The organism is Microbacterium sp. MMO-35 (assembly GCF_037147555.1).
Taxonomy (GTDB): Bacteria; Actinomycetota; Actinomycetes; order Actinomycetales; family Microbacteriaceae; genus Microbacterium.
In genome coordinates this window covers 1-57671 of record NZ_JBBCVH010000009.1, presented here as the reverse complement: position 1 = coordinate 57671, position 57671 = coordinate 1, and the positions used below count along the sequence as shown (strand labels likewise).

Sequence of the window (57671 nt, the reverse complement as noted above, 5' to 3'; positions counted from 1 at the left end):
GATCCACCGGTGAGCCCTGCCAGGACAGGTTCGCGATCCTGGAGCCCTGCGGCTGGGCGATGTCCACGTCGTAGGTGACCCCGGAGAACTGGTCGTAGTTGTAGTCCGGGGTGCTCAGCGCGTTGGTCCAGCTCGCGGGGTCGACCGCAGCGGCAGGGGACACCTGCTGGAAGTACTTCGCCGAGTACTCGAGGTAGTCCTTGATCTGCGCACCGGTCAGCACCGACGCCATGAGGGTGTTGTCGTAGATGTACAGCCCCGCGACGTCGCGGATCGTGACCTCGCCCGCCGGGAAGGTCGCCAGGCGGTTGAACGGCGCGGCGATCGAGACGATCGGCAGGGCCGCTTCCGGAGTGCCGGCGATCGCCTTCGAGACCGTGTCGACCTGCACGGTGTTGACGTAGTCGAGGATCGCCGTGTCCTTCCAGCAGGACTCGGCCGCGGAGAGCTCCTCGGTCGAGGTCGCCACCGGCTTGTTGACGTAGGCGACGACAGCGTCGTGCTGCTTCTGGACGAGCGCGACCATCGCGGGATCGTCCTGCACGGTGTTGGTGTTGAGGTTCGTGGACTTGCGCGAGACGACCGTCCACTTGCCCTTGACCTGCTGGAGCTCGATGTCGAAGACGCTCAGGCGCTGCCCCCAGCACATCGGCTCGCTGAGCACGACCTGCTGGCCGGTCTGCGCGTTCGTCACGAAGCGCTGCGGGATGTCCTTGTGCGCGTGGCCGAACAGGATCGCGTCGATGCCCGGTACCTGCTCGGCGAGGATCCCCGCCGCATTCTCGTTCGGCAGATCGGTGCCGTACGACGACGTGCCGCTGTCGCCGGAGTGCACGCTGACGACGAGCAGATCGACGCCCTGGTCGCGGATCACCGGCACCCAGCGCTTGGCGGTCTCGACGATGTCCAGCACCTCGAGCTTGCCGCTGACGTTGGCCTTGTCCCAGATGACGATCCCGGGGTTGGTGAGTCCGAGCACGCCGACGCGGATCGGCTTGGCGCCCTTCAGGTTCAGGGTCTTGATCGTGTACGGCGTGTACGCCGGAACCGTGGTCCCCGCGCGCACGGCGTTGGCGCCGAGCACGGGCGCCTTCATCTGCGAGATCCAGGTGTCGAGGAAGTCGAGGCCGTAGTTGAACTCGTGATTGCCGAGGGCGACGGCGTCGTAGCCGAGAGCGTTCATCTGCGCGGCCATGGGATGGGTCGCACCGGTCTTCGTGATGGGCTCCACCGTTGCGTAGTAGAAGCCCAGGGGAGTGCCCTGGATCGTGTCGCCGGCGTCGAAGAGCAGGGTGTGGTCGCGCCCCCGGTCGGCGCGGATCTGCTTCACCACGCTCGCCACGCGCGAGAGGCCGACGACGTTGCCGGCCTTGTCGCTGTACGCCGCGTCCGTGTAGTAGTCCCAGTTCAGGGCATGCGAATGGAGGTCGGACGTGCCCATGATGGTGATCGTGACGGACTTGCCGATGCCGCCGGCGGCGGCCGAGGCCTTCTCGGGGGTCGCGACCCACCCGGCGGCGGCGAGGGCGCTCGCCGCCGTGACACCCGTGAGGAATCCTCGTCGATTCAGTCCGGAACGGTGCTCCTGCGCGGCCTCGTCCGGAACCGCGCAGGAGCACCAGCGGGGTTCGGGGGCGGCGGCGTGACGGTGCAGATGTGTTTCATCAGTCATGAAGTCCGATGCAATCACGCCCGGAGAACCGGGACAACAGTGCGCGGGTGAACACTCGACGATCGCGCGTATGAGCGGATCCGTGCTGCGTGCGTGCGCGATCGAGCGGAGCGACTCCGGTCGATGAGGTGGCGCTCGCTCGTGGGCTGATCCGCATCAGCGCAGTTTTAGCTAACCTGGTTAGACACTCTGTGAAGGAGCTGATCCCATGACGCGAGTCGTCGTCACCGGCGCAACCGGATACATCGGCGGGCGCCTGGTCCCGCAGCTGCTCGACGCAGGCTACGAGGTGACCTGTCTCGTGCGCTCGGCGTGGAAGCTCACGGACGTCCCCTGGCGGGATCGGGTGCGGATCGTGCCCGCCGACCTCTCGACCGGGGAAGGGGTGCGCGCCGCGATGGAGGGAGCGGAGATCGCGTACTACCTCGTGCACTCGATGAGCTCGGGGGGCCACTTCGCCCAGGCCGAACGCGCGCAGGCCGAGACGTTCGCAGCGGCGGCCGCCGACGCCGGCGTCCGGCGCATCGTCTACCTCGGCGGGCTGCATCCCGCCGAGGGACGGCTCTCGACGCATCTCGCATCGCGAGCGGCCGTCGGACGCGTCTTCCTGGACTCGCCGGTCCCCGCGATCGTCTTCCAGGCCGGGATCGTGATCGGATCCGGGTCCGCCTCGTTCGAGATGATCCGTCACCTCACCGAGGTTCTGCCGTACATGCCCGCACCGCGCTGGGTGCGCAACCGGGTCCAGCCGATCGCCGTCCGCGACGTGCTGCGCTATCTCGTGCGGGCCGCGAGTCTTCCCGAGGGGCTCAACCGCACCTTCGACATCGGCGGCCCCGACGTGCTCCGCTACGGGCAGATGATGAACGGGTACGCCGTCGAGGCGGGGCTGCGGCAGCGGCCGATCGCGGCGCTGCCCGTGCTCACGCCCTGGCTCGCGTCCCAGTGGGTGAACCTGGTCACCCCCGTGCCGCGGGCGCTCGCCGTGCCGATCATCGCGTCCCTGCAGAACGACTGCGTGGCACAGGAGCACGACATCGACCGCTACGTGCCCCCGCCCGAGGGTGGGCTGCTCCCGTACCGGGTGGCGGTGCGGCTGGCCCTCCGGCGCGAGCGGGCCGGGGAGGTCGAGACCAGCTGGCAGAACGCGACGGTCGCGGGCGCTCCGAGCGATCCGCTCCCGAGCGATCCGGAGTGGGCGGGACAGGTCGTGTTCACGGACGAGCGCGAGCGCCGCAGCACGGCGTCGCCCGAAGCGGTGTGGCGCGTGATCGAGTCGATCGGCGGGGTGAACGGGTGGCATTCGGCGCCGCTCGCCTGGGCCGCGCGGGGGTGGATCGATCGCCTCTCGGGGGGTGTGGGGATGACCCGCGGGCGTCGGCACCCCTCCCGCCTGAACACCGGTGACGTGGTCGACGTCTGGCGGGTCGAGTCGATCGTGCGAGGGCACGATCTGCGACTGCGGGCGGAGATGCGGATGCCCGGACGAGGGTGGCTCGAACTGAGCGTGCGCCCGGACGACGAGGGCAGTCTGTATCGTCAGCGGGCGGTGTTCTTTCCCCAGGGACTCGCCGGGCGGCTGTACTGGGCCGTGCTGCTGCCGTTCCACGGGATCATCTTCAGCGGGATGGTCGCGAGCATCCTCCGCGAGGCCGAACGCGACCCGGACCGCGAGCCCGGGGAGCGGCAGCGGACCGCCGGTTCCGGTGCGGACACCGCTCCGCGGGGAGAGAAGAGCCCGTGAGCCTCCCGGGCGCCCGCCCGCGGGTTCTTCAGGGCAGCAGGTCGATCAGCTGCTGCTCGATGCTCCGGCCGTCGGCCCGCACGGTCAGCCCCTGCTCATAGCACTCGAAGAGCCGGGGATCGATGTAGCTTCCGCGCGCCACGGACGGCGTGTTGCCGAGGGCGACCGCCGTCTCCTCGACGGCCATCCGCTCGGCTCGACGGCGTGCGCGCTCGGTCCGGGCGGCGCCGGTGCGCGCGAGGCTGCGCGCGGCGATGACGGTCGCGTGGATGGTGCGGAAGTCCTTGGCGGTGAAATCGCCGCCGGTGCGGGCGCGGACGTCCTCGTTGATGTCGGCGGGGCGCACCCGATGCCACCGGCCGTCTTCCTGCCAGGCCAGCAGCCGGGTCCGCGGCCGGGGCCCGCGGAGACGGAGCCGCTCCAGCACCGCGGCGAGGTCGGGATCCTCGAGCTCGGTCTCCCAGGCGACCCGGCTCTTGCCGCGGAAGCGCAGCCGCACGGTCTCGCCGTCGACCGTCACGTGCCGGGCGCGCAGGGTGCACAGGCCGACGCTGCCGTGTCGTTCGGCGTACTTCTCGGATCCGATCCGGAGCAGCGCGACATCGAGCATGCGGAAGCCGGCGGCGAGGACCGTCGGCCGGGCCGTCCCGCCGGACCGGAGGTCGCGCGTGACGGAACGGCGCGCGGCGGGCAGCGCCCGGGCGAGATCCAGGGCGCGGTCGAACTTCGCCTCCGCCGCCCGGCGCGCCCACTCGGGGTGGTACCGGTACTGGGTGCGGCCCGCGGCGTCGACGCCGGTGGCCTGGAGGTGGCCGTCCTGGTGCGCGCAGATCCAGACGTCCTCCCACGCCGGCGGGATCGCGAGCGCGCGGATGCGCTCGATCGTCCGGGCGTCGCCGATGTGGCGACCTCGGGCGTCGCGGTACTCGAACCCCCGTCCGCGCCGGATCCGGCGGATGCCCGGCTCCTGTCCGTCCACGATCCGCAACGCCATTCCCGGCCCCCTTCCATCGCCCGGGCGGGATCGCTCCGGCCCGCGGCCGATCCTGCCGCGCCACGGCCGGGCCGGCAACGGGCTTGCGCGGGAGGGAGCGATCTGCACCGCAGCCCCGCGAGCTCTCGAGATCTCGCCCGAGGTGCGCAATCCGAATTCTCGGGGACTCCGAAGAAGAGGTGAGCGGCACCCCGCCGCCGAATCGAGGAGGAGCAATGCGTTCGTCACCGAACCGTCTGATCGCCGTCATCTTCGGCGCCGTCTACATCGTCGTCGGAGCACTCGGCTTCGCCGTCACCGGAGGAGTCTCCTTCCTGGCAACTCAGGGAGGGATGCTGCTCGGGATCTTCATGGTCAATCCGCTGCACAACGTCGCGCATCTGCTGATCGGCGCGGCTCTGCTGGTCGCGGGCCTCGTGTCCACGCCGGCGGCGAAGGGCACCAACACCGTCGTCGGAGCCGCCTATCTGCTGCTCGGCATCGTCGGGTTCTTCCTGGTGGGCACGGCGGCGAACATCCTCGCGCTGAACACGTTCGATCACTTCCTGCACCTCGCGAGCGCCCTGCTGCTGCTCGCGGTCGGGCTGGGCGTCGAGCGCAGCGCGCCGCGCGGGGCGACGGCCTGAGGTCGTCGTGCTGCGCACCTGGCCCGCTCTGCTCGCGTGGGGAGCGGGGCTGATCCACCTCGCCATCGGCGCCTCGATCGTCGCGCCGTCGGGTGGCGCGGCGTCGGCGCTGTGCGCGCCGATGCTGGTGGTCGGCGCGGTCGAGCTCGGCTGGGGAATCGCCGTGCTGCGGGCCGGGCGGATCATCGGCGGGCGAGGGGCGGCGACGGGCGCGATCGCGGCGGTGCTGCTCGGTGCGGCGTCGCTCGGGGGCGGCGCGCCGGTCGGCGCCGTCGCGATCTCGTCGGCGCTCGCCGTCGTGGGGGGATCCATGGCGGCACGTGCAGCGCGAAGAGGGGAGCAGCCGGCGGCCTCGGGGGAGGAACCGCCCAGGGCGCCGCGTCTGCGGGCGGCGGGGATGGCCGTGGGGGTCGTCCTCGTCGCCGCGCTGGCGACGCCCGCCCTCGCGCTGACCGACGCGGCCGGGCGCGGAGCAGGACACGACCACGGCGGGGACCTGGTCGTCGTCGATCCGCACAGCGGGCATTGAACCGGAGGGGGGACGGATACGACGAAGCCCCCGCCGTGGCGGGGGCTTCGTCGTATCCGGGGTCGGGTCAGAAGACGTTCGACTCCAGCCAGGCGAGCGGGTCGATCGCGCTGTCGTTGATGTGCACCTCGAAGTGCAGGCAGGAACCGACGGTCCAGCCGGTGTTGCCCACGCGGCCGAGGTACTGGCCGGCGGTGACGCACTCGCCGGTCTGCACCGCGCGGGTGCCGTAGTCCATGTGCCCGTAAAGGGTCGAGACGGCATTGCTTCCGGAGAGCGCCGGGTGGGCGATCTCGACGGTGACGCCGTACCCCTGGTAGCTCTCCGACGACAGCGTGACACAGCCGTCGGCGGCCGCGTAGATCGGGGTGCCGATGGGGGCGGCGAAGTCCTGGCCCATGTGGCTGCGGCCGGTGCGCGGAGCGCCGAAGCCGTCGGTCAGCGTGTAGGAGCCCGCGGCCATGGGGTAGATGACCTGGCCGGGCTTGGCGATGGACGCGACCCCGGTGCGCGCGGCGGCTGCGGTGGCGGCCTGCATCGCGCTGAGCTCGGTCGGCGTCGTCGCGGTGAACGTGCCGTGCACCTGGACGTCGGGCAGTACGCCCTCCGCCGTGGTGAACGACTGCGCGCGGATGTCGGCGGAGGCGCTGCCCGCGGCCTTCGCGTCGCTCGCGCGGACCATGCCGAGCGCCGGAAGCGCGGTGCCGACAACGAGGGCGGAGATCGCCAGGGCGGCGCCGGTGCTGCGGCTGAAGTTCTTGACGCTCCGACGCGGGCGCTTGCCGGCCGGGACGACGTGTGCGGGCAGCTGCTCGGGAGCTGCCGAACGCGCGGGCGGCGTGGTGGCCTGCGGCGGTGCGGGGATGCGCGCCTGCGGCGCGGTGGGGTCTGCGGTGCGGCGGGCGGAGAATGCGCTTCCGTCTGCGGTGGGGGCGCTGGCGGCGACCTGGGCGGCGGCCTGCTCGCGCAGCTCACGGCGCGAGCGGGGCGCGGCGGACCCGGCGGTCGCGGACGGGGATCCTGCGGAATGGGCAGAGGGGAGCTCGGTCTCGGGGGCTCGCGAACTGATGATGTGCTCCTCGGGCAGCGGAGGGGGGGGAGTGTGACGACTCCGCATTCGGGGGCACGGAGTGGTGTTACAACTCCGTAATAATACGGATGGTTCCTGAGAGTTCCATACATTGACCCCCGAACGCGCGTCTCGGCGTGGCGCGTCCGGGTGCGTTCAGTGCTCCCCGCCGCGGTTCGTGATTGTCTGCATGAGCGCCAGATACTCCTTCGGCGTCGCCTCCGGAAGGTAGGCGCTGCCGATCGCCATTCCGATCCTCGGCAGTTGCGCGGGGTCGGCGTAGGCCATGTAGATGGTCTCGTAACGCGGATTGAACTTGCTCTTGAAGCGGAACAGCGAGGTGAACCCGTAGGCGGGCTCCAGCATCTCGCCCAGCCAGCCGAGCAGACGCGACATGACCGTCGGATCCGGGGCCTCTTCGCCCGGCTTGGTCGCGAGCGGTGCTCCGGACAGGCTCATCACCTGAGCTCCCTGCTCCTTCATGTGCAGCGCGGCGGACGCGATGACGAACTCCATGATGCCCGGCATGGCTCCGTCGCTGCGGCGCATGAAGTCGATGGTCCAGCCGGTGATCCTCCCGTCGGTCCAACTCGGCAGCCAGCTCGTGGTCGCCTCGATCCCGCCGTCCTTGTTGATCGCGAGGAAGATCCCGACGTCCGAGTCCTTCAGCTCTTCCATGCCGCCGAGCGTGAAGCCCATCTCGGGGAGCTTCTTGTGCGCCACCCACTCCTCGCTGACCGCGGTGATCTCGCGCGAGTAGCGGGAGGGCAGGTCGTGCCAGGTGGACCAGAGGGTGGTCATCCCCTCGCGCTCGCCGCGATTGAGCGGCTGGCGCACCTTCTGCCAGGCCTTGCCGGTGAGCTCGAAGCCGGGGAGGTCCAGGACCGTCTCCTCGCCGACGGACATGTACTGCCAGCCGAAGGACTGGAAGATCGGCAGATAGCGCTCGTGGAAGCTGTAGAAGCAGGCGGACCAGCCCTGCGCCTCGCAGTATCCGATGAAGCCCTCGATGGTGTCCCGCTCCGCACCCTCGGGGCACACGGGATCCGACATCGTCAGTGCGACCTTGTTGATGACCCGGTAGGCGATCGCGCCCCGTCCGTCCGGGGTGAACCAGTGGGTGTTGCCCGTCCAGGTGCCCATGAACCCGAGCGTGCCTCCGCCGCCGTCCCGCAGGAGCGCACGGAATCGGGCCTCCTCGATCGCGAGACTGGAGACGTGCGTCGCCCGGAACAGGCGGATCGCGGCGAACACGAAGACGATCCAGAACGGCACGCCGATCCACTGGTAGACGACGAGCGCCGCGCCGTCGACGGGGATCCCCGCATCGGCGATGTCGGGAAGGAGCCCGGGGGAGACGAAGGGACGCACGAGATCGGCGAGGAGCTCGCCGATCGAGGGCTGTCCATCGAGATAGTTGTCGCCGTCGATGAGGCCGATCACGACGTAGATCCCCGCGCACACGACGAAGGCTCCGACCACGGTCGCCGTGAAGCGGCGCACGGCCGCGCGCGGAGCCGTGACCTGGAACCGGCGTCGGGTGAGCAGAAGCAGCGCGATCACCCCGATCGGCACGAGGACGGCGAGGATCATGGCGATGCCGTCCTCGATGAGCAGATTGCCGCGGGCCTTGTCGTCGAGAAGATCATTGATCCCCACCGCGGTGGCGGTGAGCACGGCGACCGCGGCGTTGACCACCAGCGCCATGATCCACGCCGCGCGGCGTCCGGTGCGCAGCCCCCACGCCGCCAGCAGCGTCAGCACCAGCGGCACCAGGCTGATCAGGAACGGGCCAGGGCCGGACTGCAGGATCGCGGCCGCCTGGCGCGTGCAGTCCGCGGTGAAGTCCTGGACGCAGGACTTGTCCATCGGCTGCGCCTCGACGGGGGAGAAGCCGGAGACGACGAGCCCGAGCGGGGCGTACCACGATCCCGAGACGAGCACGATGATGGGCCCCAGACCGGTCGCGCCGACGATGGCCGCGACGAGGGTGCGCACCTCGCGGTACGAGCTGCGATGCCAGGAGGGGCGCACGGTTCCACGCGCGAGCACCGCGCCGAGGATGAGCCCCAGCACGCCGGAGAGGAGCCGGAACACGCTGTCGCTGTCGGCGGCGTACAGCGCGAACATGAGGAGGAGCGTAAACCCGACGACGCGGATCCGGCGCTGCCACAGCGCCGGGGCGAAGGCGGACGCCGCCATGAGCAGGCCGACGGTCCCGATCGTCGGATCGGCGACGAGATCGAAGCTGGCCAGCACGCCCCACTGCGATCCCCAGGAGACCAGGAGCGCCTGCGATCCGACGCCGATCAGGATCCCGAGCACGCCGGTGACGAAGAACACCCACACGCTCCGGACGGAGCCGGGCGTGCGCTCGGCGTATGCGCCGGCCGTGAGGATCAGCGCGATCGCCAGGAGCCCGCCGACCACCGAATCGCCGAACAGCAGGGCAGTGAACGGGGTCCACCACAGTCCCTGATCGACGGTGGTGCCCTCCCCGGCGGCGAGCTCTGCGGGGAAGCGCCCGAGGAACGTGCCGGTGACGAAGCCCATCGCGACCACCAGCACGGCGAGCGCCGCGGCGAACGGGGCGCCGCGCAGGTAGGCGAGCACGGCGCCGAGCCAGGGGGGAGTCGGACGCGGGGGCGAGGTGGGCGGGACGGCGGTGCCGGCCGAGACGTCGTCGGTCATGCGGTTGCCCTCTCTGGCGTGAGCGTGCGGCCCGGGGATGCGGCCGAAGCCGGGACCACTTCTCAGAGTGCCGAAGGTCCGGGGCGTTGTACAGTCGCCGGGTCCAGGGCGGGGTCGGTCCTCAGGGCATCGCGACGAGCCCGGAGCCCTCGCGACGTTCGAACACGAGCTGCGTCTCCGTGGCGCGCACGACCGCGTGCACGGTGATGCGCTCGAGCACGATGTCCCGGAGCGCGGCGGCGTCGGCCACCGCGACGTGCACGAGGAAGTCGTCGGCGCCCGCGATGTGGAAGACCTGGAGCACCCCTTCCGTCGCGGCGAGGGCGTCGAACAGGGTCTCGACGCCCGCCTTGCTGTGCGCGCCCAGCCGCACCCGGATCACGGCCTGCACGGGCCGGCCCAGGGCCGCGGGATCCAGGAGGAGGCGCAGTCCGAGGATCACGCCGCGCGCCCGCAGGGAGCGCAGCCGGAACGCGCACGTGGAGGCGGGGATGCCGAGCCTCGACGCCAGCTCCTTGATCGGCGTGTCGGGGCGTTCGGACAGATCGGCGATGATGCGCAGGTCGAGCGCATCGACGGTCTGCTGTCCAGGGGTCAAGATCCGCTCCTTCCGAGCGCGCACCGTTGCTCTGACAGCAAGAATGTCAGACCAGACACGCGTCTGCAGCAATGGGGGTCGCAGTCTGATGCGCGGGGAGGGATGCTGAGGAGCATGATCGATGACGATTCCCTGAACGAGACCCCGCTGCACCCTGCGACCGTCGCGGTGCACGCGGGTCGTGCCGACCTGGCGGCTCTGGGCGTGCATGCGGCGCCGATCGATCTCTCCACCACGAACCCGCTCCCCGACATCCAGCACGGGGGCGACTCCTACGAGTCGATGGCGAACGGCGGGCACCCGCTGCCGGACGGAGGGAACGTGTACGCGCGGCTGTGGAACCCCACGGTCGCCCGGTTCGAGGAGGGCCTCGCCGAGCTCGAGCACGCCGAGTCGGCGGTCGCCTTCTCCAGCGGCATGGCGGCGATGACCGCGGCGATCCTCTCGCACACGACGGCGGCGGGCAAGCATCACATCATCGCCGTGCGCCCGCTCTACGGCGGCACGGACCATCTGCTCGACTCCGGGCTGCTCGGCGCGGAGACGAGCTTCTGCACGGAGGGCGAGGTGCACGCGCACCTGCGCCCCGACACCGGCCTGATCGTGGTGGAGACCCCGGGCAATCCGACCCTCGATCTGGTCGACATCGCGGCGGTCGTCGCTCAGGCGGGGGAGGTGCCGGTGCTCGTCGACAACACCTTCGCGACGCCGCTGCTGCAGAACCCCCTCGACCTGGGCGCGGCGATGTCGCTGCACAGTGCCACCAAGTACCTCGGCGGGCACGGCGACGTGATCGCCGGGGTCATCGCCTGCTCGGAGCAGACCGCACAGGCGCTGCGACGCGTCAGGGCGATCACCGGAGCGCTGCTGCATCCGCTCGGCGCCTACCTCCTGCACCGCGGGCTCGCGACGCTGCCAGTGCGGATGGAGCGCCAGCAGCGCTCCGCCGAACAGGTCGTCGCATGGCTTGCCGAGCACCCCGCCGTGGCGGAGGTGCGGTACCCCGGGATCGGGGATGAGCGCGGTCTCATCCCGCGCCAGATGCGCGGCGGCGGAGCGATGATCGCGGTGCGGCTGCGCGGAGGGTATGCGGCCGCCGAGGCCTTCACGGGTTCCGTGCGGCTGTTCACGCACGCGGTGTCGCTGGGCGGCGTGGACTCGCTCGTGCAGCACCCGGCGGCGCTGACCCACCGGCCCGTGGCCGCCGAGGCGCGCCCCGGCGCGGACATCGTGCGGCTGTCGATCGGGCTGGAGGATCCGGAGGACCTCATCGGAGATCTCGCCCGGGCTCTGGCCCGCGTCGCGGTCGTGGTCTCCTGACCGGATCCCGGGCGGGATCGGACCGCGGACGAGCGATGTCGGCGGCCTCGGGCAGACTTGTGCGGTGACCGGTATGCGAACGTTCTGGACCGCCCTGCCCACCGAGGGCCGCTGGCTGCTGTCGACCGTCGCGATCCAGACCCTCGGCCGCGGGCTGACCCTGCCCTTCACGATCATCTACCTGCACGAGGTGCGCGGTTTCGACCTGGGCGTCTCGGGTGCGCTGATGAGCATCATCGCCGTGACCGGGCTGATCGTGACGGGCCCCGGAGGCACGCTCATCGACCGCTACGGCGCTCGACGGGTGCTTCTGGCCGGGCTCATGGCGATGATCGCGGGGTGCGCGCTGCTCGCCTTCGCGACGACACCGGCGGTCGCGGCGATCGCGCTCGTGCTGATCGGCGTGAACTTCGGCGTCTCCTGGCCCGGGTTCAACTCCGTGATCGCGGCGATCGTCGATGGAGACCTCCGCCAGCAATACTTCGGCGTGAACTTCGCGCTCGTCAACCTCGGCATCGGCGTGGGCGGCATCGTCGGCGGCTTCTTCATCGACGTCCACCGCCCGGAGACCTTCACCGCGATCTTCCTCATCGACGCCGCGAGCTCCCTCATCCCCATGGCCCTGCTGCTCGGACCGCTGCGGCATGTGCGCACGCATGCGGATCCGGCCCAGCCGCACGAGGAGCCGGCGGAGGGGTACCGGCAGATCCTGCGACGACCGGCGGTGCTGTGGCTGACGCTGCTCACCTTCCTGGCGGTGTTCATCGGCTACGGGCAGATGGAGGGCGGCTTCCCGGCCTTCGCGCGACAGGTGTCGGGCGTCTCCACGCAGGTGATCGGGTTCTCCTTCGCCGTCAACACCGCCGTCATCGTGCTGCTGCAGTTCGCCGTGCTGAAGCTCATCCGCGGACGCCGGCGCACCAGGGTCATGCAGATCATGACCCTGGTCTGGGGGCTCTCGTGGGTGCTGCTGGGGCTCACGGGGCTGCTGCCGAAGTCGCTCGCGGCGGCCATCGGGGTGCTGCTGTTCATGGGGGTGTTCGCGTTCGGCGAGACGATGCTGCAGCCCACGGTCCCCGCGATCTACAACGACCTCGCGTCCGGTCGCAGCCGGGGGCGCTACAACGCGATCAACGCGGCCGCGTTCCAGGGCGGCGCCATCGCCGGGCCGATCGCGGCGGGTCTGCTCCTCGGCGAGGGCCGGCAGACCTGGTTCATCGTGACGATGGTGGTCGGCTCGGTGCTCATCTGCCTGCTGGCCCTCGCTCTCGAGCGCCGGGTGCCGGCATCGGCCAACGGGGTCGCGGTCGAGGAGGACGTCGCCGAGGCGGAGACGCGCTGAGCGCCCGCCCGAGGCCGTCATTGCGGCTCCGGCGCGCCCCCTCCAGGATGGGAGGAGCGCGTTTGTTCGGATCGGTGCCGATCCGGCGGTGAGCGCGATACGGCGGTGACACGGGCGAGGACGATGACGTTTGCGGTGAGACGGGCGCGGCAGCAGACCGCGCGGCTCCTGCTCGTCCTGCTCTCCGCGCTCCTGGTCGTGCTCGGCGTCGGCGGGATGGAGGTGCTGTCGGCACGGCTCGTGGACGACGGGCTGCGGACGGTGGCCGGTCGCGCCGAGCCCGGAACGCAGGTCGCGACCGTGACCGCGCTCCAGTCGGAGGACGCCGGCGCGCAGGACCGCGCCGTGCGCTCGGCGATCGCCGAGGCGTTCGGCGCGGCTCCGGTCGCCGTGGCCCGGCTGGCGGTGAGCGGCATCTCGCTCGGCAATCCGGATGCGGTGCAGGCCATGAGCGGCTCCGACGCGATGGAGCGGGGTTCGCTCGTCGACGGTGCCTGGCCGTCGCGCGCGGGCGAGGCGGCGGTGCTCGCGGCCGCCGCCGAGCGGCGCGGCTGGCGTGTCGGGGATCGGATCGCACTCGGCGCCGACCCGGCGGGCGCGGCCGCTGAGGTCTCCGTCGTGGGGATCTGGACCGCGAACGACCCCGCCGACCCCGTGTGGGCGGGCGATCCCGCGGTGGCTTCGGGGGACTCCGGAGGGGCGGCCGGGCCCGTGCTCGTCACCGACGACACCCTGGGGCGGCTTTGCACCACGCCGTCGGTGACCTGGACCATCCGGCCCACGGTGCTCACCGCCGGCCGCCTCGACGCATATCGCGCAGGGCTCGTCCGGCTGCAAGGAATCGCCGCATCCGTGGACCCGGACAACCGCTCCAGCACCACGGTCTCCGGTGGTCTCGCTGCGCTGCTCGATCGCGCGACCCGGGCCATCACCGTCACCCGCGGCACGATGACCGTGCCGACCGCGATCATCGTGCTGCTCGGTGCGATCGCGCTGATCGTGATCCTCGCCGCGCTCGCGTCCGGCCGACGGGACGAACTGCGGTTGCTGCGGGCGCGCGGCGCGGCGGTGCGGGACCTCGCCGGGGGTGCGGCCGTCGAGGCCGGGGGCGCGTCCGGCGTCGGTGTCGTCGCCGCGCTGCTCGTGCTGCTGCCGTGGGGTCCGTTCTCGTCGACGACTCTTGTGGTGGCCGTGTCGACCGTGCTCACCGCCGTCGTGGCCGCGGCGGTCGCCGCGGCGCGCGATTCGGCGACCGCGGCGGCGACCCGTGCGGACGCCGGCCGTGGAACGGCGGTCGCCCTGCTGCTGCCTGCGTTCCTCGCGGCGCTGGTGGCGGGTTTCGCCCTCTGGCAGCTCTTCGCTCAGGGCGGCGTGCTCGACGCCGGCGGCAGGGCGGACCCGGTGGCCTCGGCGTCCGGCGCCGCGGCGCTGCTCGCGCTCGCACTGCTCGTGCCGGTGCTCGCGGTGCTGATCGCAGCACTCGCGGAGCGGGTGGCGCGACGAGGGCGCGGGATCGTTCCCGTGCTTCCGTTGCGCCAGATCGCCCGCCGGGCCGGGGCGACGGCCGTGGCGATCCTCTGCGCCGCGCTGGCCGCGGGCTCCGTCACGCTCGCCGTCGGCGCCGGCCCGCTCGCCGCGCAGGCCGATCGCGCCGCAGTGCGCGCGGGACTCGGGCTGGATGTGCGGGCGACCGCCGGGGTGCAGAGTGCACCGCCGCTCAGCGCGGACGAGGCCGCGCGGCTGCCGTCGGTCGCGCGCGCCACCGAGGTGCTCGGCAGGGACGCCGAGGTCGGCGCGGACACGGTCGTGTTCGTGGCGGCGGACTCGACCGCCCTGACGTTGCCCGCCGGTGTTCCGGCCGCCCTCCACCGCGACACCGGAGCACTTCCGATCGCGGTCACGCAGGCGCTCGCGGACCGACTGGGAGCGCGGGCGGGAACGCGCTTCACGGCGACGCTGCGCCCGGAGGGCGTTCCCGTCGACATGGACGTCGTCGCCGTCGTCGCCGCTCTCCCCGGTATCGGATCCGGCTTCGGCATCCTCGCCGAGCGTGCCTCTGCGCTCCGGGCGGCGGACGGGATCACCGCGAACGGGCTGTGGATCGCCGCCTCGGATCCGGCTGCGGTCGCCGAAGCCATCCGGGCGCGAGCGACGGACCCTGTCACGATCCTGACGGCGCGGTCGGTGAGCGTCGCCCCCGTCACCGACGCATCCGTGCTCGTGCTCGTCGTCGGCGCACTCGGCGCCGCGCTGCTCGGGGCGCTCGGCTTCGCCGCCGCGGTCGCCGTCGATCGCCGCAAGCGCACGGAGGAGCGCGTCGCGTTGCGGGCGCTCGGACTGACTGCGGCGAGACAGCGCACCGCGCGTGCCGGCGAGGTGCTCGGCATCGCCCTCGCCGGGGTGCTCGGCGGCGTCGCCGCGGGGCTGCTCGTGACCGCGGCGGTGCTGCCGGTGATGTGGGGGATCGGCGCATGACCCGTCACCCCCGCTCTGCGACAGTGATCCTGCGCACGGTCCTCACCGCGCCGCTGCTGTCGGCGTTCCTGGTGCTCGCGGTCGCCGCGCTGAGCCTCGTCGCCGCACTCGTGCCTCCGCTCATCGATCGGGCGCGCACGGCGACCGTGCAGCACCAGATCGAGGAGACCCCCGCGGTCGGGCGCACGCTCACCGCGACGCAGTCCGGCATCCCCGGCGTGAGCGCGGGAGACGGACCGAGGTCGGATGTCTGGCCTGGCCTGCTGGCGGCGGCCGAGGAGACCCGCGAGCGGCAGCCGTCCCCGCTGCGGGACGTGCTGGCAGAGCCGCGGGTGGTCGGCCTGTGGGGCGGATCCGCGCTCTCGGCCGACCGCACGGTGCCCCTGCATTTCGTGCAGCTCGCGATGGATCCGGGGATCGAGGATCGCAGCACCCTCGTGAGCGGCAGGTATCCCCGGGTCACGGATCCGGCCCAGGGGATCGAGGTCGTGCTCACCGCCGACTCCGCGCGCCGCCTGGACTGGAGGGTCGGCGAGGTCCGCCATCGGCAGGACCTGGGGGTCACGCTGGTCGGGCTCGTCGAGCCCCGGCCGAAGACCGATCTCGATTGGGACATCCTCGTGGGCGCCCGTACGCCGGCGATCCGGTACAGCCCGGCGGGCGACATCATCCTGCAGACCTTCGCGTTCCTCGCGCCCGAGGAGGCAGGAGTGCTGGGCCGCCGGATCATCGAGACGACGACCTTCTCCTGGATCCCGGTGCGGACGGGGTCGATCGACGCCGGCGATGCCGCGACGGTGAGCAGCCAGCTGCGGCTGTTCCTGGCGAATCCGATGCATCTCGTGGCCGGCGGCGACTTCTTCGACCGCGGGCTGTCGTTCCGCACGCCGGTCCCGGATGCGATCGACGCAGGACGGGCGCGGGGCGACGCGCTCGTGGCCGCGGTCGCGGTCGCGTCCGTCGGGCCGCTGGCGGTGGCGGCCGTGATGCTGACGCTGGCGGGGGGCCAGGTCGCGCTGCGCCGTTCCCGCGCCGCGGCGCTCGCCCGCGCGCGCGGAGCGTCGCGGCTCATGCTGATCCTGGTGCTCGGCGGCGAGGCGCTGGTGCTCGGCGCACTCGGCGCCGTGCTCGGCGGCACGATCGGGGCGGTCCTCGCGGGCCGGACTCCCGATCCGCCCGCGGTGCTCGTCATGACCGCGCTCGCGCTGATCCCGGCGGGAACCGTGCCGCTCGCCGTTGTGCGGAGGCTGTCCCGCGCCGAGACCCGGGACGGCGATACGGCGCGACGCCCGTGGCGGCGGGTGCTGCCGGAGGTCGCGGTGATCGCACTCGCGATCGTCGTCGCCGCGATCCTGCTCGGGCGCGGCCCCTCGCTCCGCGTGGATCCGGTGCTGCTCGCAGTCCCCGTGCTGGTGTGCGGCGCGGGCACCGTGCTCGTGCGGCGACTGCTCCCGCTGCTGCTGGACAGGCTGCACCGGTCGGCGGCACGGCGCACGGGCCTGATCGCGCTGCTCGGCCCGGCACGCGCGCTCCGCGACGCGGCGCTGCGGACGGCGCCGGCCCTCGCCGCCGTGATCGGGGTCGCGGTGGCGGTGTTCTCGGTGTCCTTCTCGGCGACCGTGTCGGACGGCATCGCGCGCACCGCCCGTGACATGACCGGAGCCGACGTCGCCGTGTCGATGCCGGTCATCGAGGACGAGCAGGTCGACGCCGTGCGGACGCTGCCCGGGGTCGCCGCGATCGCTACGCTGGACGCCGACGAGATCGGACAGGGCTCCTCCGCCACGGCTCAGGACCGGGTGCGGGTCTACGCGGTCGATCGCGACGCGTTCGTCCGCGTGCAGCAGGGAACCGACGGGGCTCTCCCGCTGCCCGCGTCGTTGAAGACGACGGCCGGCGACGCGGTTCCCGTCGTGGCGTCCGAGGCGCTGCTCGCGCAGTTCGGTGACGCGCTCTCGGTGAACGGACACGAGGTGCGGGTGATCGGGCGCACCGCGCAGCCCACGCCGTTCGGCGCTGCAGAGAAGTGGGTGATCGTCGATCGTGCGAACCTCGACCGGATCGGGGTCTCCGCACCGCTCGTCTCGAGGCTCTTCGTCGCGGTGGGCTCGGGGCGAGATCCTTCGTCCGTCGCCCGGGCGGTCGGCGCGCGGCTCGGCACCACGGCGACCGTGACGACCACGCAGGACATCGTCGCCCAGGCCGCGGCAGACCCGGCGACGTCGGCGCTGCGCATCGCGCTGGTGGCGGCGTCCGTCCTCGTGGCGGTGCTGCTGACGCTCGCCATCATGCAGACGCTGCTGCTGGGCTCCGCCGCCCGTGCGCGACTGCTCGCGCTGCTGCGCGCGGTGGGCTATCCGCGCCGCCGAGAACTGCCGCTCGTGGCGTGGGAGGTCGGCCCCGCGCTCCTGGTCGCCGTGCCGATCGGCGTGGGGTGCGGGCTGGCGATGTCCTGGCTGGTGCTGGGTTCCCTGGATCTGCGCGGTTTCACGGGCGGATCGATCGCGCCCGCGCTGAGCATGCCTCTCGGGTGGCTCACGGCGGCCGTGATCGGCTTCGTGTTGGTCACGGGGACCGCCGTGCTGCTCGCGGCGGTCGCCGCGACGAGGGTGCACAGCGCCGACGCGATCCGGGTCGCCGACGATGAGAACTGAACCGGGGTGCGGGCTGGAGGGGAAGAGGAGACGATGACAGGAGAGGGAGGGACGGGATGAGCGCCGACATCGACATCGCCTGCGAGGGACTCGTGCGCATCTTCACCGCGAAGGGGATCGAGGTGCAGGCGCTGCAGGGGCTGGATCTGCGGGTGCAGGCGGGCGAGATGGTTGCGCTGGTCGGTGCCTCGGGCTCGGGGAAATCGACGCTGCTGGGCATCCTGGCCGGCCTGGACGCGCCGACGGCGGGAAGTGCCCGCGTCGCCGGCCACGACCTCGTCACGATGCGTGCAGCCGAGCGGCTGCGCTATCGACGCCGCAGCGTCGGCTTCGTCTGGCAGCAGTCCGGGCGCAATCTGCTGCCGTATCTCACCGCGCGGGAGAACATCGCCCTGGCGCACGGCGTCGCGCGGGTGATCCCTGCGGGGTCGCGAGCCGCCCGTGCGCGGGAGCTGCTCGAGCTTCTCGACGTCGCGGACGTCGCGGAGCAGCGCCCCGGGCAGCTGAGCGGAGGGCAGAAGCAGCGCGTCGCGATCGCGGTCGCGCTCGCGAACGAGCCCCGCGTGCTGCTGGCCGACGAGCCCACCGGCGAGCTGGACGAGCGGACCACGGCCGATGTGCTGGACGCGATGAAGGCCGTCAACGCCGAGCACGGTGTCACGACGCTCATCGTCACGCACGACCCGATGGTGTCCGAGCACGTGGATCGCACGGTCCGGATCCGCGACGGCCGCACGTCGACCGAGACCCTGCGCAGCACACGGACGGATGACGAGGGCCGGGAGGTACGGGTCGCGCAGGAGTTCGCGGTGCTGGATCGGGCGGGGCGCATGCAGTTGCCGGGGGAGTTCGTGACCGCGCTCGAGCTGCGCGACCGGGTGCGTCTCACCCTCGAGACGGATCATGTGCGGGTCGCGTCCGGTGCGTCGACCCCCGAGGCATCCGATCCGTTGGAGGAGCCGGAGGACGCGGAGGACGCGGAGGGGACGGAGCGAACATGACCGAAGTGCTGCGCGCCGATGCGCTGACCCGGGTGTTCGCGGCGCCCGGAGGCGACGTCACGGCGGTCCGCGACGTCGATCTCGCCCTGTCCGCCGGCGAGCTCGTGGTGGTGACCGGGAGGTCGGGGTCCGGAAAGACCACGCTGCTCACGATGCTGGGCGGGCTCGATCGCCCGACCTCGGGGCGCGTCCTGCTGGACGGCCGGGATCTCGCCGACGGCGATACGGGCCATGTGCTCGGAGAGCGGATCGCGTCGATCTTCCAGACCTCGGGTCTGCTTCCCGTGCTCTCGGCGGCGGAGAACGTCGAGGTGCCGCTGCGCATCCGTCGCACGCCGGTCGCGGAGCGCGAGCAGCGCGTGGCGCGGGCTCTGACGGCCGTGGGGCTGGCAGAGCACGCTCGCCAGCGTCCGTCCGAGCTCTCCGGCGGTCAGCAGCAGCGGGTCGGCATCGCCCGTGCGCTGGTGATGGATCCGGCCGTGCTGATCGCCGACGAGCCGACGGCGCAGCTCGACAGCGAGACGGGTGCCCAGATCATGGATCTCATCGCCGGTCTCGTGCACGAGCGCGGCACGGCGGCGATCGTCGCCACGCACGACCCCGCGATGCTCACGCGCGCAGACCGGGTCCTGGATCTCCACGACGGCGTGCTGCGGGAGCTGGGTGCTCGTGCGCTCGCCGCCAGAACGGGGCGGCACTGAGGCTCATCGGCGCGTCCGGCATGGCCGGGAATCCTGTGCAGAATACTTGTGCATAGATTCTGTGCATGCAATCATGAGGCCATGGAGAACCCGGAACACCCCGTCGGAATGCGGCTCGACGAGCGCGCCGTGCGCGTCCTCGCGCATCCGCTGCGCTCGAGGATCCTCGGCTGGCTGCGCATGCACGGCCCGGCGACGGCGACCGAGCTCGCCGCCGCACTGAGCACCAACACCGGAGCGACGAGCTATCACCTCCGCGCCCTCGAAGACGTCGGCCTCGTGACGGACACCGGCGCGGGAGCGGGGAAGAGGCGGGTCTGGCGGGCCAGCACCGACTTCCACTCCTGGAGCAACTCCGATTTCGCCGACGACGAGGATGCGCAGACCGCGCTCGGCTGGCTGCGACGAGACTACGTGCGGCAGTACGCGCTGCGCACCGAGCAGTGGCTCGACGCCGAGGCGGCCTGGCCCGCCGAGTGGGTCGACCAGCTCGGGTTCGGCGACACGCTGCTCACGGTGACCGCAGACCAGCTCGCCGCGTTCCAGGCGGAACTCGATGCGCTGACCGAGAAGTACCGCCGCATCGGCGAAGGGGATCCCTCGGCGCGACGGGTGCAGCTCGTCGTGCAGAGCACCCCCGTCGACCTCGAGCCGCCGGCGCAGCCATGAACGCGGAGGGCTCTCCGTCGGAGGCGGGAGCGGCGCGGTCGATCGCGGCGGCCGAGCGCCGTCTGCTGCTGCTCACCGCGCTGCGTTGGCTGCCCGTCGGCGTCACGCTCGGGCTCACGGTCCTGCTGCCCCTGGAGCGGGGGATGTCGATCGCCGCGATCGGCTCGATCCTGGCGATCCAGGGGTTCGTCGCACTCGCCTTGGAGCTCCCGACCGGCGCGCTCTCCGACACCCTCGGACGTCGGCCCGTGCTGGCCGCATCGGGAGTGCTCGCGATCGCGGCCAGCATCCTGTTCCTGCTCGCCGACTCGTACGCGCTGTTCGCGGTGTCGCTGCTGCTGCAGGGCGTGTTCCGCGTGCTCGACTCGGGTTCGCTCGAGGCCTGGTTCGTCGATGTCGTGCACGAGCACGACCCGGCGGCGGAGGTCGCGCATCCTCTCGCGCGCGCCGGCACCGCCCTCGGGGTGGCGATCGCGGCGGGCGCACTGCTCGGCGGTCTCCTCGTGGCCTGGCATCCGATGGGGGCGGTGTCCGCGTTGATCCTGCCCATGCTCGTGGCCATCGGGCTGTACATCCTCTACACGGTGCTCGTCGTGATCCTGGTGCACGACGTCACGGAGCGCACCGACGCGCCGGTCCGGCCGCTCGCCGTCATGGCGGACGCCGCACGGCAGACGCCGCGGACGGTCGTCGAAGGGGTGCGTCGGGCGGTGCGGTCCCGCGTCCTCGCCGGGCTCGTCCTGGTCGAGGTGTTCTGGTCGGTGGCGATGATCGGTTTCGAGACGCTGACGCCGCTGCAGCTGGAGGGGTTCCTCGGCGGGGAGGACGCCGCGGCAGCGGTCTTCGGGCCCGCCTCCGCCGCCGCCTGGGGCCTGTTCGCCGTCGGCTCGCTCCTGGCGAGCCGGGTGAGCGGCGTGATCGGTGTGGCGTGGACGGCGATCCTCAGCCGGATCCTGAACGGCGCCTTCGTCGTGCTCATGGGACTCGCCTCCGGTGTGGTCGGGCTGCTCATCGGGTACGGCCTCACCTATCTCGCGCACGGCTCCGCCGGGCCCATGCACGCGGCGCTGCTGCACCGCGAGGCGGACCGGTCGACGCGCGCGACCATCCTGTCGCTCAACTCGATGGTCTCCGGCGGTGCCTACAGCATCGGGCTGCTGGTGCTCACCGCGGTCGCGGGTGCCACGTCGGCGGGGTGGGCGACCGTCGTCGCGGGGGCGTTCAGCGTCCTCGGCGCCCTGTGCTACCTGCCCGCGCTCCGCCAGGAGCGGGCCCCCGGTCGGCGGGGCCGGTCGGGCGTCGTGGATCCGGCCTGATTCCTCCAGCGCGGGCAGATGGCGCGCTGTTAAGGTGAGCGCATGAGCGAAATCAGCCGGGACGGGGAAGTGGCGCTGGTGACGGGGACGTCGTCCGGCATGGGGATGTACGCCGCCGTGGAGCTCGCGAAAGCCGGCGCTCGGGTGATCGCGACGATGCGCGACACCGGCCGATCCGATCGGCTCCGGACCGCGGCCGACGCTGCGGGGGTGGCCCTGGAGGTCCGCGCACTCGACGTCACCGATCACGCCGCCGCGGCACGGCTCGTCGAGGAGCTCACGGCCGAGTTCGGCGGTGTCGACGTGCTCGTCAACAATGCGGGGCAGGGCGGGGTCGGCACCGCCGAGCAGCTGTCCATGGACCAGATCCGCGCGCAGGCGGAGGTCAACTACTTCGCGCCGGTGCACCTCGCCAAGCTCGTGCTCCCCGGCATGCGCGAGCGCGGGCGCGGCACGATCCTCACCGTGACCAGCGTCGGCGGCGCCGTCGGCCAGCCCTTCGCCGACGCGTACTGCGGGGCGAAGTTCGCCGTCGAGGGGTTCATGCAGTCGCTGGCCGCCGTCGCCGAGCGGTTCGGCGTGCACGTGCGGGTCATCGAGCCGGCCGCGGTCGCGAGCGATTTCGTGCAGAACGCGGTCCGGCCCACGGACGCCGGCGCATACGGGGAGCTGCTGCAGGCGTACGCCTCCCGCACCGCGGGGGCGTTCGCGAACGCGCAGTCGGCCGCCGACGCCGGGGCGGCGATCGCCGCGGCCGCGCTCTCCGAGGAGGTGCGGTTCCGCTGGCAGAGCTCCGAGACGGCGACGGCGTTCGTGGGAGTCTCGCTCGCCGACCACGACGGATCCCGGGTCCGCGCATTCACGGCGCCCTGGATCGCGACCGACCGGCCGGCGTGACGGGGATGACGGACCCGGCCGGATCCGGCACCGGGAGCGTCGCCGTCGGCCGCGCCCCTCTGACCGCAGCGGAGGTCGCCGAGCGTCACGCACGCGGTGAGGCGAACGTCATCGCAGCGCGGACGAGTCGCAGCTTCGGCGAGATCTTCCGCGCGAACGCCTTCACCCGGGTGAACGGCATCTACCTCGTGATGCTCCTGCTGATCCTCGGCACCGGATACTTCATCGACGGCCTCTTCGGGCTGCTGATCATCGTGAACAGCGTCGTCGGCATGGTGCAGGAGGTGCGCGCCAAGCGCACGCTGGATCGGCTGGCGCTGCTGAGCAAGGCGCCGGCCCGCGTCGAGCGGGCCACGGGAGTCGCCGAGGTCGACGTGGAGCAGGTGGTCCTCGACGACGTCGTGCTGGTCGCCGCGGGGGACCAGATCCCCGTGGACGGCGTCGTCCTGGACGCCACCGGTTTCGAGGTCGACGAGTCGCTGCTCACCGGGGAGTCGGAGCCCGTGCTCGCCGGCGTTGGCTACGAGCTCAAGTCCGGCAGCTTCGTGGCCGCCGGATCGGCGGCCTTCCGTGCGACCGCCGTCGGCGAGCACGCCTTCGCCGCGCGTCTCGCCAAGGAGGCCTCCGAGTTCCGGAAGCCGAGCTCGCAGCTGCGCGCCGGGATCGACCAGATCCTCAAGTACGTCACCTGGGCGCTCATCCCCGTCGGCGTGCTCACGATCGTGAACCAGATCTGGGGTCATGCGGAGGACTGGCGCAACGCCGTGCGCGGCCTCGTGGCCGCCGTCGTGCCCATGGTTCCCGAGGGGCTGGTGCTCATGACGAGCGTGGCGATGGCCGTCGGCGTGATCCGGCTGGGGCGGCGCAACTGCCTGGTGCAGGACCTGCCCGCGATCGAACAGCTCGCCCGCGTCGACGTGGTGTGCACGGACAAGACCGGCACCCTCACCGAGGACGGCATGCGGGTGGGGTCGGTGGAGCCACTGGGAGTCGCAGACGACCGGATCGAGGCGGCGCTGGCCGCGATCGGCCGGGCCGAGGGCAAGCCCAACGCGAGCATGGCGGCGATCCTGGAGCATGTCGGCACGGCACCGGCGCTCGCGGTGCAGACCTCGGTCGCGTTCTCCTCGGCCCGAAAATGGGCGGCGGTGCAGTGCACCGGCACCGGTGCGGGACGCGTGGAGACCTGGGTGCTCGGCGCACCCGACGTCCTGCTCCCGCCCGGGCATCCCGTGCGCACGCGCTCCGATGCGCTCGCGTCGGAGGGGCTGCGCGTCCTCGCGCTCGCCCGCAGCGATGCGGCGCTGCCCGATCCCGCCGCGGCGGGCGACGGTCTGCCCGACGGCCTCGTCGCCACCGCTCTCGTGGTGCTGGATCAGCGGCTGCGCGTCGAGGCTCCCGGGGCCATCGCCTACTTCGCCGAGCAGGACGTCGACATCAAGGTGATCTCCGGCGACAACGCGGCCGCCGTCGGCGCGATCGCGGCGGAGGCCGGAGTCCCGAACGGTCGCGATGCCGTCGACGCTCGAACCCTGGATCCCGAGTCCGCGCGGTTCGATGCGGAGGTGCAGACCCGCACCGCGTTCGGCCGGGTCACCCCGACGCAGAAGCGCGCGATGGTGCATGCGCTGCAGGCCGACGGGCGCGTCGTCGCGATGACCGGCGACGGCGTCAACGACGTGCTCGCGCTCAAGGATGCCGACGTGGGCGTGGCGATGGGCTCCGGCTCGCCCGCGGCGCGGGCCGTGTCGCGCATCGTGCTGCTGGACAACTCGTTCGCCACCCTGCCGCACGTCGTCGCCGAGGGGCGCCGCGTGATCGGCAACATCGAACGCGTCGCGACGCTGTTCCTCACCAAGACGCTGTACTCGATCCTGCTGGCGCTGCTCGTCGCCGTCACGGCGGTGCCGTTCCCCTTCCTGCCGCGGCATGTGACCCTCATCGCCTGGTTCACCATCGGCATCCCCGCCTTCTTCCTCGCGCTCGCCCCCAACACGGCCCGCGCACAGGACGGGTTCGTGCGCCGGGTGCTGGACGCGGCCGTCCCGGGCGGCATCGGCGCCGCGCTCGCGTCCTACGGGGCGTACCTCACCGCGCGCGCGGTGCTCGGCACCGGGCACGACCTGCGCGTGCTCACCTCGTCCACGGCGTTCCTCGCGCTGATCATCGTCGCGTTCTTCGTGCTGATCACCGTGGCGCGACCGTTCCGGCCGTGGAAGATCGGACTGGTCGGAGCCATGATCGGGGGGATGCTCGTGGTCATCCTCACCCCGTTCGGATCCCGCCTGTTCGACGTCGATCTGCACGACCTCCGTGCCGTCCTGATCGGGTGCGCGTTCGGCGCGGCCGGCATCGGCGTGCGCTACGCTGCGCGAGCGGTGCTCCGCGCCGTGTACGCCGCGGTCACCCGGCGCCGCCAGCGCCGCGAGGCCGCGGCGGGCTGAGCCGGGCGACGGCGGCGTCTGCGACGTGGAGTCCGGATCCGCCGCTCATCGCGCCCGGGCCAGCGCGATCCGCCGGGCGGTGCCGATCCGGCGGATCTGCACGCGCTCGGCGAGCGCCGCGCCGATGGATCCGGCTCGGCTCGCGAGCTCCTGGGACCGGCGCTCGACGAGGGCGTGGAACAGCGCGGCGACGGCGAGGCTGAGGGGCACGCCCAGCAGGCAGGCCAGCCACCACTGCCCGGCGCCGAGCAGGTAGCAGAGCGTGGCCAGGATCGGCGCGTGCACGAGATAGAGGCTGAACGACACCCGGCCCAGCCACTGCATCGGCCGGACGCTCAGCGCGCGCTGGGCGCGCGGCCAGATCACGGCGAGGATCACGAGCAGCGCCGCTCCGGCGCCGGCGAGCGCCCAGAGCACATCGGCGGCGATCGTGCCCGCGGTGAGCGGGCGTGCGAGCCAGCTGGCGATGAGCATCGCACAGGCGGCGACGGCGATCCAGGGGAGGGCACGGGTCGCCCGCGGGTTGCGCGCGAGCTCCCGTAGCTGGGGGAGGCGCACCGCGATGAGGGTGCCGAGCAGGAACACCGGCAGGTAGGCGAGCGCGGAGTTGCCGGTGGTGCGCCCCACGAACATCAGCACGACGGTCAGTACGGCGACGGGGAGGACGAAGCGCCGGACCCGCAGCGCGACCCAGACGTAGAGCGGCAGCAGCAGCGAGAAGAAGAGCTCCCAGCGCAGCGACCAGAGCACGTTGTCGATCGGGTAGTCGGAGCGCAGCAGCGTCATCTGGGAGAGCACGTCTCCGGCCGAGACGCTGGTGGCCTGTGCATCCTGCATCCAGGAGTCCTCCGGCATCGTCGTGGCGTCTCGGGGAACCAGCTGGACGAGCAGGGTCGCGGCGCCGAGGGCGGCGATCACCGGCAGGTACAGGCGGAACAGGCGCGCCGGGAAGTAGCGCGCCCAGGAGAAGCCGGAGCGCAGGACGGGCAGTGCGACGACGAGGCCGGAGAGCACGAAGAAGACCATGACCGCCTCGGATCCGGCGAGCAGGAGCTTCAGCGGAGACTGCGTGAGCATCGCCCAGCCGGCCGGGTCGAGCCACGGCTGCGCGATCAAGGAGGCGTGATGGAGGAGGACGATCCCCGCCGCGAGGCCGCGGAGGCCGTCGAGAGAACTTATCCTGTTACCGTTCTGTGACATCCCGTTTCACGGTAGGCACGGAGTCTGGACGTCTCCTGGATCGCGCCTGGGGGCTTGCGAAAAGGCGAGTCGTGTGGTTTAGTCGCCCGCGACCGCGATGACCTCGCCACCGGTGAGCGTCACCAGCTCGTCGAAGCTCAGCGGCATCACGGTGTGGGGCGTGCCGCCGGCGGTCCAGACGACGTCGTAGTCGCGCAGCGCCTCGTCGATGACCGTGCGCACGCGGGCCGGATGTCCGACCGGCGCCACGCCGCCGATGGCCTGTCCGGTCACCTCGCGCACCGTGGCGGCGGGCGCCATCGCGACGGCGCGGGCCCCGACCGCGGCGGTCAGCAGGTCGACGTCGACGCGGTGCCGTCCGCTCGTCATCACGAGCAGCGGCTCTCCGTCGGCGAGGAAGAGCAGACTGGATCCGATCGCTCCCACCTCGCAGCCCAGGGCCGCGGCGGCCTGTGCGGCGGTGCGGGCCGAATCCGGCAGCTCGCGCACCTGCGACGCCAGTCCCGCGGCGTGCACGTGCTCCTGCACGATCCGGCTGCGTTCGGGGAGGGGCGCGCTCGTCTGCTGCTCGGTCATGCGACCATGCTCGCACAGCGCCCGACAGGGGTGCGGAACATGGAACGATGGATCCATGACCTCCGCGAACCTCACCCGGACCGAGACCGCCGCGCGCTCTGCGGGGATCACCCTGCTCCGTACCCGGCTCGAGCTCGACGTGACCGGTGCCGCAGACCCGGGGGTCACCGGATTCCCGACGGCGAGCACGCTGGAGTTCGACGCGACGGCGGACGAGACGTGGGTCGACTTCCTCGGCGAGGACGTGAGCGAGGTCCTGCTCAACGACGCGCCCCAGGAGGTCGAGTGGGACGGTGCGCGCATCCGGCTCGCGGGCCTCGCGGCGCACAACGTCGTGGTGATCCGTGCGACGGGCGCCTACAGCCGCTCCGGGGAGGGACTGCACCGCTTCGTCGACCCGGTGGACGGGAACACGTACCTCTACACGCACGACGAGCCCGCCGATGCGCGCCGGTTCATGGCGTGCTTCGAGCAGCCGGATATGAAGGCGCCGCTGACGGTCTCCGTGACCGCGCCCGCGGGGTGGGAGGTGCTGGCCAATCAGTCCGCCGCGTCGGTGCAGGTCGAGGGCGACGTGCAGACCGTCGAGTTCGCGCCGACGCGGCCGCTCTCCAGCTATCTCGTCTGCGTGGCGGCCGGACCCTATGTGCGGGTGACCTCCGAGTGGCGCCGCGATGACCTGGTGGTGCCGCTCTCCGTGCTGAGCCGCGCCTCGATGGCGGAGCACCTCGCCGCCGAGGAGATCCTGGAGATCACGAGGCAGGGGCTGGACTTCTTCGCGGAGGCGTTCGCGTTCCCCTATCCCTGGGGCAAGTACGACCAGATCTTCGTGCCGGAGTACAACATCGGCGCCATGGAGAACCCCGGGCTGGTGACCTTCACGGAGTCCTATCTCTACCGGGGTGCCGCGACGCGCGCGCAGCGCCAGGCTCGCGCGAACACGATCCTGCACGAGATGGCCCACATGTGGTTCGGCGACCTCGTGACGATGCGCTGGTGGGACGACCTGTGGCTCAAGGAGTCGTTCGCCGACTACATGGGAGCCCATGCCTCCGTCGCCGCGACCGAGTTCACCGATGCCTGGGTCGCCTTCGCGAACCGCCGCAAGGCGTGGGCGTACACGCAGGACCAGCTGCCCAGCACCCACCCGATCGTCGCCGACATCGCCGATCTCGAGGCCGCGAAGCTGAACTTCGACGGCATCACCTATGCCAAGGGCGCCGCGGTGCTCAAGCAGCTCGTCGCGTTCGTCGGGGAGGAGGCCTTCTTCGACGGCGCCCGGCGCTACTTCGCCCGGCACGCCTACGGCAACACCACGCTGGAGGACCTGCTCGTCGAACTGGAGCGCGCTTCGGGGCGCGACATGCGCGCGTGGGCGCAGGCGTGGCTGCAGACGACCGGGATGAGCACGCTGAGCATCGAGCGGGGCGACGGCGAGGGCGCCGTCCTGGTCCAGACCGACCCCCGCCCGCACCGGCTCCAGATCGGGCTCTACGGCCTCGAGGACGGCCGGCTCGTGCTGCGGCGGCACGTCCCCGTCGACATCGCCGACGAGCGCACCGCCGTCGTGCTCCCGGACGCCGACCTCGTCCTCCTCAACGACCGCGACCTCACCTACGCCAAGGCCCGCCTCGACGACCGGTCGCTCGACGCCGTCGAGCGCGGGCTGTCCTCGCTCGGAGATCCGCTGGCCCGCGGCCTGGTCTGGTCGGCGCTGTGGAACGCCACCAGGGACGGCGAGCTCGGCGTGGCCCGCTACCTCGCCATCGTCGAGGCCCATGCGCCGGCTGAGACCGACAGCGCGCTGCTCGGCGGCGCGGTGCTGAACGCGGCGACGGCGATCGGCCACTATCTGCCCGATGCCGAGCGCGCCGGCGCCCGCCGGGCCTGGCTCGACGCGACGTGGCAGGCGCTCGGGAAGGCGGAGGCCGGCAGCGACGCCCAGCTCATCTGGGCGCGGGCCTTCGCCGCCGCCGCATCCTTCGACGACTCCCGCCGGCTCGACGTCTCCTCGCTGCTCATCGGAGCCGGTCCGCGCGGTCTCCCGATGGATGCGGACCTGCGCTGGGAACTCCTGACCGCGCTCGTCGCCACCGGGCACGCCGGGGCCGAGGAGATCACCGAGGAGCACTTGCGCGACCACACCGCGAGCGGACGCACCGCCGCGCTCGCCGCCGCCGCCTCCACCCCGAACGCGCTCGTGCGGGCGGCCGACTGGCGAGCGGCCTGGAGTGACCTCACGCTCACGAACGACCATCTCGATGCGACGATCCGCGGGTTCGGCGCCGGAGGGCGCCGCGACCTCGTGGAGACGTTCGACGAGGAGTACTTCACCCGCATCGAGTCCGCATGGGCCGAGCGCTCGATCGAGATCGCGCGCCGCCTCGTGATCGGCCTGTATCCGGACACCGAGACGACCGAACTGGTCGACGCCTGGCTCGAGTCGCATCCGCAGGCTCCGGCCGCGCTGCGGCGGATCGTGCTCGAACAGCGCGATCACCAGCAGCGCGCCATCCGCGTGCGGGAGCTGCAGGGAGCACGCGTGGGCTGACCGCCCCGTGCGGCGCGGCGCGCGCAGGGATCGGGGGCCCGGGGGCGGTCCTAGAGTGAGCGCATGACGTTCGCGACGCTCGCGCTCCTCGTGCTGGTGGGTCTGGCGGGCCCCCTGCTGTCCGCGCGACGCGCCTGGCGGGTGCCGCTGATCGCGGGGGAGCTGCTCGCCGGCCTCGTGGTCGGCGCCAGCGGCTTCGGCTGGGTGGATGCGAGCGAGCCGACGCTGACCCTGCTCGCGCAGATCGGCTTCGGGCTGATCATGCTCGTGATCGGCTCGCACATCCCGGTGCTCGACCGTGCTGTGCGCTCCGCGATCGGACGCGGGGCGCTGGGCGCGCTCCTCGTGGCCCTGGTCGCCGCGGCCCTCGGCATCGGCGTCGCGCTGCTGTTCGGCAATCAGCACGGTGCCGTCTACACCGTGCTGATCGCATCCTCCTCCGCGGCGCTCGTGCTGCCGATGCTGCAGTCGATGGGGATCGCCGCGGCCTCGGCCGCGCAGCTGGTCGCCCAGATCGCGATCGCCGACGTCGCGTGCATCCTCGCCCTGCCGCTCGTGCTGCAGCCCTCGCGGGTGCCCCTGGTGGCGCTCGGCGGAGTGGGGATCGCCGCCGCCGGGGTCGTGCTCGTGGTCGTGCTGCGCCGCATAGGCCCGCGCCGGCTGCATCTGCTGCACGCGGTGTCGGAGTCGCGGCGCTTCGCGCTCGAGCTGCGGTTCAGCCTGCTCGCCCTTTTCGCCCTGGCGGGGATCGCGCAGTTCACGCACGTGTCGGTGATGATGGCGGGGTTCACGCTCGGGCTCGTGCTCGCCGCGGTCGGTCAGCCGCGGAGGCTGGCCCGGCAGCTCTTCGGAATGACCGAGGGCTTCTTCGGCCCGCTGTTCTTCGTCTGGCTCGGCGCGTCGATCGATCTGCGACACCTCGCCGCGCATCCGCAGATGATCCTCCTCGGTCTCGCGCTCGGCGCCGCGGCCGTGCTCGCGCACCTGATCGCCCGCGCGGCAGGGCTGCCGTGGCCGCAGACGGTCGCCTCGGCGGGCCAGCTCGGCGTTCCCGTGGCGGCGGTGGCCCTGGGGGTGGAGACGTCGACGCTGCTGCCCGGGGAAGGCGCCGCCATCCTCCTGGGCGCGCTCGTCGCGGTGGTGTCGTCCACGGCGGCCGTCGCCGCGGTGTCCCGTCGGTCGCGGACCGATCCGGCGGATCCTCCCGGGACGACGCCCGCGGTCAGCCCGACGGGGTGACGCCCACGGCCGTCACCATGGCCGCGGTTCGCGGATGCGGGCGACCCGTCGCGTCAGATCTCGAGGTCGTCGCCGGGGTCCAGCTCGAAGAACTCTCCGCCGTGCTCCTCGGTCGCCCACTTCAGCCGCGAGCGGTGCATGTTCGACCCGATCACCGAGAGCGTCATGTCGTGCGTGCCGAAGGCGCGGCGCGGCGCGACGGCGAGCACGAAGTCGATCGCGTCGCCGATCTTCAGCCACGGCGCCCCGAGCGGGGCGGCGAGGGTCTGCACATCGACGCCCGCGGGGATCGCGTAGGAATCGCCGGGGTAGTAGAGCTCGTCGTCGACGAGCACGCCGACGTTGTCGATGAGCGGGATCGACGAGTGGATCTCGGCGTGCACCCCGCCGAAGAACCGCAGGGTGAAGTCGCCCGCGGTCACGGTGTCGCCGGGAGCGACCTCGGTGATCTCGTATCCGGGTGCGGACCGGACCACGCCGGCTGGGGCGAAGATCGGCGTCCCCGGCGCGTCGCGCAGGATCCGATCCAGGTGATCCGGCGTCCAGTGGTCGGGGTGCTCGTGGGTGATCACCACGCCGACGAGGTGCTGCAGCTCGTCCAGTGGCAGGGTGAAGCTGCCGGGGTCGATGAGGAGGGTCTGCCCATGGTCCTCGACGCGGAGAGCCGCGTGCTCATGCTTGGTGATGCGCATGGTCCGAGCGTAATCCCGCGCGACGCGACACTCCCGGGGATCGTGATCGACCGGCCCCGATTTGGCGGGTGCTGCGCGTCATGTCATACTTGAACGGTTGTCGCGAGACGGAAACGGATCGCAAAGACGGCCCCATCGTATAGCGGCCTAGTACGCCGCCCTCTCACGGCGGTAACGCGGGTTCGAATCCCGCTGGGGTCACAGACAGCACACGAAAGCCCTCGGTTCGCCGAGGGCTTTCGTCGTCTGCGGATCCGTTCGCGTCGGTATCCTCGAGACGTGGCTGAACGACAGAGCATTCTCGCGTCGATCGAGAACGATTTCCCGCAGTGGTACCAGGACGTGCTCGAGAAGGCGCAGCTGGCGGACAACGGGCCGGTGCGCGGCACGATGGTGATGCGACCGTACTCCTACGCGATGTGGGAGGGGATGCAGTCCGCCATGGACGCGCGCATCAAGGCGACGGGCGCGGAGAACGTCTATCTTCCCCTGTTCATCCCGCAGTCCTATCTGGAGCGCGAGGCCCAGCACGTCGAGGGCTTCAGCCCAGAACTGGCCGTGGTGACGCACGCCGGGGGCAAGGAGCTGACCGAGCCGGTCGTCGTCCGCCCGACGAGCGAGACCCTGTTCGGCGAGGTCATGGCGAAATGGATCCAGTCCCATCGCGATCTGCCCATGCTGCTGAACCAGTGGGCCAACGTCGTCCGCTGGGAGATGCGCCCGCGGGTCTTCCTGCGCACCACAGAGTTCCTCTGGCAGGAGGGGCACACGGCGCACGCCACGCGGGAGGACGCCGCCGAATACGCACGCCGCATCCATCTGGACGTCTACAAGGACTTCCTGGAGACCGTGCTGGCCATCCCCGTGCTTCCGGGCATCAAGACTCCGTCCGAGCGCTTCGCAGGCGCGATCAACACCATGACCTGCGAGGCCATGATGGGCGACGGCAAGGCTCTGCAGATGGCGACCTCGCACGAGCTGGGGCAGAACTTTGCGAACGCGTTCGGCATCACCTTCTCGGACGCGGAGGGCGTCGCGCAGACGGCCTGGACCACGTCGTGGGGCTCGTCCACCCGCATGATGGGCGGGCTCATCATGTCGCACGGAGACGCCTCCGGGCTCGTCCTGCCGCCGCGCATCGCGCCGCACCAGGTCGTCGTCATCGTGGTCAAGGACGACGAGCGGACGGTCGCGGCGGCACGGACGATCGTCGCCGACCTCACGGCCGCGGGGGTGCGGGCGAAGCTCGACGATCGCACCCAGACCGGCTTCGGCCGCCGCGCGACCGAGTGGGAGCTCAAGGGGGTTCCGGTGCGCATCGAGGTCGGCCCGCGGGATCTCGACGCCGGACAGCTCACGTTCGCGCGCCGCGATCGTGCGGGCAAGAGACAGATGCCCGTCACGGAGGCTGCGACGCGTGTGCCCGCGCTGCTCGACGAGATCCAGGCCGACCTGTTCACCGCTGCTCGTGAGCGCCTCGCAGACCGCACCGTACGCGTGTCCACCATCGACGAGGCGCGCGAAGCCGCCCGCAGCGGCTTCGTCCTCATCGACTGGGACGCGCTCGGCGAGGCCGGCGAGAAGGAACTGAACCGGGACGCCATCACGGTGCGCTGCCTGCAGACCCGCGACGGCTCCCTGCCCGGCCCGCACGAGCCGGAGAAGGACCTGGTCGCGGTCGTCGCGCGCGCCTACTGACCGCGGCGCGTCCTGGCGGGGATCGCGGCCTCCGAGCGGGAGAGCGGGACAGCGTCGACGAGTGCGAGTGCGGCGATCGTCGCGACGAGTGCGCACGCCGCGAGGAGCAGGTCCAGCCCGTAGGCGGTGATCGCGAGGACCGGGGCCAGGAATAGCGCGACCGCGAGAGCGAGGACGGGGGCCGTCGGAGCATCCCCCATCCTCGGCGCCCGTTCATAGCGCCCCAGCCACAGGGACAGCACCCAGACGGCGGCGAGCACGACCAGGAGGAACGGCACCCGGGTCCACCACCACAGCGCTGACCCGGGTGCCGGCATCGGGAACGGGAGAACCAGCTCCACCCCGGTGAGCACCATGATCATCGGCAGGTGCCACAGGTAGACCGTCATCAACCGGGAGCCGATCAGCAGCACGGCGCTCTGCGCGGCACGGGTGCGCATGAGCGCGGTGAGCGGGCGGTTCAGGAGTGCGAGCGCCGCGGCCTGCACCACGGCGAGGATCGCGAGCGGCGCGGTCGGCGGCCACTGGTTGCTCAGCATGTTCCCGGAGTAGCCGCCGAGCGACACCAGGCCCCAGACGCAGAGATAGCCGAGAACGATGAGTCCGAGCAGCTGCCGGGCGCGACGCCGCGCGAACCAGCCGTCGAAGAGGAAGAAGCCGATCTGCTGCGCGAACAGCCACACGAATGCAACGTTGGGCAGTCCGAACAACTCGCTCCCGATGCCGTAGCCCGTCGCGGGCACGTGCGGGATCCCGAGCACTCCGCCGGCGACGACGAAGCGCAGGGCGTCGGTCGCGAGCGCTCCGAGCAGCAGCACTGCCGGCACGCGTATGCCGTATCGGGAATGGAGCCCGATCATCCAGGGTGCGAGGGCCTGCACGAGCAGGTACGCGGCGAGGAACCACAACGGGGATCCGATGCCGATCGCCACGGTGTCGACGAGCCCCGGATCGATTCCGAGCAGTCGGGCGGCGCCGAGTGCCGCCGTGAAGAACACGAAGACGGGGAGCGCGGGGTGCGCCAGTCGCACGAGGCGCAGGCGCACGAAGCCGACTGCGTCCTCTCCGCGCGCCTGTGCCGAGCGCCAGCCCGCTCGCGCGGAGTAGCCGCCGACGACGAAGAACAGCGGCATGATGTTCAGGATCCACGATGCGGCGTCGAACCAGCTCTGCCCTTCCACGGTGCGCTCGATGAGGAGACTCCCGTCGGCGCGACGGCCGACGCCCGTGAAGAGGATGTGGACGAAGACGACGAGGACCACGCACGCGACTCGCGTCAGGTCGAGGGTGAGATCACGCCCCGCGGGAACGGTCCTGCCGAGAGGGGCAACATCGTCGCTCATGGTCCCGACCCTAGCGAGGAGATGCGCGTCTACACTGAAGGCATGCGCATGACGAACTCCTGGTGGCTGCTCTAGCAGCCCTTCGCGCACGATCGACCACTCACGCGGGCTGCAGGCGGCCCGCGTTCGTCATGTCCGCGCTCGGTGCTTGCAGCTCCCGACCCTTGGAGCAGACATGGACACCTTCACCGCGACGACTGCACGCATGACCCGGCTGCGATCGGAGATCGCCGCGCACCCGGAGGAGCATCGGATCCTGACGGGGGAGAGGCCCACCGGCAGGCTTCATCTCGGCCACCTCTTCGGGACGATTCTCGAGCGCGCACGGCTGCAGAGCACCGGCGTCGAGACGTTCGTCGTACTCGCCGACTATCAGGTCATCACGGACCGGGAGCGCCCGGGCGAGGTGCGGTCGAACATCGTCGAGGCCGTTCGGGACAACCTGGCCGCGGGACTCGATCCGGAGCAGACGGTGTTCTTCACGCACTCGTCGATCCCGGAGCTGAACCAGCTGCTGCTGCCGTTCCTCAGCCTCGTGACCGAGGCCGAGCTCCACCGCAATCCCACGGTGAAGGCCGAGGCGCAGGACTCGGGCCGCGCGATCGGCGGGCTGCTGCTGACCTACCCCGTGCATCAGGCGGCTGACATCCTGTTCTGCAAAGGAACCCTCGTGCCTGTCGGCAAGGACAACCTCCCGCACGTCGAGATGACGCGCACCGTGGCACGGCGCTTCAACGAGAGGTACGGGGCCGTCTTCCCCGTGCCGGAGGGCCTCGTGACCGATTCTCCCGAGCTGCCGGGCCTGGACGGCCGGAAGATGTCGAAGAGCCACGGGAACGGCATCGCCCTCGGCATGAGCGAGGAGGAGACGGCTCTCGCGATCCGTCGGGCCCGCACGGACTCGGAGCGGCTCATCGCCTACGATCCCGTCCGGCGGCCCGGCGTGTCGGGCCTTCTTGCAACGGCCGCCACCTGCCTCGGTCTCCCGCCCGAGGCCGTCGCGGACCGGATCGGTGACGGAGGAGCGGCCGAGCTCAAACGCGTCACCGCCGCCGCCGTCAACGACTTCCTGCGCGCGCACCGGGAGCGTCGGAACCGGATCACCCCGGAGGATGCGGCCGCGGCGATCCGCGCGGGCAACGTGCGCGCCCGCGAGATCGCCGCGGAGACTCTCGACGAGGTCCGTGCCGCGATGGGGATGGCCTACGGCTTCTGAGCATCGGCGCCGGTCGTTGCGCCAGGGACGTTCTCGGCGAGGGAGAGGCGCGTGCGCCGAGCACGGCGCGTCCGCACGATCGCCCACACGATGAGGACCACGACGCCGGCCACGACGAGCCAGGGGAGCAGGAAGCCGAGCGCGATCACCAGGGCGTTCAGTGAGACGATGAGACCCTTCCAGCCGGCCGCCAGCCCGTCGCCGAAACCGGCGGGGTCGGCGGCGGCGGGAGCCTGCCGCACGAGCGTGACCTGCACGGAGGACATGTCCACCTGGGACTCGAGATCCTTCAGCTGTTGCTGGGCCGACTGCAGTTGTCCCTGCCGCTCGGTGAGCGCCGTCTCGGCGGTGAGCAGGTCGGCGACGCTGGTGGCCTGGGACATCAGCTGCGTCAGCCGCTGCACCGACGCGGTGAGCGAGTCGACCTGTGCGCGCAGGTCCGTGGTGGTCGCCGTCACATCGTTCTGTCCGATCGAGGTGGCCAGCACCGTGCCTTCGGAGCGCAGTGCCGCCATCACGGCGTCGAGGTCGGCGACCGGCACGCGCAGCGTCACCCACCCGTCGCCGGAGGGCGGCGGGACGATCCCGCCGTCGGTCGCCACGGGACCCTGCGTCGAACCGATCTGCTGGCTCTCCACGAAGCCGCCGTGCTTCTGCGCGAGGGCCGCGAGCGCGTCGGCGGCCTTGCGCACATCGTCGACCTGCACGGTGGCCGTTCCGGTGCGGATGATGTCGCGCTGCGCGGTCGCCGAGGGCGCAGCTCCGCCGGCGGCGCCGTCGGCGCTCTGCGAGAGCTCCTTCGCGGTTCCGCTCAGCGGGACCGTGCCACTGGCCGCGTCGTACGGCGCAGAGACGGCCGAGGATCCGGCGGAGCCCGATGAGAAACCGGTGGCCTGCAGGATCGGCGGCGTCACCAGCACTCCGACGACGAAGGCCGCGGCGACGCCGCCTGCGGTGAGCCACCCGCGTCGACGCGCACGTCCGCGGGACGCGGCGGTTCGCGCCTGTGCGGCGCGGCGCTCCTCCGCGATCTGCGAGAAGACGGCCTCCTCGATGCGGTCCACGGCGTCGTCGGACAGCTCCGGCAGCGCGATCGGGGTGGTGGTCATGATGCGGGCTCCGTTTCGGTCACTGCGCCGCGCAGGCGGGTGCGCACGCGGGAGAGACGGTTCCGGACGACGCCGTGGCCCACGCCGAGCTCGTCGGCCGCGGCGCGGTAGTCGTACCCCTCGGTCGCGCACAGCCGGAAGATCTCGCGGTCGAGCGCGCTCATCCCGCCGAGCTCGGCGGCGATGCGCTCGGCGAGCTCGGCGGCGATGACCTGCTGCTCGACGTCGATGAGCGCGGGGATGCGCTCGTCGGTCTCCTCGAGCGTGCGGGCGGCGTCACGCTGCCGCCGGCGCAGGCGGTTGGCCGCCTGGAACCGGCAGATCGTCGCGAGCCAGGGCAGCAGGGACTCCCCTGCCAGTTCCAGGGCGGGCAGCTTCCGCCAGGCGACGACGAACGTCTCCTGCGTCACGTCCTCGGCATCGCCGGCGTCGCCGAGGATGCCGTACGCGATCCAGTGGACGGGGCGGACGTAGGCGCGATACAGCGTGCGGAAGGCGGAGTCGCTTCCCGCCGCTGCTCTCGCGACGAGCGTCCTGTCGTGTGCGTCGTGTGCCATGCCGGCTCCGTTCCGGTGTCTCTCACCGAGAAGTGTCGGCTCCGGCGGAATCGTCTCAGCCCTTGCTCACGATCGGCACGTGCGGGTCCTTCTGGTGCCGCAGCCAGATCGTCGACAGTGCGGGCACCGTCAGCGTCGCCTGAGGCGAGCCGTTCTCCACGTCGGTGGCGTAGACCAGGCCGAGATTGCCTTCGCCGTGCCCGCCGAACTCGGCGGCGTCGGTGTTCAGCACCTCCGACCACCCGCCCGCGAGCGGCAGGTCGAGCCGGACCCCGTGCCGGGTCGTCCCGGCGAAGTTGCTGATCACCGCGATGTGACCGCCGTGCGCGTCACGGCGCACGAAGGCGACGATGTTGGGATCCCAGTCCGGCGCGCCGATCCGCGTGAACGAGCTGCCGTCGTGATCCCGCTCCCAGAGCGGGGCGTTCTGTCGGTAAGTGCTGTTGAGCGCGCCGACGAACTCCTGCAGCTGCCGGTGGGAGGGCTGATCGAGCAGCCACCAGTCCAGACTGCGATCGACGGACCATTCGGAGAGCTGCCCGAACTCCTGCCCCATGAAGAGCAGGTTCTTGCCGGGATGCCCCCACATGTAGCCGAGGTAGGCGCGCACGTTCGCGAGCTTCGCCGCGTGGTCGCCCGGCATCTTCGAGAGCAGGCTGCCCTTGCCGTGCACGACCTCGTCGTGGCTGATCGGCAGGATGTAGTTCTCGCCGAACGCGTACACGAACGAGAAGGTCATCTCGCCCTGGTGGTGCGAGCGGTACAGCGGATCCCGCTCGATGTAGACGAGCGAGTCGTTCATCCAGCCCATGTTCCACTTGAACCCGAAGCCGAGACCATGGTGGTCCGTGGGCGCGGTGACCCCGGGGAAGCTCGTCGACTCCTCGGCGACCATGACGATGCCGGGGTGGCGGCGGTAGGCGGTCGCGTTGACCTCCTGCAGGAACCGGATCGCTTCGAGGTTCTCCCGGCCCCCGTGCACATTCGGCTCCCACTCGCCCTCGTCGCGGGAGTAGTCGAGGTAGAGCATCGAGGCGACCGCGTCGACCCGCAGCCCGTCGGCGTGGAACTCCTCGAGCCAGAACAGCGCGTTCGCGACGAGGAAGTTGCGCACTTCGTTGCGGCCGTAGTCGAAGATGAGCGTGCCCCAGTCCCGGTGCTCGCCGCGACGGGGATCCGGGTGCTCGTAGACCGGCTCGCCGTCGAAGCGGGCCAGCGCGAAGGCGTCCTTGGGGAAGTGCCCGGGCACCCAGTCGATGATCACGCCGATGCCGGCCTGGTGCAGCCGGTCGATCAGATAGCGCAGGTCGTCCGGTTCGCCGTAGCGGTGGGTTGCCGCGTAGTACCCGGTGACCTGATATCCCCAGGAGCCCGTGAAGGGGTGCTCGGCCACGGGCATGAACTCCACGTGGGTGAAGCCGGTCGCCGTGACGTGCTCGATGAGCTGGTCCGCGATGTCGCGATAGCCGAGACCGGGACGCCAGGATCCGATGTGCAGCTCGTACACGCTCATCGGCTGCGCGACCGCGTGGGTCGCCGCCCGGCGGGTCATCCATGCGCCGTCGCCCCAGGAGTAGCCCGAGCGGGTGACGATCGAGGCCGTTGCGGGCGGGTTCTCGGCGAGCTGCGCCATCGGGTCGGCCTTGAGGATCCAGGCGCCCGCCGGGGTCAGGATCTCGTACTTGTAGTGCGCGCCGACGCCGACGCCGGGGAGGAACAGCTCCCACACGCCGCTGGATCCCATCGAGCGCATGGCGTCGAGGCGGCCGTCCCAGCCGTTGAAGTCGCCGACGACGCGCACCGCCCTGGCGTGCGGCGCCCACACCGCGAACGCCGTGCCCTGGTCTCCGTCGACCGTTCGAGGATGGGCGCCGAGGGCCTCCCAGAGGCGTTCGTGACGGCCCTCGCGGATGAGGTGCAGGTCGAGCTCGCCGATCGTGGGGGAGTGGCGGTACGGATCCGCGGAGATCCAGTCGGGCGCGTCCGCGTAGGTCGCCTTGATCCGATAGGAGCCCGGGGATCCGGCGACCTCCCCCTCCCAGATCCCGTCGGCGAGGTGGGTGAGGGCGACCTCGGCGCCGTCGGCGGGAAGCACCGAGACGGTCTTCGCGAGGGGGCGGAGCGCCCGCACGATCGTCGCGCGTCTGCCGCTGTCGTCCGACTGCGGATGCGCTCCGAGCACGGAGTGCGGGTCGTGGTGCGAGCCCGAGGCCACGGCCCCGAGCACAGCCGCATCGATCGTGGTGCTGATCATGGCTGCCCCTTCACATGGAGGATGTGCACCGGTTCCGTGAAGGCGTCCAGGCGCACGAAGTTGTGATCCGTCCAGGTCCAGACGGATCCGGTGACGAGGTCCTCGACCTCGTACGCCGTTCCAGGCTCGACGCCCCAGGCGAGGGTGTCGAGATGCACGGTGGTCTGCCGCACCGAGTGCGGGTCGACGTTGGCGACGACGATGATCGTGTCGCTCGTGTCCGTGCCGGTGAAGGGCGCGGGCAGGTGCTTGGAGAACACCAGGACCGCGTCGTCGTCGCTCCAGTGCAGCCGCAGGTTGCGAAGCTGACGCAGTGCGGGGTGCGCGCGGCGGATCTCGTTGAGCCGGGTGAGGTAGGGGGCGAGCGATCGGCCCTCCGCCTCCGCCCTGGCCCAGTCGCGCACCTTGTACTCGTACTTCTCGTTGTCGATGTTCTCCTCGGACCCCGGCCGGGCGACGTTCTCGTAGAGCTCGTAGCCGGCGTACACGCCGTACAGGGGCGCTCCGGTCGCCGCGATCGCCGCGCGGATCCGATAGGCCGCGCGGCCGCCGAACTGCAGGTACTCGGTGAGGATGTCCGGCGTGTTCACGAAGAGGTTCGGCCGCATGTAGTCGGCCGTCTCCTGGGATACGGAGAGGAGGAACTCCTCGAGCTCGGCCTTCGTGTTGCGCCAGGTGAAGTAGCTGTAGCTCTGCTGGAAGCCGACCGCGGCGAGACCCCGCATCGGCGCGGGCCGGGTGAACGCCTCGGCGAGGAAGACGACCTCCGGGTGCTTGGTGTTCACCGTGCGGATGAGCCACTCCCAGAACCGCAGCGGCTTGGTGTGCGGGTTGTCCACGCGGAAGATCCGCACCCCCTGCGCGATCCAGTGCTCGACGATCCGGAGCACCTCTGTGTACAGCCCCACCGGATCCCGGTCGAAGTTCAGCGGATAGATGTCCTGGTACTTCTTCGGAGGGTTCTCGGCGTACGCGATCGTGCCGTCCGGGAGCTCGGTGAACCACTCCGGATGCTCCGCGACCCACGGGTGGTCGGGCGCCGCCTGCAGGGCCAGGTCGAGGGCGACCTCGAGGTTCTGCGCGTTCGCCTTCTTCACGAAGCGACGGAAGTCGGCCAGGGTGCCGAGGTCCGGATGCACGGCGTCGTGACCGCCCTCGGCAGCCCCGACCGCCCACGGGGATCCGGGATCGGCGGGCCCGGCGGTCAGAGTGTTGTTCGGGCCCTTGCGGTTCAGCCGCCCGATCGGGTGGATCGGCGGGAGATACAGCACGTCGAATCCCATCGCCGCGACGGCGGGAAGGCGCTCGGCCGCGGTCTCGAAGGTGCCGCTCGTGAACGTCCCGTCGGCGTTCTGCACCGCGCCCTCGGAACGGGGGAAGAACTCGTACCAGGCGGCGGCCCCGGCGATCGCGGGCTCGACGGTGATGCTCTGCCATGCGGTCGCCGAGTCGAGCGCCGTGAGCGGACGGTCGGCGAAGACCGCGGCGAGCTCGGGATCGGTCGCGACGGCGAGGGCCTCCTCGGCGGAGCCGTCCGGCGAGCTCAGGGTCTCGGCGACGGCTGCGAGCCGCTTGCGCTCGGGCTTGGGGCGGGACTTGTCCTTGGCGGCGCGCGCCAGGAGGCCCGCGCCGAGCGCGCGCATGACCTCGACGTCGACGCCGGCCGCGATCTTCAGCTCGGCGGCGTGCGCCCAGGTGGCGAACTCGTCGGCGAAGGCCTCGAACCGGAACGTCCAGGCGCGCTCCTCGTCGAGGGCGACGTCCACCTGCCAGCGGTCGGTGCCGTCCAGGAGCGGAGTCAGCCGATGCAGGCTCTCCTCATGGTCCGGTGCGCGCAGGCGCAGGTGCACGCCGATGAGGTCGTGCCCTTCGCGGAAGGCGACCACCCGGAACGGGACCACCTCGCCGGCGAACGCCTTGGGATGGAATCCCTCCGGGGCCGCGGGCGATGGATCCGCGAGGGGGATGCGCGTGGTCTGCGCGTCCGCGGCGTCGATGTCGCCCAGTGCGCGCACCGGGATCTGAGCGGTGCTGCGGAGAGCATCGGACGAGGGCTGTGCGGCGGTTCGTTCGGACACACCCTGAACCTACCGCTCCTGGGCCGCCAAGAAGGTAACGGGCGCGTCACTCCGCTCGGAAGAGTCGCATCGAGGTTCCCGGAAGGGCGATCACGTCGCCGGGACGGTGCACCGTCTCGACCGCGGACGGCCGCTCATCGATGCTCGACCACAGGGAGACGTACGCCGTCACGCCCTCGATGACCGGAAGGCGCACATCGATCGGCGACTCCGTGCCGTGCACGATCAGCAGGATGCGGTTGAAGGCCTCCTTGTCCGGCGTGGAGGCGGCGACGTACTGCAGCGTGCGGTTGCGGGGGTCGTTCCACTGCTCCACCTCCATCGTCTCGCCGTCCTGATCGAACCAGTCCATGACCGAGGCGTTCGGGATGTGCTCGCCGAGGCGGGCGTACCGGAGCGGGCGCAGCGCGGGATTCTCGTCGCGCAGGCGCGTCAGCAGGGACGCATGCGCGAAGAGGTCCTTCTGCCAGGGCTCGTGCTCCCAGTTCAGCCAGCTGATCGGGGAGTCCTGGCAGTACGCGTTGTTGTTGCCGCGCTGGGTGCGCCCGAACTCGTCGCCCGCGGTGAGCATCGGCACCCCGGCGGAGAGCATGAGCGTGCCGAGCAGGTTGCGCATCGCCTTGCGGCGTGCGGCGAGGATCCCGGGGTCGTCCGTCGGGCCCTCCGCGCCGTGGTTGAACGAGCGGTTCATGTCCGCCCCGTCGCGGTTGTCCTCGCCGTTGGCCTCGTTGTGCTTCACGTCGTAGGCGACGAGGTCGTGCAGGGTGAAGCCGTCGTGCGCGGTGACGAAGTTGATGCTCGCGAGCGGTCCGCGCTCGTCGACGAACGTGTTCGCGGATCCGGCGAGCCGATTGGCGAAGCCGCCGATGCCGGTCGGCGCCGAGGCGCGACGGGCGTAGTCGATGTCGCTGAGCCAGAAGTTGCGGGCCCGATCCCGGTAGCGGTCGTTCCACTCGCTCCAGCCGGTGGGGAAGTTCCCCGTCTGCCAGCCGCCGAACCCGACGTCCCAGGGCTCCGCGATGATCTTGGCGTCGGCGAGATCCGGATCCGTCCGGATCGCCTGCAGCAGCGGATGCTGCGGCGTGTAGGAGTTCGCGGCATCGCGACCGAGCGCCGTGGCGAGGTCGAAGCGGAAGCCGTCGATCTGCATCTCGGTCGTCCAGTACCGCAGCGAGTCGAGCACGAGGCGCGCGGCGGCCGAGGTGGCGGTGTTCAGCGTGTTGCCGCAGCCGGTCGTGTCGATGTAGCTGCCGTCGTCCTGCTGGCGGTAGTAGAGCGCGTTGTCGATCCCGCGCAGACTGGTCCGCGGGCCGCCGATGCCCTCTTCGTTCGTGTGGTTGTAGACGACGTCGAGGATCACCTCGATGCCCGCCTGGTGCAGGAGCTTGACCATGCCCTTGAACTCTCGCAGCACTGCTTCGGGGCCCGCCTTGCGCGCGTCCTCCGTGGCGTAGGCGGCATGCGGGGTGAAGAAGTTCAGGGTGTTGTAGCCCCAGTAGTTCGTGAGACCCCGGTCGAGCAGCCGCGGCTCCGACGCGAACGCCTGCACGGGCAGCAGCTCGACCGCCGTGATCCCGAGCTCGCGGTAGTACTCGATCATCGCGGGGTGCGCGAGCCCGGCGTAGGTGCCGTGGAGCGCCGGCGGGACGCCGGGGTGCCGCTTGGTGAGCCCCTTGACGTGGCCCTCGTAGATGACCGTGCGGTCGAGGGAGGTCTTCGGCTTGACGACGTCGCCCCAGTCGAAGCCGTCGGCGATGACGACCGAGCGCCATTCCTCGTAGCCGTCGCCCTGGGCGAGGCCCCGGGCATAGGGGTCCAGGAGCAGCGTCTCGGGGTTGAAGGTGTTGCCGGGACTGTGCGCGCCGTCGACGCGCAGCGCATAGCGGGTGCCGGGCTGCAGCAGCTCCGTCGTGATCTCCCAGACGCCCCCGGGACGGCGCTCCAGCGCGAGCTGCGCCGTCTCCCAGTCGAGGTCGGTCTCATCGAAGATCACGAGTTCGATCGACGAGGCGTTCTGGGACCAGACGCGCAGCGTCGCGACCCCGTCGTGAAGGCGGACGCCCAGGTCGTCCAGGGACGGGCTGCACAGTGAGCAGCCTTCGCCGTCGGGAAGCGGCGTCTCGTCCTCCATGGCATGCGGACACATGAGGGACAGACTAACGCGGGAGGGGCCCGCTGCGGCGCCACCGCGTGCCGCGATCCGTGCCACCGAGTCCCAGCGGGGCGAGAGATGCGAGAGTGGAGGGGTGCACTACCTGGATCACGCGGCGACCACCGACCTGCGCCCCGAGGCCGCGGACGAGTGGCTGCGGGTGGCCGGGGCGACCGGCAACGCCTCGTCGACGCACGGTGCGGGCCAGCGTGCGCGCCGCATCCTGGAGGAGTCGCGCGAACGCCTCGCCGCCGCGCTCGGGTGCGAGCCGATCGAGGTCGTCTTCACCTCGGGAGGCACCGAGTCGGTGAACCTCGCCCTCCAGGGCCTGTGGCGCTCCCGCGCCGAGGGGCGCACCGAGATCCTCCTCCCCGACGGGGAGCACCACGCGACGCTCGACACGGTCGCCGCCCTCGCCGCCGAGGGAGCCGGCGTCGTCGCCATCGGACTGGACGCCGTCGGACGGATCCCCGTCGACGCCTTCGCCGCGGCGCTCGCCGCCGAGGGCGTCGCCGTGGCCACTGCACTCGTCGCGAACAACGAGGTCGGCACCGTCAACGACGCCGCGGCGCTCGCCGCCTCCTCCGCCGCCGCCGCGAGCGTTCCCCTGCACCTGGACGCGGTCGCCGCGTTCGGTCATCTGCCGCTCTCGTTCGCTGCACTCCGCGGTGAGGCGCCGGCGGGCGCCGGCCTCGTCGCGCTCAGCGTCGCGGGGCACAAGATCGGCGCCCCGGCCGGCACCGGCGCGCTCGTCGTCGCCCGCACCGCGCGCATCGCGCCGCTGCTGCACGGCGGTGGTCAGCAGCGCGGCCTCCGCTCGGGCACCCAGGACGTCGCCGGCGCCGCGGCGTTCGCGCTCGCGGCGGAGCTCGCGGTGGGGGAGCAGGTCGCGGAGGCTGTGCGACTGCGCCGTCTGCGGGACCGCCTCGCCGCGGGGATCCGGGAGCGGGTGCCCTCGGCCGAGCTGCTGGGGGATCCGGATCCCTCCGGCCGGCTTCCGGGCAACGCTCACCTCCTGTTCCCCGGCGCCCCGAGCGAGAGCCTGCTGTTCCTGCTCGATGTCGCGGGGATCTCCGCCTCGGCCGGATCCGCGTGTCAGGCCGGCATCGCCGAGCCCTCGCATGTCGTGCAGGCGCTCGGCCGCACCGAGACCGAGGCGCGCAGCGTCATCCGGTTCACGCTCGGAAGGACCTCGTCCGACGACGACGTCGACGCGGTGCTCGCGGTGATCGCGGACGCGTACGCGCGGGCATCGGGATCCTCGATCCGGGGTCGCTGAGCGGGCGCCGGCCCAGCGCGACCATCCCCTCCGGGGTCGTTGAGCGGGCACCGGCCCAGCGCGACCATCCCCTCCGGGGTCGTTGAGCGAGGACGCCGAAGGCGACCGAGACGAAACGCGGCGACTTCACGAGCGACCGCGTTTCGTCCCGCTCCGACTCCGTCGGCGCTCGCTCAGCCGGCCCCGGAGTGCCCCGACGTACACTGGATCCATGCGTGTGCTGGCGGCGATGAGCGGGGGAGTGGACTCCGCGGTGGCCGCCGCGCGCGCCGTCGAGGCGGGGCACGACGTGGTGGGCGTGCACCTCGCGCTGTCGCGCGCGGGCGGCACCCTGCGCACCGGCAGCCGTGGCTGCTGCACGATCGAGGACGCGATGGACGCGCGGCGAGCGGCCGACCTCCTCGGCATCCCGTTCTACGTCTGGGACTTCTCCGAGCGGTTCCGCGAGGACGTCATCGAGGACTTCGTCGCGGAGTACCGGGCGGGGCGCACGCCGAACCCCTGTCTGCGCTGCAACGAGAAGATCAAGTTCGCCGCCCTCCTGGAGCGCGCGATCGAACTCGGCTTCGACGCGGTGTGCACCGGGCACTACGCGACGCTCGTCGATGGCGAGGGCGGGCTGGAACTGCACCGCGCCTCGGATGCCGCGAAGGACCAGTCCTACGTGCTCGGCGTTCTGAACGCCGAGCAGCTCGCGCACACGTACTTCCCGCTCGGATCCACGCCGTCCAAGGCGCTCGTGCGGGCGGAAGCCGCGGAGCGCGGGCTGAGCGTCGCGCAGAAGCCGGACAGCCACGACATCTGCTTCATCCCCGACGGCGACACCCGTGGGTGGCTCGCGGAGAAGGTCGGCGCCGAGCAGGGCGAGATCCTCGACCGCAACGGCGAGGTGGTCGGCACGCACGACGGCGCGCACGCGTTCACGGTCGGCCAGCGCCGCGGTCTGCGCCTCGGTGTGCCCGCCCCCGACGGCAAGCCCCGGTTCGTGCTCGAGGTCCGTCCGGTCTCGAACACGGTCGTCGTCGGCCCGAAGGAGGCGCTCGCGATCGCCGAGATCTCGGGGGAGCGGCGCTCGTGGGCGGGAGCCGCGCCCGTTGCGGACGAGTTCCTCTGCGAGGTGCAGATCCGCGCCCATGCGGATCCGGTTCCTGCCCGTGCCTTCGTCGCGGAGGACGCCGTCCGGGTCATCCCCGACGAGCCCCTCGACGGCGTGGCGCCCGGTCAGAGCGCGGTGCTCTACGTCGGAACACGGGTGCTCGGCCAGTTCACGATCGATCGCACGGTCTCGGCGGTGCCCGCGGGCGTCTGAACCCGCTGTCGACGACGACGACATCGGTTGTCGGCGTCGTCATGTCGCGGTCGGCCGATGCGGGGCTCTGTGATGATGGGTGCACAGTCCGACGGAGGAGCCGCCATGACGAGGACCTACATCCGCGATTTCCACGGGGACGATCTGGACCAGATCGTCCGGTTGTGGGGGCAGGTCACCCGCGAGAACGAGTGGCCCATCTACTCGCTCGCCGAGGTGATCGCCTCCTGCCAGCAGGACCACGCCGTCGTCGCCGTGCAGGGCGAGCTGCTCGTGGGCGCCGCCGTCGGCCGCGGCGCGCACGCCCAGGGATGGATCGTGTTCTTCGGAACGGCGGAGGACGCCGGTTCCGAGGTGAGCTCCTCCCTCCTGCACGCGCTGGAGCGCAAGATGGCGCCCCTCGGCCTCGCGAAGCTCTCCGTGCTCATCCCCGAGGCCGACGGGCTCGGCGCCTTCACGGAGAACGGCTTCCACGTGCACCACTCGGTGCGCTACCTGGAGCGTGCGATGCCCATCCAGCGGCGCGAGATCGACGCGCTGAAAGAGGTCGGCGGACGCATCCTGCCGCCGCACCTGTGGGACCGCGTGGCGGGGATGACGCACGAGAAGACGCTGCTCGAGGAGCGTCTGGTCACGCCGCTCGCGCGCCCGGAGCTCGCCGAGAGGTTCGGGGTGGTGCCGCCGCGGGCGGTCATGCTGTTCGGCCCTCCCGGAACCGGGAAGACCACGTTCGCGCGGGCCGTCGCCTCACGGCTGGACTGGCCCTTCGTCGAGCTCTTCCCCTCTCGGCTGGCCGACGGCGGCTCGGGCCTCGCCGGCGGGCTGCGCGCCTCGTTCGAGACGATCGACGAACTCGAGCACGCCGTCGTGTTCATCGACGAGGTGGAGGAGATCGCCTCCCGCCGCGGCGGCACTCCGCCGTCGCCCACCCAGGGGGTCACCAACGAGCTGCTCAAGCTCGTCGCCGACTTCCGCGACCGGGAGGGGCGGATCCTGATCTGCGCGACGAACTTCGTGCGGGCTCTCGACGCCGCGTTCCTCCGGCACGGGCGCTTCGACTACGTGATCCCGATCGGGCTCCCCGACGCCGATGCCCGTCGCGCGATCTGGGCGCGGTACATCCCGGTCGAATCCGCCGGGGACGTGGACCTGGACCGGCTCGTCTCGGCGAGCGACGGGCTGACCCCCGCCGACATCGAGTACGCCGCGCGCCGTGCATCGCAAGAGGCTCTGGCACGAGCGCTGCGCGAGGGGACCGCGGGCTCCTCCCTCGGCACCGACGACTACGCGCGAGCCCTCGGCAGCACACGGGCGACCGTCTCGGCCGACGAGATCGCCGAGTTCCGCGCCGACATCGAGACGATCGCGCGGCTCTGAGAGGGCGGCGCCCCTCGGATGTCGGCGCCCGCTCGTAGACTTCAGGGGTGCCGGAGAACATCTCGCTGCAAGCCGCCCGCGTCGAGGCCGAGGAGCTGACGACCCGCATCCTGGAGGCGAAGGACGCGTACTACGGGCGCGACACCTCGCTCGTCGACGATGCCACCTATGACGGCTGGATGCACCGGCTCGAAGAGCTCGAGCGCGTGCACCCCGAGCTCCAGGGCCAGGACTCGCCGACGCAGATGGTGGGAGCCGCCGAGGCCACGGGACTGCAGACCATCGAGCACGCCGAGCGGATGCTCAGCCTCGACAACGTGTTCTCGCTCGAAGAGCTGCGGGAGTGGGCCGCGAAGACGCGTGCCGCGGCGGGTCGCGAGGTGGCCTGGCTCACCGAGCTCAAGATCGACGGCCTCGCGATCAACCTGCGCTACGAGAACGGCGTGCTCACGTCGGCGGCGACCCGCGGCGACGGGCGCGTCGGAGAGATCGTCACCGAGAACGCGCTGCGCGTCGCCGGGATCCCCGAGCGCCTGAGCGGAACGGGGCACCCTCCGATCGTCGAGGTGCGCGGGGAGGTGTTCATCCCGGTCGCCGCCTTCGAGCGTCTGAACGCCGCGCAGGCCGCGTTCCGAGACCGGGCCTACGCCGAGGCGCTGGAGCGGTGGGAGGCGCGCACCGGCGCCAAGAAGCCGTTCGACGAGGAGAAGGCGCGCACGGCCGCCGCCCGGCGCTTCCCGTCCTTCGCGAACCCGCGCAACGCGGCCAGCGGCGGCCTCCGTCAGCAGCTGGACAAGAAGGACGGCATGGAGCTCGAGGCAGGGCTGCTCCGCGTCGACTCCCTCGCCCTGTATGTGCACGGCATCGGAGCATGGCAGGATCCGCCCGTCGCGGCGCAGAGCCAGGTGTACGAGCTGCTGGCCGAATGGGGCCTGCCCACGAGCCCGCACACGAAGGTCTGCGCCTCGATCGACGAGGTCGCCGACTTCGTCGCGTACTTCGGCGAGCACCGGCACGACATCGAGCACGAGCTGGACGGCATCGTCGTGAAGGTCGACGAGCTCGACCTGCACGACGAGCTCGGCGCCACCACCCGTGCGCCGCGCTGGGCCATCGCCTACAAGTACCCGCCGGAGGAGGTGCAGACCACGCTCCTCGACATCGTCGTCTCGGTCGGACGCACCGGGCGCGCCACGCCGTTCGCCGTCATGGCTCCGGCGCACGTCGCCGGCAGCGTGGTGCGTCAGGCGACGCTGCACAACAAGGACGTGGTGAAGGCCAAGGGCGTGCTCATCGGCGACACGGTCGTGCTCCGCAAGGCCGGCGACGTGATCCCGGAGGTGCTCGGGCCCGTCGTCGAACGTCGTGACGGCACCGAGCGGGAGTTCGTGATGCCCGAGCGCTGCCCGGAGTGCGGCTCGATCCTCGCCCCTGCCAAGGAGGGGGACATCGATCTGCGCTGCCCGAACACGCGCTCCTGCCCCGCGCAGGTGCGCGGCCGCGTCGAGCACATCGGATCCCGTGGCGCGCTCGACGTCGAGGCGCTCGGCGAGGTCACCGCAGCCGCGCTCACGCAGCCGAGCCACCCCGCCGTGCCGCCGCTGGAGACCGAGGCGGGGCTGTTCACGCTCACGCTCGAGCAGCTCGTGCCGATCGAGGTGCTCGTCCGCGACGCCGAGACGGGCCTTCCGAAGGAGGACGAGGACGGGATCGTCAAGACCCGCGCGCCGTTCCGCCGCAACGCGACCGCGGCCGAGAAGAAGAACGGGATCACCGTCCCCCAGCCGTCGTCGCAGGCCGTCAAGCTCCTGGCGGAGCTGGAGAAGGCGAAGACCAAGGAGCTGTGGCGTCTTCTCGTCTCGCTCAACATCCGGCACGTCGGGCCGGTCGCGGCCCGCGCGCTCGCGCAGTTCTTCGGATCCTTGGATGCGATCCGCGCCGCCTCCGTCGAGGAGCTCGCGGCGGTGGAGGGCGTGGGCGGCATCATCGCCGAGTCCCTGTCGGACTGGTTCGAAGTGGACTGGCACCAGGAGATCGTGCAGCGCTGGGCCGACGCGGGGGTGCAGTGGGCCACACCGGGTCATCCCGGTCCGGGGGCCGCCGTCGTCGAGGGGGGCGTGCTCGACGGGCTCACGGTCGTCGCGACCGGCTCGCTCGACGGTTACACGCGAGACGGAGCGCAGGAGGCGATCATCAAGGCGGGCGGCAAGGCGGCATCCAGCGTCTCGAAGAAGACCGACTTCGTCGCGGCCGGGCCTGGGGCGGGGTCGAAGCTCGCGAAGGCGGAGGAACTGGGTGTCCGGATCCTCGACGCGGCACAGTTCCATATCCTCGTGACGGAGGGGCCGGACGCGCTCGACGCCTGACGCGCGAACCGGGGAGGAGCCGGCATGACGGGTGGGATCGACCTGCTCCCGACCGTGATCGGGGTGCTCGTCCTCGCCGCCGTCGCGACGGCGGCTCTGCTGCTCTTCCGCGTGCCCGGACGGTGGACGCCGGCGCTCGCGGTCATCCGGGGCGCGGTGCAGCTCGCGGTGATCAGCGTGATCCTGACGGGGATCGTCTCGCAACCTGCGTGGATCGGCGTCGCCCTGCTGGTGATGTTCGGCATCGCGACGGGCGTCGCCGTGCGTCGCACGGGCGGCGGCGCCCGCAGTGTGCTCGTGATGGCGACGTCGATCGGCGCGGGCGCGATGGTGTCGATCGGCACCGTCTTCGCGACGGGCGCCCTGCAGCCGACACCGCGCTATCTCCTCGCGATCGGTGCGATCCTCATCGGCAACTCCATGAGCATCGCCACGCTCGCCGGGCGCCGGTTCACCGCCTCGGTCGTCGACCGCTGGGAAGAGGTCGAGGGGTGGCTGGCGCTCGGCGCAACACCGCGGCGCTCCACACTCGAACTCGCTCGAAGGGCCGTCCGGGAGTCCCTCATCCCGTCGATCGATCAGACCAAGACAACGGGTCTCGTCGTGCTGCCGGGTGCCTTCGTCGGCGCGATCTTTGGCGGCCTGTCACCGCTCGACGCGGGGCGCTTCCAGATCGTGGTGCTCGCGGCGATCATGGCAGCCGGATCCGTCACCGCCGTGCTCATCGCCACCTGGCTGGGCCCGGTGCGCACCAAGCCGGTCATCGCGGTCTAGGAGCACGAGATCGCGCCCAATGCACGGGATCGTGCCGAGTGCACGGGTCCTTCGCGTCAACGTGCCGTGTCATCGGCAGCTCGTCGTGGACTCGGCACCGCGCCCGGGGGAACGGCGCATCGAGGTCCCTGCGCTCGGAAACTCGCCGTGCGCCCGGCGAGAACGCCGGGCGCACGGGAATGCTCAGTCCTTGTGACGCGGCTTGCGCGGGGGCCGCTCGTCGGTGCGCCGGTCATCGCGCGGGCGGTCGTCGCGACGTGGGCGGTCACCGTAGCCGCGATCCCCGGATCCGCCCTCGTACGAGCGACGCGGACGGTCGCCGTAGCCGCGGTCACCGCCGCGGTCGTCCCGGCGGGGTCCACGGTTCGGGCGACCGGAGTCGCGCTGGATCTCGATGAGGCGGCCCGAGATCCGGGTGTCGCGCAGGCGATCCAGCACCGATGCGTCGAGGTTCGCCGGCAGCTCCACGATGGAGAAGTCGGGACGGATCGTGATCGCGCCGAAGTCGTCGCGACCGAGCCCGCCCTCGTTCGCCAGCGCGCCGACGATCTGCCGGGGCTCGACGCGGTGGCGGCGGCCCACCTCGATCCGATACGGCGTGTAGTCGCCGCGGCTGCGCCGCTCGGGCCGGGCACCGCGGTCGTCGCGATCACGCGCGTCGCGACCTCCCGAGCGCTCGGGGCGGTCCGTCCGAGGCGGGCGGTTGTCGGCGGCTACGGCGGCGGACAGCGCGTCGTTCTCGGGATCGAGCAGCAACGGCGTCTCGCCCTGCGCGACGACCGCGAGCGCCGCGGCGACGTCGGCCTCGGGCACATCGTGGTGGCGCACGTAGTGGGCGATGATGTCGCGGAAGCCCTCGATCCGCCCCGTCTCCTCCAGCGCCGCGGTGATCGCGTCGTCGAAGCGCGCGAGGCGGGTGCTGTTCACGTCCTCGGTCGTCGGGAGCTGCATCTGGGTGGGCTGCTGCCGCGTGGCGCGCTCGATGTGCTTGAGCAGGTAGCGTTCGCGCGGCGTGATGAAGCTGATCGCGTCACCGCTGCGCCCCGCGCGACCGGTGCGGCCGATGCGGTGCACGTACGACTCGGTGTCGGTGGGGATGTCGAAGTTCACGACGTGGCTGATCCGCTCGACGTCGAGCCCGCGCGCCGCGACGTCGGTCGCCACGAGGATGTCGAGCTTGCCGTCCTTGAGCTGGCCGACGGTGCGCTCGCGCATCGGCTGCGGGATGTCGCCGTTGATCGCCGCGGCGGAGTAGCCGCGGGCGCGGAGCTTCTCGGCCAGCGTCTCTGTCTCGTTCTTGGTGCGGACGAACACGATCATGCCCTCGAAGTTCTCCACCTCGAGGATCCGGGTGAGCGCGTCCACCTTCTGCGCATACGAGACGACGAGGTAGCGCTGCGTGATGTTCGCGTTGGTGGTCGTCTTGCCCTTGACCGAGATCTCCTCGGGGTCGTGCAGGTACTGCTGGGCGAGCCGGCGGATCGTCGCGGGCATGGTCGCGGAGAACAGCGCGACCTGCTTGTCCTCGGGGGTCTGCGCGAGGATCTGCTCCACGTCCTCTGCGAAGCCCATCTTGAGCATCTCGTCGGCTTCGTCGAGCACCAGGTTCTTGAGCTCGGACAGGTCGAGCGTGCCCTTGGCGAGGTGGTCCATGATGCGGCCCGGGGTGCCCACGACGATGTGCACGCCGCGACGGAGCGCCGACAGCTGCACGCCGTAGCCCTGTCCGCCGTAGACGGGCAGGAGGTGAACGCCCGGAAGCTGGGCGGCGTAGGCCTCGAACGCCTCCGCGACCTGCAGGGCGAGTTCGCGGGTGGGGGCGAGCACGAGCGCCTGCGGGTTGCGCTGCTGCAGATCGAGGTTCTCCAGGATCGGCAGGGCGAAGGCCGCGGTCTTCCCCGTTCCCGTCTGCGCGGTGCCGAGCACGTCGCGGCCCCCGAGCAGCAGCGGGATCGTCTCGCGCTGGATCGCCGACGGCGTCTCGTAGCCGAGCGCCTTGATCGCGGCGAGAACGGGGCCGGTGATGCCGAGCTCTTCGAAGCCGGGGCCCGCCGGCGCTTCCGCTCCGGTCGTTCCGTCGCCCTCCGCAGCGGGGTCGATGGGGGTCTCGGTCGGCGTCGCGTCGTCTCGGGTCACAACTCAGGGTACCGTCCCGGCCCTGGGAGATCGCAGCCCGGGGCCGCACAGGGCTCGATCCGTGGCCGGGATCGGGCCTTTCGCGGGATCGGAGACGACAGGACCGGTCAGTTCCCCGAGGTCAGCGCGACCAGACGCTCCTTGACCTGGCGGCGCAGCACCTTGCCGATCAGCGAGGTCGGCAGCTCGTCGACGACGAAGATGCGGCGGGGAACCTTGTAGGGCGTGAGGATCCCGCGGGCGAACTCGCGGATCGCCTCGACGTCGACGTCCGTGCCCGGATCCACCACGATCGCGGCCACGACCTCCTCGCCGGAGTGCTCGCTGGGAAGTCCCACGACCGCGGCGTCGATCACGTCCGGGTGCTGGCGCAGGGCGCCCTCGACCTCGGTGGGGGCGACGTTGAAGCCGCCGGTGATGATGAGCTCCTTGATGCGGTCGACGATTCGCACGAACCCGCCCTCGTCGATCGTGACGATGTCGCCGGTGCGGAACCAGCCGTCCGCGAACACCGCCTCCGTCTCCTCGGGCTTGCCGTAGTAGCCCGAGAACACCTGCGGTCCGCGGACGACGAGCTCGCCGGGCTGCCCCGGCTCCACGTCCTTCGTCGGCTCGTCCGGATCCACGACACGGCATTCGGTCCCGGGAAGCGGCAGCCCCACGGTTCCCGGGACGCGGTTGTCCGCGACCGGGTTCGCCATGAGCACGGGGGAGCACTCGCTCAGGCCGTACCCCTCGACGAGGTACCCTCCGGTCGCCTGCTCGAACGGGACGACGAGCTCGTGCGGCAGGGCCATCGCGCCCGAGATCGCGACCTCGATGCCGGCGAGCGAGACGCCCTTCGCGGTCGCGGCCTTGAGCAGGCGGTCCGCGATCGGCGGCACGAGCGGCAGGAACGTCGCCGGGTGCTTCTTGACGACGTCGAGGACGAGATCCGGGTCGAACTTGGGGAACAGCACGAGGCGCGCCCCCATCGACATCGCGAAGGTGAGGCAGAGCGTGAGCCCGTAGGCGTGGAACATCGGCAGCACGGCGTAGACGACGCAGCCGTTGCCGCGCGTGATCGACGGGACCCACGCCTGCGCCTGTGCGGCGTTGGCGAGCAGGTTGCGGTGCGTCAGCGAGGCGCCCTTCGGGGTGCCCGTGGTGCCGGACGTGTACTGGATGATCGCGAGGTCGTCGGTCGCCGGCCGCGGGTGCGACGCCGGGAGCGGGGAGTATCCGACGACGGACTCCCAGGTGACCGTGCCGCGCACCCGCGTGGTGAGCGCCTCCCGGGATTCACGCGCCTTCGCGACCGGGAGGCGCAGGGCGAACCGCGTGAGCGCGGGCATCGCGCGGGTGACGTCGACCGAGATCAGGTTCGTGACGGCGAGATCCGAAGGGAACTCCTGCACGGACGCGACGACCTTGTTCCAGACGATCGCGTGCTTCGCGCCGTGGTCCTCGAACTGCTTGCGCAGCTCGCGCGGCGTGTAGAGCGGGTTGTGCTCCACGGCGACGGCGCCCAGGCGCAGCACGGCGTAGAACGCGACGATGTGCTGCGGGCAGTTCGGCAGCACGATCGCCACCGGATCCCCGGCCTTCACGCCGAGCGCCTTGAGCCCCGCGGCCGCGCGGTCGATCGCGGCCTGCAGGTCGCGGTAGGACGTCGTCCGCCCGAAGAACTGCAGGGCGGGGGCGTCCGGGTAGTCGCGGGCCGACGCCTCGACGATGTCGACGAGGGATCCGGAGACCTCGGCGAGATCCTCCGGCACCCCCTCGGCGTAGCTGGCGGTCCAGGGGCGCGGGGGAACGAACGTCGTCACCTGCTCAGCCTATGCCGCCGGGCGGCGAACATGCTCCGGGCGGCGCCACCCCCTCCGCACCGCCCGGAGCACCTCACCGGCGCTGTTGCTCGCTGCCGGAGAGCTTCTGGGCCAGGGCGATCGGGACGATCGAGACCACGACCAGCACGACCGCGATCACGGACACGATCGGCGCCTGGTTGGGGCGGGCGACGTTGTCGATGATGAACATCGGGAGCGTCCGCACCCCGGAACCGGCGGTGAACGTCGTCACCACGATCTCGTCGAAGGACAGCGCGAACGCGAGCAGTCCGCCGGTGAGCAGCGCCGAGCGCAGCTGCGGGAAGGTGACGAGCCGGAACGTCGTCCAGATGCCGGCTCCGAGGTCTGCCGAGGCCTCCTCGAAGGAGGTGCCCATGCGTCGCAGCCGGGCGACCGCGTTGTTGAAGACGGTGACGATGCAGAACGTCGTGTGCGCGATGATCACCGTCCAGATCGACAGCGGAACCCCGAGGATCGTGCGGAACAGGTTGTTCAGCGCGATGCCGGTGATGATGCCGGGCAGCGCGATCGGGAGGATCACGAGCAGGTTCACGGTGTTGCGGCCGAAGAACGAGAACCGCTGCAGCGCGAAGGAGAGCATCGTGCCGAGGATGAGCGCGAGGGCCGATGAGATCAGGGCGACGAGGGCGCTCGTGCCGACGGCCTCGAGGGCGCCGTCGCTGCGGAACGCCCGCCCCCACCACTCCAGGGTGAACCCGGGAGGTGGCCAGGTGAGCGACGACGACGTGGAGAACGAGTTGACGAGCACGACCAGGAGCGGCACGTACACGACCGCGAGGATCACGGTCGTGACGACGCCGAGGGTGACCCTGGTTCCGAGGGAGATGCGCACGATGACTCCTACAGGTTGTCCAGGGCGCCGGTGCGGCGCACGAGGAAGAGGTAGCCGAAGATGATGACGATGGGAATGAGGGCGATCGCGCTCGCGAGCGGCAGGTTGTTCGCCGCGCCGATGTCCTGATAGACGAGCGTGCCGAGCATCTGCGCTCCGCCGCCGACGATGCCGATCGTGATGTAGTCGCCGAGAGACAGCGAGAAGCTGAAGATCGTGCCGGCGATGATCGCGGGCAGGGCCATCGGCCACACGACCAGCCGCAGCGTGGCCCAGCTGCGTCCGCCCAGGTCGCCCGAGGCTTCGAGCAGCGAGCTCGGCACCCGCTCGAGTCCCGCGTAGATGGGCAGGATGACGTACGGCAGCCACAGGTAGGACAGCGTGATGATGGTCGCCGTGATGCCGTAGCCGGGGGTGCTCCCGCCGAAGGGACGCAGCAGCCAGTCCAGGATCCCGTCGCTGGAGAGCACCGACCGCCAGGCGAAGGCCTTGACGAGGTACGAGGCCCAGAGCGGGGTCAGCACGAGCACGACGAGCGCGCGCTGCAGGGCAGGGGAGGCCACCATCGCCATGAAGTAGGCGATGGGCAGGGCGAGGGCCACATCGATGAGGGTCACGGCGAGGGCGATCCCCACGGTGCGCAGCGTGATGCCCTGGTAGAACGCATCCGTCACGACGGTCACCACGTTGTCGAAGGTGAACTCGGTGCGGATCTGGCCGGTGTAGGTGTCGGTGGTCCAGAACGCCGTCACGAGCAGCAGGGCCAGGGCGACGACGTAGACCGCCCCGAGCCAGAACAAAGGGGCCGACAGGAGCAGGGCGAGACGGGCGCGCGGGTGCGCGGAGAGGTAGACGGATCCGCGTCGCGCCGCAGAGCGGCGGGGCGACGGGATCGACGAGCGCGGCGGCGTCTTCGCCGGTGCGATGGTGGTCATGACGGGCCTTTCGGGTCCCGGTCCCGGTCGCCCGGAGCATGAGCCCCGGGCGACCGGATCCGATCAGTTCCGGATCTGCTGCCAGGCCGTGGTCCAGCCCGCGTAGTCGATGCACTTCACGTCGGTGCGGCCGTCGAGGCACTTCGCGATCGGGGTGGTCCAGTACCAGATCTTCTTCGCGTAGTCGGCGTCGCCCGCGTGGTACGAGGCGCAGTCGTCGCGGTAGTCGCACGCCTTCTCGCTGGAAGGCGCTTCGCCGAAGAACGCGGTGGCCTGGGCGTTCGCCTTCGGGCTGGAGATGTAGTCGAGCCACGCGTACGCGCAGTTCGGGTTCTTCGCCTTCGACGAGATCATCCAGGTGTCGCTCCAGCCGGTGGCTCCCTCGCTCGGAAGCACGACGGCGGTCTTGGCGCCTTCGCCCTCGAGCGTGTTCTGGATCACCTGCCAGGTGGTGCCGGCCACGCTGTCGCCCGACTGGAACGACTGCACCTCCTTGAGGTAGTCGCCCCAGTACTCGCTGATGTTGGGACGCTGCTCCTTGAGCAGGTCGACGGCGGCGTCGAACTGCTTCTGGTCCAGCGCGTAGGGGTTGGTGATCTTCAGCTCCGGCTTGTGCGCCATGAGGTAGACGGCGGCGTCGGCGATGTAGATGGGGGAGTCGTAAGCCGTGATCTTGCCCTTGTGCTCGGACGCCTTGTCGAAGACGACGTCCCAGGAGGTGGGCGCGGTCGGGAACGTCTCGGTGTTGTACATGAGCAGATTCGCGCCGTAGCCGTGCGGGACGCCGTAGTGCTTTCCGTCGACCGTGTTCCAGGCGCGGTCCTTGAGGAACGGGAAGATGCCGTCGTAGTTCTTCAGCAGCTTGGTGTTGACCTCGACCACGTCGCCCGAGGCGATGAGGCGCAGCGACGCGTCGCCCGACGCGGAGACCACGTCGTAGTCGCCGGTCTTCATGAGGTTCAGCGCCTCGTCCGAGGTCCCGAAGGTCTTCGCCTCGACCTTGCAGCCGGTCGCCTTCGTGAAGTCGGAGACCCAGTCGACGTTCGGATCGTTCGATCCGTCCTCCACATAACCGGGCCAGGCGAGGATCTTGACCGCGCCCTCGGTCTTGCCGAGCTTCTCGATCGGGCCCGACGCGGCGCCGCCGCCACCGGATCCTGCGGTGCCGCAGCCCGTGAGTGCGGCGATCACCGCCGTGGCGAGGCCGACGGCCGCGAAGGCCGTGAGGGTGTTCTTTCGCATGGAGTACTCCTTTGTTTCTCTTGCGTTCGGTGGTGCGAGGGGTCAGGGCGTGTCGACTGTGCGGATGGTGCGGGAGGGGGTGTCGTTCTGCTCGGCGATGGGTGCGTCGCCCAGGGCGACGACGTCCGCGTCCCGCCAGGACACGAACACCCGGTCGCCATGGC

General features: G+C 71.4%; 41 protein-coding genes and 1 tRNA gene (1 of these 42 running past the window's edge). 23 read left to right on the top strand and 19 right to left on the bottom strand.

The genetic code is table 11. The features are described from left to right. Positions 1-1672, bottom strand: the 5' portion of a protein-coding gene (locus WFJ01_RS16075) for a bifunctional metallophosphatase/5'-nucleotidase (RefSeq protein ID WP_336629629.1). The gene continues 212 nt to the left of window position 1, outside the view; only the first 1672 of its 1884 coding nucleotides appear in the window; the start codon lies at positions 1670-1672; its stop codon lies beyond the left edge, outside the window. Positions 1673-1880: 208 nt separating this feature from the next. On the opposite strand from WFJ01_RS16075, the gene WFJ01_RS16070 reads away from it, so the two are divergent. Further along, positions 1881-3416 (top strand): SDR family oxidoreductase, encoded by a 1536-nt coding sequence (locus WFJ01_RS16070; RefSeq protein ID WP_336629628.1) that lies wholly within the window; start codon positions 1881-1883, stop codon positions 3414-3416. Between the two features lie 28 nt (positions 3417-3444). On the opposite strand, the gene WFJ01_RS16065 is transcribed toward WFJ01_RS16070, so the two are convergent. Further along, positions 3445-4410, bottom strand: coding sequence for a DNA topoisomerase IB (locus tag WFJ01_RS16065; protein WP_336629627.1), 966 nt, complete (start codon positions 4408-4410; stop codon positions 3445-3447). A gap of 215 nt (positions 4411-4625) precedes the next feature. On the opposite strand from WFJ01_RS16065, the gene WFJ01_RS16060 reads away from it, so the two are divergent. Both WFJ01_RS16060 and WFJ01_RS16055 read left to right on the top strand, forming a co-directional pair. Further along, positions 4626-5036: a DUF4383 domain-containing protein gene (locus WFJ01_RS16060; protein WP_251448388.1), complete on the top strand. Its 411-nt coding sequence runs from the start codon at positions 4626-4628 to the stop codon at positions 5034-5036. Between the two features lie 7 nt (positions 5037-5043). Further along, positions 5044-5565 (top strand): hypothetical protein, encoded by a 522-nt coding sequence (locus WFJ01_RS16055; RefSeq protein WP_336629626.1) that lies wholly within the window; start codon positions 5044-5046, stop codon positions 5563-5565. A 67-nt stretch (positions 5566-5632) separates the two neighbouring features. Here WFJ01_RS16055 and WFJ01_RS16050 read toward each other — a convergent pair whose 3' ends face one another. The 3 genes from WFJ01_RS16050 to WFJ01_RS16040 form a co-directional block, all read right to left on the bottom strand. Next, complete coding sequence (locus WFJ01_RS16050) at positions 5633-6682, bottom strand: M23 family metallopeptidase (protein ID WP_336629625.1); 1050 nt, start codon at positions 6680-6682, stop codon at positions 5633-5635. Positions 6683-6790: 108 nt separating this feature from the next. Beyond that, positions 6791-9325 carry a bifunctional lysylphosphatidylglycerol flippase/synthetase MprF gene (locus WFJ01_RS16045; RefSeq protein ID WP_336629624.1) on the bottom strand — a complete coding sequence of 845 codons (2535 nt, stop codon included), beginning with the start codon at positions 9323-9325 and terminating at the stop codon, positions 6791-6793. A 121-nt stretch (positions 9326-9446) separates the two neighbouring features. Continuing rightward, positions 9447-9923 (bottom strand): Lrp/AsnC family transcriptional regulator, encoded by a 477-nt coding sequence (locus tag WFJ01_RS16040; protein ID WP_336629623.1) that lies wholly within the window; start codon positions 9921-9923, stop codon positions 9447-9449. 114 nt (positions 9924-10037) lie between these two features. Here WFJ01_RS16040 and WFJ01_RS16035 point away from each other — a divergent pair, with 114 nt between their 5' ends. From WFJ01_RS16035 to WFJ01_RS15990, 10 genes are all read left to right on the top strand, one after another. Then, complete coding sequence (locus WFJ01_RS16035) at positions 10038-11243, top strand: trans-sulfuration enzyme family protein (protein WP_295034604.1); 1206 nt, start codon at positions 10038-10040, stop codon at positions 11241-11243. Positions 11244-11316: 73 nt separating this feature from the next. Beyond that, a complete protein-coding gene (locus WFJ01_RS16030; protein WP_336629677.1) occupies positions 11317-12585 on the top strand; it encodes an MFS transporter in 1269 nt (422 codons plus the stop codon). Between the two features lie 123 nt (positions 12586-12708). Continuing rightward, on the top strand, positions 12709-15060 hold the full coding sequence (locus tag WFJ01_RS16025) for a hypothetical protein (protein WP_336629622.1): 2352 nt from the start codon (positions 12709-12711) through the stop codon (positions 15058-15060). After that, positions 15057-17714 carry an FtsX-like permease family protein gene (locus WFJ01_RS16020; protein WP_336629621.1) on the top strand — a complete coding sequence of 886 codons (2658 nt, stop codon included), beginning with the start codon at positions 15057-15059 and terminating at the stop codon, positions 17712-17714. The genes WFJ01_RS16025 and WFJ01_RS16020 overlap by 4 nt, the downstream gene beginning before the upstream one ends. Before the next feature lie 56 nt (positions 17715-17770). Then, positions 17771-18715 carry an ABC transporter ATP-binding protein gene (locus WFJ01_RS16015; protein ID WP_336629620.1) on the top strand — a complete coding sequence of 315 codons (945 nt, stop codon included), beginning with the start codon at positions 17771-17773 and terminating at the stop codon, positions 18713-18715. Continuing rightward, positions 18712-19416, top strand: a complete 705-nt coding sequence (locus tag WFJ01_RS16010; RefSeq protein ID WP_295034913.1) for an ABC transporter ATP-binding protein — start codon at positions 18712-18714, stop codon at positions 19414-19416. The genes WFJ01_RS16015 and WFJ01_RS16010 overlap by 4 nt, the downstream gene beginning before the upstream one ends. An 81-nt stretch (positions 19417-19497) precedes the next feature. Then, a complete protein-coding gene (locus tag WFJ01_RS16005) occupies positions 19498-20085 on the top strand; it encodes a winged helix-turn-helix domain-containing protein (RefSeq protein ID WP_295034915.1) in 588 nt (195 codons plus the stop codon). Beyond that, positions 20082-21401, top strand: coding sequence for an MFS transporter (locus WFJ01_RS16000; protein WP_295034917.1), 1320 nt, complete (start codon positions 20082-20084; stop codon positions 21399-21401). The genes WFJ01_RS16005 and WFJ01_RS16000 overlap by 4 nt, the downstream gene beginning before the upstream one ends. Positions 21402-21443: 42 nt before the next feature. Beyond that, the gene (locus tag WFJ01_RS15995) at positions 21444-22298 is read left to right on the top strand and encodes an SDR family NAD(P)-dependent oxidoreductase (protein WP_292880548.1); all 855 of its coding nucleotides are present in this window, start codon (positions 21444-21446) and stop codon (positions 22296-22298) included. Between the two features lie 5 nt (positions 22299-22303). Beyond that, on the top strand, positions 22304-24742 hold the full coding sequence (locus WFJ01_RS15990) for an HAD-IC family P-type ATPase (RefSeq protein ID WP_336629619.1): 2439 nt from the start codon (positions 22304-22306) through the stop codon (positions 24740-24742). Positions 24743-24787: 45 nt separating this feature from the next. Here WFJ01_RS15990 and WFJ01_RS15985 read toward each other — a convergent pair whose 3' ends face one another. Both WFJ01_RS15985 and WFJ01_RS15980 read right to left on the bottom strand, forming a co-directional pair. Beyond that, complete coding sequence (locus WFJ01_RS15985; RefSeq protein WP_336629618.1) at positions 24788-25942, bottom strand: acyltransferase family protein; 1155 nt, start codon at positions 25940-25942, stop codon at positions 24788-24790. Positions 25943-26020: 78 nt separating this feature from the next. After that, positions 26021-26518 carry a YbaK/EbsC family protein gene (locus tag WFJ01_RS15980; protein WP_336629617.1) on the bottom strand — a complete coding sequence of 166 codons (498 nt, stop codon included), beginning with the start codon at positions 26516-26518 and terminating at the stop codon, positions 26021-26023. A gap of 55 nt (positions 26519-26573) precedes the next feature. Here WFJ01_RS15980 and pepN point away from each other — a divergent pair, with 55 nt between their 5' ends. Together pepN and WFJ01_RS15970 are read left to right on the top strand one after the other, a co-directional pair. Beyond that, the gene (gene pepN, locus WFJ01_RS15975) at positions 26574-29069 is read left to right on the top strand and encodes an aminopeptidase N (RefSeq protein ID WP_336629616.1); all 2496 of its coding nucleotides are present in this window, start codon (positions 26574-26576) and stop codon (positions 29067-29069) included. 63 nt (positions 29070-29132) lie between these two features. Then, positions 29133-30308, top strand: a complete 1176-nt coding sequence (locus WFJ01_RS15970; protein WP_336629615.1) for a cation:proton antiporter — start codon at positions 29133-29135, stop codon at positions 30306-30308. Positions 30309-30361: 53 nt separating this feature from the next. Here WFJ01_RS15970 and WFJ01_RS15965 read toward each other — a convergent pair whose 3' ends face one another. Continuing rightward, entirely contained in the window at positions 30362-31000 is a 639-nt protein-coding gene (locus WFJ01_RS15965; RefSeq protein ID WP_336629614.1) for an MBL fold metallo-hydrolase, read from the bottom strand. Positions 31001-31128: 128 nt separating this feature from the next. Between WFJ01_RS15965 and WFJ01_RS15960 the strand changes: the two genes are divergently transcribed. Both WFJ01_RS15960 and proS read left to right on the top strand, forming a co-directional pair. Then, positions 31129-31201 (top strand) — tRNA-Glu (locus WFJ01_RS15960). Between the two features lie 78 nt (positions 31202-31279). Beyond that, positions 31280-32698 carry a proline--tRNA ligase gene (gene proS / locus WFJ01_RS15955; RefSeq protein WP_336629613.1) on the top strand — a complete coding sequence of 473 codons (1419 nt, stop codon included), beginning with the start codon at positions 31280-31282 and terminating at the stop codon, positions 32696-32698. Here the strand turns inward: proS and WFJ01_RS15950 are convergent. Continuing rightward, a complete protein-coding gene (locus tag WFJ01_RS15950; protein ID WP_336629612.1) occupies positions 32692-34041 on the bottom strand; it encodes an acyltransferase family protein in 1350 nt (449 codons plus the stop codon). The genes proS and WFJ01_RS15950 overlap by 7 nt on opposite strands. Positions 34042-34216: 175 nt before the next feature. On the opposite strand from WFJ01_RS15950, the gene trpS reads away from it, so the two are divergent. After that, positions 34217-35257 carry a tryptophan--tRNA ligase gene (trpS, locus tag WFJ01_RS15945; RefSeq protein WP_336629611.1) on the top strand — a complete coding sequence of 347 codons (1041 nt, stop codon included), beginning with the start codon at positions 34217-34219 and terminating at the stop codon, positions 35255-35257. On the opposite strand, the gene WFJ01_RS15940 is transcribed toward trpS, so the two are convergent. The 5 genes from WFJ01_RS15940 to glgX form a co-directional block, all read right to left on the bottom strand. Next, positions 35245-36366 carry a DUF4349 domain-containing protein gene (locus tag WFJ01_RS15940; protein WP_336629610.1) on the bottom strand — a complete coding sequence of 374 codons (1122 nt, stop codon included), beginning with the start codon at positions 36364-36366 and terminating at the stop codon, positions 35245-35247. The two genes, trpS and WFJ01_RS15940, sit on opposite strands and share 13 nt — an antisense overlap. Then, on the bottom strand, positions 36363-36923 hold the full coding sequence (locus WFJ01_RS15935; protein WP_251448449.1) for an RNA polymerase sigma factor: 561 nt from the start codon (positions 36921-36923) through the stop codon (positions 36363-36365). Before WFJ01_RS15935 ends, WFJ01_RS15940 begins: the two co-directional genes overlap by 4 nt. A gap of 55 nt (positions 36924-36978) precedes the next feature. Further along, positions 36979-39177, bottom strand: coding sequence for a 1,4-alpha-glucan branching protein GlgB (glgB, locus tag WFJ01_RS15930; RefSeq protein WP_336629609.1), 2199 nt, complete (start codon positions 39175-39177; stop codon positions 36979-36981). After that, a complete protein-coding gene (locus WFJ01_RS15925; protein WP_336629676.1) occupies positions 39174-41192 on the bottom strand; it encodes an alpha-1,4-glucan--maltose-1-phosphate maltosyltransferase in 2019 nt (672 codons plus the stop codon). Before WFJ01_RS15925 ends, glgB begins: the two co-directional genes overlap by 4 nt. Before the next feature lie 109 nt (positions 41193-41301). Continuing rightward, positions 41302-43386, bottom strand: a complete 2085-nt coding sequence (gene glgX / locus WFJ01_RS15920) for a glycogen debranching protein GlgX (RefSeq protein WP_336629675.1) — start codon at positions 43384-43386, stop codon at positions 41302-41304. A gap of 115 nt (positions 43387-43501) precedes the next feature. On the opposite strand from glgX, the gene WFJ01_RS15915 reads away from it, so the two are divergent. The 5 genes from WFJ01_RS15915 (at position 43502) to WFJ01_RS15895 (ending at position 50512) form a co-directional block, all read left to right on the top strand. After that, entirely contained in the window at positions 43502-44686 is a 1185-nt protein-coding gene (locus tag WFJ01_RS15915; protein WP_336629608.1) for a cysteine desulfurase family protein, read from the top strand. 211 nt (positions 44687-44897) lie between these two features. Beyond that, entirely contained in the window at positions 44898-45995 is a 1098-nt protein-coding gene (gene mnmA, locus WFJ01_RS15910; protein ID WP_295032680.1) for a tRNA 2-thiouridine(34) synthase MnmA, read from the top strand. 105 nt (positions 45996-46100) lie between these two features. Beyond that, positions 46101-47372, top strand: a complete 1272-nt coding sequence (locus WFJ01_RS15905; protein WP_251448461.1) for an ATP-binding protein — start codon at positions 46101-46103, stop codon at positions 47370-47372. A gap of 47 nt (positions 47373-47419) precedes the next feature. After that, positions 47420-49738, top strand: a complete 2319-nt coding sequence (gene ligA / locus WFJ01_RS15900; RefSeq protein ID WP_336629607.1) for an NAD-dependent DNA ligase LigA — start codon at positions 47420-47422, stop codon at positions 49736-49738. Between the two features lie 24 nt (positions 49739-49762). Next, positions 49763-50512 carry an ABC transporter permease gene (locus tag WFJ01_RS15895; protein ID WP_336629606.1) on the top strand — a complete coding sequence of 250 codons (750 nt, stop codon included), beginning with the start codon at positions 49763-49765 and terminating at the stop codon, positions 50510-50512. A gap of 183 nt (positions 50513-50695) precedes the next feature. On the opposite strand, the gene WFJ01_RS15890 is transcribed toward WFJ01_RS15895, so the two are convergent. The 5 genes from WFJ01_RS15890 to WFJ01_RS15870 all read right to left on the bottom strand — a co-directional run bounded on the left by WFJ01_RS15890 (position 50696) and on the right by WFJ01_RS15870 (position 57507). Further along, positions 50696-52612 (bottom strand): DEAD/DEAH box helicase, encoded by a 1917-nt coding sequence (locus tag WFJ01_RS15890; RefSeq protein ID WP_336629674.1) that lies wholly within the window; start codon positions 52610-52612, stop codon positions 50696-50698. A gap of 143 nt (positions 52613-52755) precedes the next feature. After that, positions 52756-54456 carry a long-chain-fatty-acid--CoA ligase gene (locus tag WFJ01_RS15885; RefSeq protein ID WP_336629605.1) on the bottom strand — a complete coding sequence of 567 codons (1701 nt, stop codon included), beginning with the start codon at positions 54454-54456 and terminating at the stop codon, positions 52756-52758. 73 nt (positions 54457-54529) lie between these two features. Then, on the bottom strand, positions 54530-55330 hold the full coding sequence (locus WFJ01_RS15880) for an ABC transporter permease (RefSeq protein ID WP_251448469.1): 801 nt from the start codon (positions 55328-55330) through the stop codon (positions 54530-54532). An 8-nt stretch (positions 55331-55338) separates the two neighbouring features. Further along, positions 55339-56265, bottom strand: a complete 927-nt coding sequence (locus tag WFJ01_RS15875; protein WP_251448471.1) for an ABC transporter permease — start codon at positions 56263-56265, stop codon at positions 55339-55341. Positions 56266-56328: 63 nt separating this feature from the next. Further along, positions 56329-57507 (bottom strand): ABC transporter substrate-binding protein, encoded by a 1179-nt coding sequence (locus tag WFJ01_RS15870; RefSeq protein WP_251448473.1) that lies wholly within the window; start codon positions 57505-57507, stop codon positions 56329-56331. Between the last annotated feature and the right edge of the window lie 164 nt (positions 57508-57671).

Bases quoted from the DNA above. Each gene is read 5' to 3' on its own strand.
- glgB (WP_336629609.1), bottom strand. From the start codon at position 39,177: ATGATCAGCACCACGATCGATGCGGCTGTGCTCGGGGCCGTGGCCTCG.
- WFJ01_RS15905 (WP_251448461.1), top strand. From the start codon at position 46,101: ATGACGAGGACCTACATCCGCGATTTCCACGGGGACGATCTGGACCAG.
- WFJ01_RS16030 (WP_336629677.1), top strand. From the start codon at position 11,317: ATGCGAACGTTCTGGACCGCCCTGCCCACCGAGGGCCGCTGGCTGCTG.
- WFJ01_RS15980 (WP_336629617.1), bottom strand. From the start codon at position 26,518: ATGACCGAGCAGCAGACGAGCGCGCCCCTCCCCGAACGCAGCCGGATC.
- WFJ01_RS15965 (WP_336629614.1), bottom strand. From the start codon at position 31,000: ATGCGCATCACCAAGCATGAGCACGCGGCTCTCCGCGTCGAGGACCAT.
- mnmA (WP_295032680.1), top strand. From the start codon at position 44,898: ATGCGTGTGCTGGCGGCGATGAGCGGGGGAGTGGACTCCGCGGTGGCC.
- WFJ01_RS15935 (WP_251448449.1), bottom strand. From the start codon at position 36,923: ATGGCACACGACGCACACGACAGGACGCTCGTCGCGAGAGCAGCGGCG.
- WFJ01_RS16010 (WP_295034913.1), top strand. From the start codon at position 18,712: ATGACCGAAGTGCTGCGCGCCGATGCGCTGACCCGGGTGTTCGCGGCG.
- WFJ01_RS16000 (WP_295034917.1), top strand. From the start codon at position 20,082: ATGAACGCGGAGGGCTCTCCGTCGGAGGCGGGAGCGGCGCGGTCGATC.
- WFJ01_RS16005 (WP_295034915.1), top strand. From the start codon at position 19,498: ATGGAGAACCCGGAACACCCCGTCGGAATGCGGCTCGACGAGCGCGCC.
- WFJ01_RS15950 (WP_336629612.1), bottom strand. From the start codon at position 34,041: ATGAGCGACGATGTTGCCCCTCTCGGCAGGACCGTTCCCGCGGGGCGT.
- WFJ01_RS16050 (WP_336629625.1), bottom strand. From the start codon at position 6,682: ATGCGGAGTCGTCACACTCCCCCCCCTCCGCTGCCCGAGGAGCACATC.
- WFJ01_RS15870 (WP_251448473.1), bottom strand. From the start codon at position 57,507: ATGCGAAAGAACACCCTCACGGCCTTCGCGGCCGTCGGCCTCGCCACG.
- WFJ01_RS15970 (WP_336629615.1), top strand. From the start codon at position 29,133: ATGACGTTCGCGACGCTCGCGCTCCTCGTGCTGGTGGGTCTGGCGGGC.
- WFJ01_RS16015 (WP_336629620.1), top strand. From the start codon at position 17,771: ATGAGCGCCGACATCGACATCGCCTGCGAGGGACTCGTGCGCATCTTC.
- WFJ01_RS15990 (WP_336629619.1), top strand. From the start codon at position 22,304: ATGACGGACCCGGCCGGATCCGGCACCGGGAGCGTCGCCGTCGGCCGC.
- WFJ01_RS16025 (WP_336629622.1), top strand. From the start codon at position 12,709: ATGACGTTTGCGGTGAGACGGGCGCGGCAGCAGACCGCGCGGCTCCTG.
- trpS (WP_336629611.1), top strand. From the start codon at position 34,217: ATGGACACCTTCACCGCGACGACTGCACGCATGACCCGGCTGCGATCG.
- WFJ01_RS16065 (WP_336629627.1), bottom strand. From the start codon at position 4,410: ATGGCGTTGCGGATCGTGGACGGACAGGAGCCGGGCATCCGCCGGATC.
- pepN (WP_336629616.1), top strand. From the start codon at position 26,574: ATGACCTCCGCGAACCTCACCCGGACCGAGACCGCCGCGCGCTCTGCG.
- WFJ01_RS16060 (WP_251448388.1), top strand. From the start codon at position 4,626: ATGCGTTCGTCACCGAACCGTCTGATCGCCGTCATCTTCGGCGCCGTC.
- WFJ01_RS16020 (WP_336629621.1), top strand. From the start codon at position 15,057: ATGACCCGTCACCCCCGCTCTGCGACAGTGATCCTGCGCACGGTCCTC.
- WFJ01_RS15940 (WP_336629610.1), bottom strand. From the start codon at position 36,366: ATGACCACCACCCCGATCGCGCTGCCGGAGCTGTCCGACGACGCCGTG.
- WFJ01_RS16035 (WP_295034604.1), top strand. From the start codon at position 10,038: ATGATCGATGACGATTCCCTGAACGAGACCCCGCTGCACCCTGCGACC.
- WFJ01_RS16070 (WP_336629628.1), top strand. From the start codon at position 1,881: ATGACGCGAGTCGTCGTCACCGGCGCAACCGGATACATCGGCGGGCGC.
- glgX (WP_336629675.1), bottom strand. From the start codon at position 43,386: ATGGAGGACGAGACGCCGCTTCCCGACGGCGAAGGCTGCTCACTGTGC.
- WFJ01_RS15875 (WP_251448471.1), bottom strand. From the start codon at position 56,265: ATGACCACCATCGCACCGGCGAAGACGCCGCCGCGCTCGTCGATCCCG.
- WFJ01_RS15895 (WP_336629606.1), top strand. From the start codon at position 49,763: ATGACGGGTGGGATCGACCTGCTCCCGACCGTGATCGGGGTGCTCGTC.
- WFJ01_RS15995 (WP_292880548.1), top strand. From the start codon at position 21,444: ATGAGCGAAATCAGCCGGGACGGGGAAGTGGCGCTGGTGACGGGGACG.
- WFJ01_RS16045 (WP_336629624.1), bottom strand. From the start codon at position 9,325: ATGACCGACGACGTCTCGGCCGGCACCGCCGTCCCGCCCACCTCGCCC.
- WFJ01_RS15985 (WP_336629618.1), bottom strand. From the start codon at position 25,942: ATGTCACAGAACGGTAACAGGATAAGTTCTCTCGACGGCCTCCGCGGC.